54 protein-coding genes and 5 tRNA genes (2 of these 59 cut by a window edge) are annotated in these 57,671 nt (G+C 39.5%); 27 read left to right on the top strand and 32 right to left on the bottom strand.

Features of this window, described 5'->3' with window-relative positions; translation table 11 throughout:
* The 5 genes from RSA43_03010 to RSA43_03030 all read right to left on the bottom strand — a co-directional run.
* Positions 1-655: the 5' portion of an RsmB/NOP family class I SAM-dependent RNA methyltransferase gene (locus tag RSA43_03010; protein MEG2496254.1), read on the bottom strand. Its footprint begins 443 nt before the window's first position; the window shows 655 of its 1,098 coding nt (coding positions 1-655); the start codon lies at positions 653-655; its stop codon lies beyond the left edge, outside the window.
* 61 nt (positions 656-716) lie between these two features.
* Entirely contained in the window at positions 717-1,112 is a 396-nt protein-coding gene (locus RSA43_03015; protein MEG2496255.1) for a hypothetical protein, read from the bottom strand.
* Positions 1,087-2,286: a phosphoglycerate kinase gene (locus RSA43_03020; protein MEG2496256.1), complete on the bottom strand. Its 1,200-nt coding sequence runs from the start codon at positions 2,284-2,286 to the stop codon at positions 1,087-1,089. The genes RSA43_03015 and RSA43_03020 overlap by 26 nt, the downstream gene beginning before the upstream one ends.
* Positions 2,287-2,316: 30 nt before the next feature.
* Positions 2,317-3,594: an inorganic phosphate transporter gene (locus tag RSA43_03025; GenBank protein ID MEG2496257.1), complete on the bottom strand. Its 1,278-nt coding sequence runs from the start codon at positions 3,592-3,594 to the stop codon at positions 2,317-2,319.
* Positions 3,595-3,602: 8 nt separating this feature from the next.
* Complete coding sequence (locus tag RSA43_03030; GenBank protein ID MEG2496258.1) at positions 3,603-4,298, bottom strand: TIGR00153 family protein; 696 nt, start codon at positions 4,296-4,298, stop codon at positions 3,603-3,605.
* Between the two features lie 32 nt (positions 4,299-4,330).
* On the opposite strand from RSA43_03030, the gene RSA43_03035 reads away from it, so the two are divergent.
* A complete protein-coding gene (locus tag RSA43_03035; GenBank protein ID MEG2496259.1) occupies positions 4,331-5,299 on the top strand; it encodes an ABC transporter ATP-binding protein in 969 nt (322 codons plus the stop codon).
* Positions 5,289-6,131: an ATP-binding cassette domain-containing protein gene (locus RSA43_03040; GenBank protein MEG2496260.1), complete on the top strand. Its 843-nt coding sequence runs from the start codon at positions 5,289-5,291 to the stop codon at positions 6,129-6,131. Before RSA43_03035 ends, RSA43_03040 begins: the two co-directional genes overlap by 11 nt.
* Positions 6,132-6,135: 4 nt before the next feature.
* Here RSA43_03040 and RSA43_03045 read toward each other — a convergent pair whose 3' ends face one another.
* Positions 6,136-6,960, bottom strand: coding sequence for a ParB/RepB/Spo0J family partition protein (locus RSA43_03045; GenBank protein MEG2496261.1), 825 nt, complete (start codon positions 6,958-6,960; stop codon positions 6,136-6,138).
* A 284-nt stretch (positions 6,961-7,244) separates the two neighbouring features.
* On the opposite strand from RSA43_03045, the gene RSA43_03050 reads away from it, so the two are divergent.
* Positions 7,245-7,928, top strand: coding sequence for a hypothetical protein (locus RSA43_03050; GenBank protein MEG2496262.1), 684 nt, complete (start codon positions 7,245-7,247; stop codon positions 7,926-7,928).
* A 147-nt stretch (positions 7,929-8,075) separates the two neighbouring features.
* The gene (locus tag RSA43_03055; GenBank protein MEG2496263.1) at positions 8,076-8,819 is read left to right on the top strand and encodes a polysaccharide deacetylase family protein; all 744 of its coding nucleotides are present in this window, start codon (positions 8,076-8,078) and stop codon (positions 8,817-8,819) included.
* Here RSA43_03055 and RSA43_03060 read toward each other — a convergent pair.
* The 6 genes from RSA43_03060 to RSA43_03085 all read right to left on the bottom strand — a co-directional run bounded on the left by RSA43_03060 (position 8,809) and on the right by RSA43_03085 (position 17,852).
* Entirely contained in the window at positions 8,809-10,035 is a 1,227-nt protein-coding gene (locus tag RSA43_03060) for a SufS family cysteine desulfurase (GenBank protein MEG2496264.1), read from the bottom strand. The two genes, RSA43_03055 and RSA43_03060, sit on opposite strands and share 11 nt — an antisense overlap.
* A complete protein-coding gene (locus tag RSA43_03065; GenBank protein ID MEG2496265.1) occupies positions 10,019-11,131 on the bottom strand; it encodes a SufD family Fe-S cluster assembly protein in 1,113 nt (370 codons plus the stop codon). The genes RSA43_03060 and RSA43_03065 overlap by 17 nt, the downstream gene beginning before the upstream one ends.
* 17 nt (positions 11,132-11,148) lie before the next feature.
* Positions 11,149-11,925 (bottom strand): Fe-S cluster assembly ATPase SufC, encoded by a 777-nt coding sequence (gene sufC, locus RSA43_03070; GenBank protein MEG2496266.1) that lies wholly within the window; start codon positions 11,923-11,925, stop codon positions 11,149-11,151.
* Positions 11,926-11,927: 2 nt separating this feature from the next.
* Complete coding sequence (sufB, locus tag RSA43_03075; protein ID MEG2496267.1) at positions 11,928-13,376, bottom strand: Fe-S cluster assembly protein SufB; 1,449 nt, start codon at positions 13,374-13,376, stop codon at positions 11,928-11,930.
* Positions 13,377-13,490: 114 nt separating this feature from the next.
* A complete protein-coding gene (locus RSA43_03080; GenBank protein MEG2496268.1) occupies positions 13,491-14,504 on the bottom strand; it encodes a tetratricopeptide repeat protein in 1,014 nt (337 codons plus the stop codon).
* Between the two features lie 54 nt (positions 14,505-14,558).
* Positions 14,559-17,852 (bottom strand): penicillin-binding transpeptidase domain-containing protein, encoded by a 3,294-nt coding sequence (locus tag RSA43_03085; GenBank protein ID MEG2496269.1) that lies wholly within the window; start codon positions 17,850-17,852, stop codon positions 14,559-14,561.
* A 360-nt stretch (positions 17,853-18,212) separates the two neighbouring features.
* Here RSA43_03085 and RSA43_03090 point away from each other — a divergent pair, with 360 nt between their 5' ends.
* The 14 genes from RSA43_03090 (at position 18,213) to RSA43_03155 (ending at position 29,307) form a co-directional block, all read left to right on the top strand.
* Entirely contained in the window at positions 18,213-19,337 is a 1,125-nt protein-coding gene (locus RSA43_03090) for a hypothetical protein (protein ID MEG2496270.1), read from the top strand.
* A 150-nt stretch (positions 19,338-19,487) separates the two neighbouring features.
* Complete coding sequence (locus tag RSA43_03095) at positions 19,488-20,639, top strand: hypothetical protein (GenBank protein MEG2496271.1); 1,152 nt, start codon at positions 19,488-19,490, stop codon at positions 20,637-20,639.
* A gap of 23 nt (positions 20,640-20,662) precedes the next feature.
* Entirely contained in the window at positions 20,663-21,802 is a 1,140-nt protein-coding gene (locus RSA43_03100) for a hypothetical protein (protein ID MEG2496272.1), read from the top strand.
* A gap of 151 nt (positions 21,803-21,953) precedes the next feature.
* Positions 21,954-23,063, top strand: coding sequence for a hypothetical protein (locus RSA43_03105; GenBank protein MEG2496273.1), 1,110 nt, complete (start codon positions 21,954-21,956; stop codon positions 23,061-23,063).
* A 41-nt stretch (positions 23,064-23,104) separates the two neighbouring features.
* On the top strand, positions 23,105-24,181 hold the full coding sequence (locus RSA43_03110; GenBank protein ID MEG2496274.1) for a hypothetical protein: 1,077 nt from the start codon (positions 23,105-23,107) through the stop codon (positions 24,179-24,181).
* A gap of 126 nt (positions 24,182-24,307) precedes the next feature.
* Positions 24,308-24,378 (top strand) — tRNA-Gly (locus RSA43_03115).
* 88 nt (positions 24,379-24,466) lie between these two features.
* The gene (rpsB, locus tag RSA43_03120; GenBank protein MEG2496275.1) at positions 24,467-25,246 is read left to right on the top strand and encodes a 30S ribosomal protein S2; all 780 of its coding nucleotides are present in this window, start codon (positions 24,467-24,469) and stop codon (positions 25,244-25,246) included.
* Positions 25,246-26,097, top strand: a complete 852-nt coding sequence (gene tsf, locus RSA43_03125) for a translation elongation factor Ts (protein ID MEG2496276.1) — start codon at positions 25,246-25,248, stop codon at positions 26,095-26,097. Before rpsB ends, tsf begins: the two co-directional genes overlap by 1 nt.
* An 8-nt stretch (positions 26,098-26,105) precedes the next feature.
* Complete coding sequence (gene pyrH, locus RSA43_03130; GenBank protein MEG2496277.1) at positions 26,106-26,822, top strand: UMP kinase; 717 nt, start codon at positions 26,106-26,108, stop codon at positions 26,820-26,822.
* Positions 26,823-26,825: 3 nt separating this feature from the next.
* Positions 26,826-27,377 carry a ribosome recycling factor gene (gene frr, locus RSA43_03135; GenBank protein MEG2496278.1) on the top strand — a complete coding sequence of 184 codons (552 nt, stop codon included), beginning with the start codon at positions 26,826-26,828 and terminating at the stop codon, positions 27,375-27,377.
* 46 nt (positions 27,378-27,423) lie between these two features.
* Positions 27,424-27,498: transfer RNA gene (locus RSA43_03140), tRNA-Glu, on the top strand.
* A 14-nt stretch (positions 27,499-27,512) separates the two neighbouring features.
* A tRNA-Lys gene (locus RSA43_03145) sits at positions 27,513-27,585 on the top strand.
* Positions 27,586-27,683: 98 nt separating this feature from the next.
* A complete protein-coding gene (locus RSA43_03150; protein ID MEG2496279.1) occupies positions 27,684-28,214 on the top strand; it encodes a UvrB/UvrC motif-containing protein in 531 nt (176 codons plus the stop codon).
* Positions 28,207-29,307, top strand: a complete 1,101-nt coding sequence (locus RSA43_03155) for a hypothetical protein (GenBank protein ID MEG2496280.1) — start codon at positions 28,207-28,209, stop codon at positions 29,305-29,307. The genes RSA43_03150 and RSA43_03155 overlap by 8 nt, the downstream gene beginning before the upstream one ends.
* A 52-nt stretch (positions 29,308-29,359) precedes the next feature.
* Here the strand turns inward: RSA43_03155 and RSA43_03160 are convergent.
* The 14 genes from RSA43_03160 to RSA43_03225 all read right to left on the bottom strand — a co-directional run bounded on the left by RSA43_03160 (position 29,360) and on the right by RSA43_03225 (position 43,434).
* Positions 29,360-29,432: transfer RNA gene (locus RSA43_03160), tRNA-Thr, on the bottom strand.
* Between the two features lie 46 nt (positions 29,433-29,478).
* Positions 29,479-31,878 (bottom strand): type II secretion system protein GspD, encoded by a 2,400-nt coding sequence (locus RSA43_03165; protein ID MEG2496281.1) that lies wholly within the window; start codon positions 31,876-31,878, stop codon positions 29,479-29,481.
* Positions 31,875-33,353 carry a serine/threonine-protein kinase gene (locus RSA43_03170; protein ID MEG2496282.1) on the bottom strand — a complete coding sequence of 493 codons (1,479 nt, stop codon included), beginning with the start codon at positions 33,351-33,353 and terminating at the stop codon, positions 31,875-31,877. The genes RSA43_03165 and RSA43_03170 overlap by 4 nt, the downstream gene beginning before the upstream one ends.
* Before the next feature lie 3 nt (positions 33,354-33,356).
* Entirely contained in the window at positions 33,357-34,526 is a 1,170-nt protein-coding gene (gene sctQ, locus RSA43_03175; GenBank protein ID MEG2496283.1) for a type III secretion system cytoplasmic ring protein SctQ, read from the bottom strand.
* A 24-nt stretch (positions 34,527-34,550) separates the two neighbouring features.
* Positions 34,551-35,375 (bottom strand): DUF5421 family protein, encoded by an 825-nt coding sequence (locus RSA43_03180; protein MEG2496284.1) that lies wholly within the window; start codon positions 35,373-35,375, stop codon positions 34,551-34,553.
* A gap of 11 nt (positions 35,376-35,386) precedes the next feature.
* Positions 35,387-35,887: a type III secretion T3S chaperone gene (locus RSA43_03185; protein ID MEG2496285.1), complete on the bottom strand. Its 501-nt coding sequence runs from the start codon at positions 35,885-35,887 to the stop codon at positions 35,387-35,389.
* A 17-nt stretch (positions 35,888-35,904) separates the two neighbouring features.
* Positions 35,905-37,233 carry a type III secretion system ATPase SctN gene (sctN, locus tag RSA43_03190; GenBank protein MEG2496286.1) on the bottom strand — a complete coding sequence of 443 codons (1,329 nt, stop codon included), beginning with the start codon at positions 37,231-37,233 and terminating at the stop codon, positions 35,905-35,907.
* A 4-nt stretch (positions 37,234-37,237) separates the two neighbouring features.
* Positions 37,238-37,936, bottom strand: coding sequence for a hypothetical protein (locus RSA43_03195; protein ID MEG2496287.1), 699 nt, complete (start codon positions 37,934-37,936; stop codon positions 37,238-37,240).
* Positions 37,937-37,964: 28 nt separating this feature from the next.
* Complete coding sequence (locus RSA43_03200; protein ID MEG2496288.1) at positions 37,965-38,405, bottom strand: hypothetical protein; 441 nt, start codon at positions 38,403-38,405, stop codon at positions 37,965-37,967.
* Positions 38,406-38,437: 32 nt separating this feature from the next.
* A complete protein-coding gene (locus tag RSA43_03205; protein ID MEG2496289.1) occupies positions 38,438-38,683 on the bottom strand; it encodes a DUF5407 family protein in 246 nt (81 codons plus the stop codon).
* Between the two features lie 21 nt (positions 38,684-38,704).
* Complete coding sequence (locus RSA43_03210; protein ID MEG2496290.1) at positions 38,705-38,950, bottom strand: DUF5398 family protein; 246 nt, start codon at positions 38,948-38,950, stop codon at positions 38,705-38,707.
* A gap of 30 nt (positions 38,951-38,980) precedes the next feature.
* A complete protein-coding gene (sctD, locus tag RSA43_03215) occupies positions 38,981-41,557 on the bottom strand; it encodes a type III secretion system inner membrane ring subunit SctD (GenBank protein MEG2496291.1) in 2,577 nt (858 codons plus the stop codon).
* An 18-nt stretch (positions 41,558-41,575) separates the two neighbouring features.
* Complete coding sequence (locus RSA43_03220) at positions 41,576-41,974, bottom strand: CesT family type III secretion system chaperone (GenBank protein MEG2496292.1); 399 nt, start codon at positions 41,972-41,974, stop codon at positions 41,576-41,578.
* 410 nt (positions 41,975-42,384) lie between these two features.
* Positions 42,385-43,434, bottom strand: coding sequence for a hypothetical protein (locus RSA43_03225; protein MEG2496293.1), 1,050 nt, complete (start codon positions 43,432-43,434; stop codon positions 42,385-42,387).
* Positions 43,435-43,640: 206 nt separating this feature from the next.
* Here RSA43_03225 and RSA43_03230 point away from each other — a divergent pair, with 206 nt between their 5' ends.
* From RSA43_03230 to RSA43_03245, 4 genes are all read left to right on the top strand, one after another.
* On the top strand, positions 43,641-43,937 hold the full coding sequence (locus RSA43_03230) for a hypothetical protein (GenBank protein ID MEG2496294.1): 297 nt from the start codon (positions 43,641-43,643) through the stop codon (positions 43,935-43,937).
* Positions 43,934-44,299: a hypothetical protein gene (locus RSA43_03235; GenBank protein MEG2496295.1), complete on the top strand. Its 366-nt coding sequence runs from the start codon at positions 43,934-43,936 to the stop codon at positions 44,297-44,299. Before RSA43_03230 ends, RSA43_03235 begins: the two co-directional genes overlap by 4 nt.
* A 226-nt stretch (positions 44,300-44,525) precedes the next feature.
* On the top strand, positions 44,526-45,479 hold the full coding sequence (locus RSA43_03240) for an RluA family pseudouridine synthase (GenBank protein MEG2496296.1): 954 nt from the start codon (positions 44,526-44,528) through the stop codon (positions 45,477-45,479).
* Positions 45,480-45,656: 177 nt separating this feature from the next.
* A complete protein-coding gene (locus RSA43_03245; GenBank protein MEG2496297.1) occupies positions 45,657-45,896 on the top strand; it encodes a KH domain-containing protein in 240 nt (79 codons plus the stop codon).
* Between the two features lie 3 nt (positions 45,897-45,899).
* On the opposite strand, the gene RSA43_03250 is transcribed toward RSA43_03245, so the two are convergent.
* Positions 45,900-45,972, bottom strand: a tRNA-Arg gene (locus RSA43_03250).
* 187 nt (positions 45,973-46,159) lie between these two features.
* On the opposite strand from RSA43_03250, the gene kdsA reads away from it, so the two are divergent.
* From kdsA to lptB, 4 genes are all read left to right on the top strand, one after another.
* The gene (gene kdsA, locus RSA43_03255) at positions 46,160-46,999 is read left to right on the top strand and encodes a 3-deoxy-8-phosphooctulonate synthase (protein ID MEG2496298.1); all 840 of its coding nucleotides are present in this window, start codon (positions 46,160-46,162) and stop codon (positions 46,997-46,999) included.
* A complete protein-coding gene (locus RSA43_03260) occupies positions 46,992-47,513 on the top strand; it encodes a DUF1137 domain-containing protein (protein MEG2496299.1) in 522 nt (173 codons plus the stop codon). The genes kdsA and RSA43_03260 overlap by 8 nt, the downstream gene beginning before the upstream one ends.
* Before the next feature lie 100 nt (positions 47,514-47,613).
* On the top strand, positions 47,614-47,928 hold the full coding sequence (locus tag RSA43_03265; GenBank protein ID MEG2496300.1) for a hypothetical protein: 315 nt from the start codon (positions 47,614-47,616) through the stop codon (positions 47,926-47,928).
* 49 nt (positions 47,929-47,977) lie between these two features.
* A complete protein-coding gene (lptB, locus tag RSA43_03270; protein ID MEG2496301.1) occupies positions 47,978-48,700 on the top strand; it encodes an LPS export ABC transporter ATP-binding protein in 723 nt (240 codons plus the stop codon).
* Here lptB and RSA43_03275 read toward each other — a convergent pair.
* Genes RSA43_03275 through RSA43_03285 form a run of 3 tightly spaced genes read right to left on the bottom strand, consistent with a single transcriptional unit; the run spans position 48,663 to position 51,802 of the window.
* Positions 48,663-49,406, bottom strand: coding sequence for a hypothetical protein (locus RSA43_03275; protein ID MEG2496302.1), 744 nt, complete (start codon positions 49,404-49,406; stop codon positions 48,663-48,665). The genes lptB and RSA43_03275 overlap by 38 nt on opposite strands.
* Positions 49,407-49,441: 35 nt before the next feature.
* Complete coding sequence (locus RSA43_03280) at positions 49,442-49,639, bottom strand: hypothetical protein (GenBank protein MEG2496303.1); 198 nt, start codon at positions 49,637-49,639, stop codon at positions 49,442-49,444.
* 60 nt (positions 49,640-49,699) lie between these two features.
* On the bottom strand, positions 49,700-51,802 hold the full coding sequence (locus RSA43_03285) for a CT620/CT621 family type III secretion system effector (protein MEG2496304.1): 2,103 nt from the start codon (positions 51,800-51,802) through the stop codon (positions 49,700-49,702).
* A gap of 293 nt (positions 51,803-52,095) precedes the next feature.
* Between RSA43_03285 and RSA43_03290 the strand changes: the two genes are divergently transcribed.
* Positions 52,096-54,228: a CT620/CT621 family type III secretion system effector gene (locus tag RSA43_03290; protein MEG2496305.1), complete on the top strand. Its 2,133-nt coding sequence runs from the start codon at positions 52,096-52,098 to the stop codon at positions 54,226-54,228.
* Between the two features lie 263 nt (positions 54,229-54,491).
* Here RSA43_03290 and RSA43_03295 read toward each other — a convergent pair whose 3' ends face one another.
* Positions 54,492-56,450 carry a hypothetical protein gene (locus tag RSA43_03295; GenBank protein ID MEG2496306.1) on the bottom strand — a complete coding sequence of 653 codons (1,959 nt, stop codon included), beginning with the start codon at positions 56,448-56,450 and terminating at the stop codon, positions 54,492-54,494.
* A gap of 99 nt (positions 56,451-56,549) precedes the next feature.
* On the bottom strand, positions 56,550-57,671 hold the 3' portion of the coding sequence (locus RSA43_03300) for a hypothetical protein (protein ID MEG2496307.1). It continues 267 nt past the right edge of the window; 1,122 of the gene's 1,389 nt are visible here — the last part of the coding sequence; its start codon lies off the right edge, out of view — the gene reads right to left on this strand; it ends in the stop codon at positions 56,550-56,552.

The raw sequence follows: 57,671 nt of genomic DNA on the forward strand, positions 1-57,671 counted from the left end.
TATCGGCACAAGCTAAACTCTTACCTCCCGTACCGGCACAGTAATCTAAAACCGTATCATGCTTGAATAATTGCATCCAACGGGCCGCACATTGTGAAGACTCGTCCTGAAACTCAAACCATCCCTTTTTAAACTCAGGAGTACTTTCCAAAGGATAACGTTTATGAAAGGAAATACCCAGATCCGATTCCTTACAAAACGTCCCGAAATATTTATCTTTCCAAAGAGCCATCAATTCCTCTCTCGTGGTTTTAAGAGGATTAATACGAATAGTCGCCGGAGCCGGCGTATCGCAAACGATACCGAAATTTCTTGTGAAATTTTCTCCGTAATATTGATTTAAAAGTTCCCATAATTCCGATGTCAACCCATATTTCAAATGTATCGGAAGATCAAACTCTTCAAAGGAAAAATCAGGTTGTAATAGAAGATTGATATATTCTTTTAAGGAATTTTTTCCCGTGATATAAGCTAACGTTCCTTTACGACGCAAAATACTGAAAACCAGATTAGCTATGACTTTTCTGTCTTTAGAACCCAAACAATGATTATCCTTAAAATAACGTGCCAATATCCGATCCGGTGCCGTTGGCACGGTTTCGATGAGTTGCAAGACATGCTCTAGATGATTTCTGAGAAAATTCGAAATATTCATAAATAACGGCCGTTTTCAAATAAAAAATCCAATAAATAAGGAATTATCAATAGAAATTATTTCAATGACGATTATCCCTTAAAGCGACTAGTTTATTTAAAATCGATTTTTTGATGTGCGTTATAAATAATATTTCATTCCAAGCATGAAAATTTTTCCGTTTTTTCTCTGTTTTTCTTAATTTTTTTTCATCGATAGCACTTAAAAGAGCTTCTAAAGAAAAAAGAGTAATTCTTTTGTTACGTAATAAGATATCCAATCGCTGTGCCAAAAGATGATAATTCGTATTTTCTAAGTTTGAATCAATGGGGATGGCTCTCCACCAATTCCCTTCCGCAACCAATCGAAAACAAGAATCGCGAATACAAAGCTCTAGAGATCTTAGATAATAATCGGAAGAAAATTCTATGGTCCAACTATCGGACATAACTTTAGAGAGATCCTGGAGAAAGAACATCTATCCCGGGTAAGTTTCCGTGTTCAATAAATTCCAGAGAGGCTCCTCCTCCAGTGGAAACATGAGTAATCCCAGCGGAAACTCCTGCCGATTTAATGACTGCCGCCGCATCACCGCCGCCTACAATCGATACGGCCTCGGAAAGGGCAATGATTCTCGCTAATTGTAATGAACCCGTGTCGAAAGGAGGAACTTCATACATCCCTACGGGCCCATTCCAAAAAACGGTTCCTGAAGAACGTAATATCTTATCGAAAACGGTAACGGTTTGAGAACCTATATCGAACACGGATTCATCTTGAGGAATATTTTCAACCGAAACTTCACGTGCCGTACTTTTCGGATCTCGAGCTATTTTAACATCGACAGGTAATACGATATCAACACCGGTCTCTTTGGCTCGTTGCAAAAGTTCAACGGCTGAAGGAAGACCTTCCGCATCAAACAAAGATTGACCTATATCAAGACCTTGAGCTTTTAAAAAGGTCAGTCCCATGCCTCCACCGAGAAGAATGGAGGAAGCTTTATTTATAAGTGCATTAATGACGCCTATTTTCGAGGTAATTTTAGACCCACCGAGAAGAACCGTAAAAGGTTCCACGATGTCCTTATTGAGAGTATTACCCAAAAAATCAATCTCTTTCTCTACGAGAAAGCCCATACCCGCATGCCCGGGAAAATATTGCGGAACCATATATACCGAAGCATGTTTACGATGACATGTACCGAAAGCATCGTTTACGTATAAGTCACCTAAAGAGGCTAATCCCATAGCAAATTCCGGATGTTCATTCGGGTTTTTTTCTCCTTTATGAAAACGAAGATTTTCAAGTAAAACTATTCGGCATTTCAAGACTTCTTCTATGCATCGCCCTACATCATCGTTAGGAAAATCGGATACGAAACCGACTTTACGACCTAAAAATTCCTCTAAAATTTTTACGATAGGTTTTAAGGAATAAGTCATATCGATACTTTTAGGATCACCCAAATGACTCATTAAAATTACCTTGGCTCCTTCCTTCAAAAGATATTCGATAGTGGGGAGAGACGCCTTAATACGGGTATCGTCAAGAATTCGCCCATCCTTTAAAGGGACATTGAAATCTACTCTTAATAACACTCTACGTCCGTTAAAGGACATATCTCGAATCGATAATCTTTGTTTTACCATACCGCTACCGTTGATGGGATTCTAACTCTTTTAGACATACCCGAACAATAACCTTAAAATAAAGAAAAACAATATCGATAATCCTGCTCCGGCGGGCACCGTAATAAACCAAGAAAATACGATATCTCGAATCACGTTCAAATTGATGGCTTTAATACCCCTGGCAAATCCGACTCCTAAAATGGCTCCGACTACCACGTGAGTCGTCGATATTGGGAACCCTAATTTGGAAGCCAAAACAACGGTTACCGACGAACCGAATCCTGCCGAGAATCCTCTGGAAGGCGTTAATTCGGTGATTTTACATCCTACCGTTTCTATCACTCTCCAGCCCCAAGTGGCTAATCCAAGCACGATACCGATACCACCCATAATCAATAGCCATACGTTCCCATCATGCAACATAAATTTCGGATAAACAATCTTCAATACCGCAGCTACGGGAGCTATGGCGTTAGCCACGTCATTCGAACCATGAGCAAAAGCCATAAAGCAGGCAACAACCATTTGAAAATAAGAAAAAATAACTTCTACAACCAAATAGTTTTTTCCGTAATGAGCCGTTTTCTGAATACGACGAATTAACTTTTGATCATTGAGAATTTGATCGTAATCACGGTTTTTTTTAAGAATAAGAAAAGTAAATCCAAATGCTGCCAATCCCCCGGCTGCTATTATTAAATATCTATAAACAATATTTATGCGTTCGGCGAGCAAGCCTCCGTTCAAAATAATTCCCGTTAAAACGGAAATAACGGCAAAAGCCAGATAAGGAGCCACTTGAATAATGGCTTGAACAGGATTTGCATGATACAGAATGCGACGTCTGATTAAGGAAAAAATAACGAAAGAAACGACTCCCCCAAAGAGAGGCGATAATATCCAACTTAAAATGATTGAAAAAACATGTCCCCAATAGATAGCACCGGAATTTCCGACAACCAATCCAAAACCTATAACGGCTCCGATAATTGAATGAGTAGTCGAAACGGGCCATCCGAAAAAAGAAGCCGTTTGCAACCATACTCCGGTTGCCAACAAAGCTGCCGTCATTCCGTAAACATAATCCAATGTACCTCCCGGGAAACCGGAAAAGTTTACGATTCTCGATTCAATAGTTCCGGAAACTTCACCTCCGAAAACAAAAGCCCCTAAAAATTCAAAAACGGCAGCAATAATAACGGCCTGTTTCAAAGACAAAGCTCCGGAACCTACGCTGGTCCCGACAGCATTAGCGACATCGTTAGCTCCGATGTTCCATGCGGCATATAAACCGCAAAGAATCACTAAGATTACTAAAGATAACATAAAGGTATCTATCTTTCCTCTAAAGTCATGTTTACGCGATTAGCTAATTTTTCCGCATTATCCGATATGGCGGCAATAGCTTGCGTTACTTTCAACCACAAGAAAAGATCTCTCTGATTAATATCGGATTGATCACTTAAGAACGTTTTGAGAAGCACTCTTTGCAATAAATCGGCTTCATGCTCTTTTTTAGCGACTTCAAAAACTTTTTCTCGTGTTTTACTCGCTTCGAATCCACCAAAAGAACTTTCCAGTAATTCATTAAGTTCTTTCATGGTAGCAATGACAGAGTCAAAAGCTTCCAAATTTTTATTTAAGAATAGAAAAAAATCCGATTCAAACGTCGGAAGCAGTTTTAATTGACGAAACGTCAATAGGATTGCAGCATCTTCGGCTCTATCTGCCAAACTATCCTGTAAGGAAAGAATCTCAAGAATAGCTGTCCGAGAAATAGGCAAAAACAATCCGCCGGACAGATGATTTCTTATATCATTTTTCAAGCAATCGGCTTCATGCTCTTTTTCCGATATGTCTTTTGAAGTTCTTTCGATTCCTATATAATCTTCGGACTTCAAGCAACTAAAAATTTTAGGCAACATACCGACACATTCCGAAACGGTGCGCATATGAGCTTCCAGGGGAGCGAAAGGAGAACGCCCGAACAAACGAGCAAGAGTTTGCATAAGAATGCCTTTTTTCCCCATAATATCCTTGAAAAAAGATTTTGTAAATCTCTATGGAAGATCTCCCTATTTTAGAAGTTAAAAACCTCAGCATTCGAATTACCAAGAAAGGTAAGACTCACGAGCTTATCGATAACCTTTCCTTTACTCTCAAAAAAGGACGGACTTTAGCGATTATAGGTGAATCCGGATCAGGAAAATCCGTAGCAGCTCAAGCCATTCTAGGCTTATTGCCGTATCCGCCTTTTCATAAACCTCAAGGCGAAATTCTTTACGGAGATCAAAACCTATTAACCATTCTTCCTCAGGCCTTGGAAAAGATTCGCGGTTCTCGGATTACTATGATCTTTCAAAACCCGCTGACCTGTTTAAATCCCGTATATACTATCGGGCAACAAATGAAAGAAGTCGTCGATCAGCATCTCGGTCTCCATATCGATCAAACAAACATCCTTTTATATGAAGCCCTTGAAAACACGGGGATTACGAATCCCGCTCTTTGCCTGAAACAATACCCTCATCAATTGTCCGGAGGTATGCTGCAAAGAGTGTGTATAGCCATGGCATTAATTTGTCGTCCCGATATTTTAATTGCCGACGAGCCCACGACAGCCTTAGATGCTTCCGTCCAATATCAAATTTTAAAATTATTGAAAGAAATTCAAATAAAAACCGGTATGGCTATTCTTATTATTACCCATAATATGGGGGTCGTTGCCGAGATTGCCGACGACGTTCTGGTGTTATATGCAGGACAACATATTGAAGAAGCTTCAACGTTCGTACTTTTCGATCACATTTCCCATCCGTACACGCAAGCCTTATTTGCGGCGCAACCGGGAATTGGCCCCGGAGAACTGCCTCTTATTCAAGGGCAAATTCCTCATTATACGAATTTTCCTACGGGATGCCGTTTCCATCCGAGATGCGCGCACGTAACGGAACAATGTCGTAAGCGGACGCCGAAAACGATGGATATCGGTGATAAACACAGAGTAAAATGTTGGTTATATGACAAATAAGGGTACATCTAATTTTTTATCGGTAAATGCATTATCGAAATATTATTACAAACGTAAGCACATATTTTCCCGAGAAAAACTGGTTACTGCGGCAGTAAACAACGTTTCTTTTACAATGGATTCGGGAATGATTCTCGGGTTAGTAGGAGAATCGGGTTCCGGAAAGACGACTTTGGCTATGATGCTTATGGGATTGATTAAACCTTCATCCGGTCAAATTCTCTTTGAAAATACGGTAATCGGAACTCCGCAAACTCAACACGTCTATAAGCAAGATTTACGCATGATTTTTCAAGATCCGTATTCTTCCTTAAATCCTCGGAAAACAATTCTCGATAATATAAGTCACCATCTTCTTTATCATCGATTCATTACAACACGCGAAGAACAAATGGCTATCGCAGAAAAAGTGATGGAGAAGGTCGGTCTCTCTCAAGACATACTTTCCCAGTATCCTCATCAATTATCCGGAGGCATGCTGCAAAGAGTTTCCATCGGCAGAGCCATCATAGGAAATGCCAAATTGATCGTTTGCGACGAAATCGTTTCGGCATTGGACTTATCTCTTCAAGCTCAAATCCTGAATATGCTGAAGCACTTACAACACGAACTCAACCTCGGATACCTATTCATATCTCACGATCTGTCCGTCGTCAGTCATTTCTGTTCACATGTACTCATTATGTATAAAGGGCAAATTGTAGAATCCGGAGCTACGCAAGTAGTTTTTGACAATCCAAAGAATGAATATACGAAAATGCTATTGAAAGCGCAGCCCGCCACTCACCCTAAAAATTCTCTGATCAGAAAAACGTATTCATGCGTCGGATAATTTCTTAAGTTTCAAAGGATTTTTGATTTTCAGCCTTAAAGAACCTTTCCAAGGAATCCAAAACCTCTTCCTCTTTATAGCTTAGCACGAAACATCCCCCCGTTTTAAGAGGTTTGAACTTTACTTCCATGCCGAATCGGGTTTTAAAAAACCTAATTAGGTTTTCACTTGTAAGATTTTGTTTAGATTTCGTGCCGGGACCGAAGGAAAGGCTTGTCCTATCTCGAGACTCAATCAATCGTTCCAAATCACGAACCGGCAATTTTCGTTTGATGGCAAGATGAGCCCATTCGTTCCTATCTTTTTCGGAATTCAGCGTTAATAAAACCTTAGCATGTCCCATAGTCAATTCTCCGGATATCAATAAATTTCGGATTTCTTTACCGAAAGTCAATAATCTTAGATAATTGGCTACCGTAGAACGCTTTTTACCGACTCGTAAGGCCAAATTGTCTTGAGTCAATTGAAAAGCATCCATGAATCTTCTGAAAGCTTCGGCCATTTCGATAGGATTTAAATCAACCCGTTGTAAATTTTCGGCTAAAGCCGCTTCGGCGGCACAACTATCTTCGGAAGATCTCACTAAGACTTCTATTTTTTCTCTTCCGAGCAATTTCAATGCTCTCCATCGCCTTTCGCCGGCAATCAATTCGTAATATAAAAACGTACCGTTATTTGAAACTTCCCTAACGACCGGAGGTTGTAACAAGCCTATCGATTCTATCGAATTTGCTAATCCTCTAAGTTCCTCTTCAGAAAAATGACGTCTCGGTTGAAAAGGACTTATTCTGATTGAATCCGAAGGTACTTCCAAAAGAGTGTCTTGCATATTTAATCTCCCGATTATTTATATAAGCTAGTGAACTACCAACCGTCTAAAGCCGGTTGGCTTTCTGCTCAATATTCCTACCTGGAACAAGTTTACACAGGCTATCCTCGTAGTCCCTACGATTCTGTATGGGCCGCTTTTAGCCCATCGTCTAAAGCCAATGGGATCTACGCTCAGTCTTAAACATAAAATCGACGCTACGAAATCATTACAAATATTTTAAATATTTACTAAAAAAAAATCGTAAATTAGAATTCTATGGAATATCTTTATTCCCATTATCTATGAAATTTTTTTCCAAAAACTCTTCGATTTCCGTCGGATTAAAGTGGTGTGTCTTAGGTCTGTGTATCGTTGTTTGTGTTGGCGTGATCTTAGGAAAACAAATGCAATCCCGAAAACGGTTTCATGATCAAATATTGCGGGATCATCTATTCGCAACGAAATCATTGGACTTTATGTCGGTCGGCGATTTCCTATCCCAACAGGAACTTAATCATAAGATAGAAAAAGCTATTATTCGACTTCCCAAAGAAAAAAATTGTTACTTGCCTTTTCTTGCTTCGCTCTTTTTTCTGAATGGAGATACCGAAAAGGGATTGTCTTATTCAAGGGAAGCCTATCAAACGGCCTGTCGGATGTTCGGTTCTTCTAAAATCAGCGAACATTTAATAGCCATTACGGAGGCCATTCAGACGGATGACCTGATAACGGCTTTCGAAATCAATCACGATCTTTTTACTCTTTTGGAAACAAATTACTCCGTAACGGATTATCCTTTGCTGAAGACATTAACGTTAATGAAAGCCGTATGGTTAAGCAATCGCCTCAACGCTATTGAATTCCGTGAGTATTATATGAAAAAACTGTCCGATTCTCCAAAATTCGCCGATGTCATGAAATTATTTTCCGAAGGCAATTGTTCTTTGGAAGCTTATCTAAATAACCCTCTCGTTCATTATGCTTGATATATCTTCCGAAATAATTTCGAGCGATTCGGTCGAATCCCCAAAATATCCTGAAACGACAACGATCTCTTCTTCTAAACCTAAAGGAAAAGTTCTGATTATTAACGGTTCCATTACCATTAGACCGTCTATATCCTCCTCTGACGTATGCGAATAATTTTTTCTTATGATCGTGTAACATCTTCTTCCGATCCTGAGTATTTTTCCGACTTGAAAGAGCATCTTCTTTTGTTAAAGCGACGTTTTACAATTAGTTTCCCCGAAGAAACCGAATCGACAATCACCGTTAATTTACTTTTCTCCCATGCATCCGCCGATTTTTATTACAATCTCTTTCCTTTTCTGACCGAGCATAATATCAAAGCCGTATTGGGAGCCTCCCATCGATACCTCACGCCGGAAGATGTCGATAAACCTTCTTTGAAGGTACGTTTGACCGTCCCGGATACCTTGGCTTTTCAAGATGATGTTTTTCCTTTATCCCGTCCTTTCTGTTGTTATCGCGAACTAAGAGAATTAGCTCATTCTTCCGTCATTAAAATTGCCTGTCACGGCAATGAATTGAAAAACTGCGTAACAAGTCCTCAATGTCAAGATAATGAAATTATCCACTCTAAAGAACTCATAGAAAAAATCATTAATCAACCTATTGATTCGTTCGTGTTTCCTTTCGGACGATATAACGGAACGGCCTATCGAAAAGCCGTCTCGCATTATCGATTCCTTTTTGTTAAGGGTAGTGCACTAAATACGAATAGGAGCTCCGGTCTGCTTTTTAGAATTCCGTTAAATGATCCGCTAGCCATTCGCAAAGTTTTTTCTTTAAGAGAAATTCGAAACTATGCAACGAACTTCGTTTATGAAAAATTACGACAATTGGTTAGGTCTTAAGAGACAGTACTATTTCTCTCAAACATTGTGCAAAAAAATCCAAGTCTTCTTCCGTGTTATAAATGCCGAATGAAATTCTACTGACATGAGACAATCCGGCGCGTAGCATAGCCGGTTGGGAACAATGGTTGCCGGTACGCAAAGCAATACCATAATTATTTAAGAATAGACCTACATCAAAGGGATGTAAGTTCTCTATAGAGAAGCTGATCAAAGATCCTCGTCGATCGGGAGATAGCGTCCCTAAAATGTGAAGACCTTCAAAATCGCTCAAAAGATCTAAAGCTTTTTTGACAAGGATCCTTTCCCAGGCAAAAATCGCATCCATACCGAAAGAAGTGACGTAATCGATAGCAGCTCCCAATCCGTGAACGGATGCTATCGAGGGAGTGCCCGCTTCGAATTTCATCGGGGGCTTAGCAAAAATTATGTTCTCCGGATCATACACTTCCACCATATCACCGCCGCCTTCAATCGGAGGCAATCGGTCCAATAATTCGTATTTGCCGTAAAGAACGCCTATCCCGGTGGGCCCGTAAAGCTTATGACCGGAAAATATGTAAAAATCGACATTCGTATCCCTGACGTCTACGGGCACGTGAGGAGCCCCTTGGGCACCGTCTATACATAAAAAAGCTCCATATTTATGGACTAACTCAGCAATCTCCTTTAACGGCTGAATACTTCCGTATACGTTGGATATATGCGGAATACTAACGAAATCGGCTCCTTGCTTTAATAACGATTCCAAATGATCCTTTAAAAGAAAGCCTTCGGAATCCGTCATAATTTGTTTAATTTTTATATTTCGGTATTTTACGGCCAGTTGCCAAGATATGACGTTAGCATGATGTTCGATATCGGAAAGCAAAATACATCCTCCTTCCGGTACTAATTCTTCAACGGCAGATCTGGCTAAAATATTTATTGCGTGAGTACTTCCTCGCATAAATACAATTTCTTCGCTGCGTTCGGCATTCAGAAAATTTCTGATTTTGTCCCTAACTGCGCAATATTTAAAAGAGGCCTCTTGAGATAGTGCATAAGTAGTTCTAAAAACGGTCCCGTAATATTTTCCGTAAAAATCGGAGACAGCCTCTACAACCGAAGCAGGCTTATGAGCCGTTGCCGCCGTATCCAGATAAATCAATGGACGACCGTTAATAAGACGAGAGAACATCGGAAAATCTTTTTTCGTATCAAGCTTCACATTCATCTTCTGCAGTAACACCGTTTAAAAAGGCTTCCTTTAATAATTCGACAATCACTCGCCGCGATAATCCGCGAGCAGATAAATAAGTTATTACAGGCTCTTCGAAGCCCCCTATGGTTGCTCCGTGGGAAGCTTTTACGTTATCGGAAAAAATTTCCAATGACGGCTGCGTTTCAACCAAAGCCTCATCGCTCAAAACTAAGGAATCATGCTTTTGATAAGCTCGTGTCAGTTCGGCAGGAACGTCTACGTATATCCCTCCTCGAAAAACGACTTCGGATCTATCTTCCAATATCGTACGTATGTCTTGTCGAGAAACGGTCTCTCGAGACATATGCTTCATAAATATGTTTATGAACAAACGGTTGCGTTCGATTAAAGAACCTTTCAAAGTAATTTTGCTCTCGGCTCTATCACCCCGCAACATGGTATGACAGTCATAAAAAACCAATCCCTGCGAACCTTTGGACGGAAATAACTCCGTCTTATGGTAGGAATCAGTCATTAATTCCGAAATAAAAGTCCAAATTTCCTCGCGACATTGCCGACTGCCCATAACTTTGACACTACAAGTTCCTCCCTCTTGAACAAAGTAATCGATTTTCCCATTGATACGCCCGGTTTCAAGACCTCGGCAACCTAACGTTCGTAATGTCATTCGAACTTCACAATTTCTACCCACAACGATACACAACCCGGGATGATGTACCTCTCGAGGGTCCGAATAACTATTGATTACTTCGATATCGAATACCTTATCCGAATCATGAAAATAAAGGAATAAACCGTCATTATCCCGATTCTTATGAAATTTTATGAAAGGACTCTCAATCGAATCACCCGGTTTTTCAGTAAAAAAATATTTATAACGAGAAGAAGCTTTACGCCGAGACATGACCGTAACTCCTTCCGGAAGCCTAGAGGATACGGAATCATAAACACCGTTAATCAGAACGCATCGAAATTGAGACTCGTCACATAACCGGGAAAGCTCGCCACATAAGGACACAACCTTACTCGTTAGGGCATTCGCCTCGGTTGCTTCCAACGTTGCAACCCAAGGAATACAACCCATGACATCCGAATATCTGTTTTTCATATTTAACTACCGTATTTTTAATCTGCGGAAACGCAAGAAGAAATAATCAACCGCTCATATCCTTCCGACTCCAAACGCATAATGAGCTCTTGACCTCCGGTCAATACGATCGCACCTTCATTTAAAACGTGTACGTAATCAGGATTAATTTGCTGAGCCATTTGCGGATAATGCGTAATAAATATTAAGGATTTCTCCGGCTCATCTTCATAATATTTATTTAAGGAGTCACAGACAAACTTCATCGCATCGACGTCCAAACCGGAATCCAATTCATCAAGAACGGTAAGAGCAGGTTGCAGTATCAACATCTGTAATAGCTCATGCTTCTTTTTTTCTCCACCGGAGCATCCTTGATTGAAAGATCGTTCCAAAAGAGCATCCGTTTCCTTAAACCCGTAATGTTTTTTCATATCGGACAGACGCACCTGAAATTCGCTTCTCGTCAATACCGGCTCATTACGAAACGCCCGTATATGATTTAAGGATTCGAATAATAAAGTGTTTCCCACAAGCCCTGCAATTTCCGGCGGATTCTGAAAACTGACAAAAAGTCCCGCACCGACTCTCTCTTCCGTTGCTTGCTCCGATAAATCGGACCCGTAAAACGAAATGTGCCCCGAGGAAACTTCAAGACCGGGGTCTCCGAGCAAAATTTTTGCCAAAGTCGATTTACCGGCTCCGTTAGGTCCCATGATCACGTGTTTTTCACCGGGATTGATTCGAAGATTCAAGTTTTTCAAAATTTCGGGACCGTCATTGCACACGACATGCAAATGTTCTATTTCCAGCATCGCTAACCCACACTATTTTCCAATTTCAATAACAAAAGCTTTCTTGACTCCTCAGCAAACTCCAAAGGCAGTTCACTAATGATTTGCGAGCAAAAGCCGTTAACCAGTAAACCGATAGCCTGCTCCGGATTAAAACCGCGACTCTTTAAATAAAACAATTGATCTTCACGAAGACGAGAAGTACTTGCTTCATGTTCCACGGAAGAACGTCCGTTTTGCAACTTAATGACCGGAAAAGTCGTTGCCTGACAACGGTTCCCTATCAACATCGAATCGCATTGCGTATAGTTATGAGAACCGAAAGCTTTTTTCCCCATTGAAACGAGACTGCGAAAAGTATTTTTTGAACAATCCGCCGAAATGCCTTTAGAGATTATCGTAGAGGAAGTGTTCTTGCCTAAATGCACCATTTTAGTTCCGGTATCGGTCTGCATATATCCGTTCGTCAAAGTTACGGAATAGAATTCCCCCACTGAGTTGTCGCCTTTTAAAATACAACTCGGATACTTCCAAGTTATGGCAGCCCCCACTTCTACCTGTATCCAAGAAATCTTGGAAAAATCTCCCTGACAAAGACCCCGTTTGGTCACAAAATTATAAACGCCCCCCCTCCCACCGTCCTTAGAACCCGAAAACCAATTCTGAACCGTAGAATATTTGACATGAGCCTTTTCTTTGACCACAAGTTCCACCACTGCCGCATGTAATTGGTTAGATGAATAAGCAGGTGCGGTACACCCTTCAAGGTAACTGACATAGGCACCTTTTTCGGCAATAATTAAAGTACGTTCGAACTGTCCTGCTTCTTTATCATTGATTCGAAAATAGGTCGATATCTCCATGGGACAACGAACACCTGCAGGGACGAAGACAAATGATCCATCGGTAAAAACCGCTGAATTCAAAGCGGCGAAAAAATTATCCTTATAGGAAACTACGGAACCCAAATATTTTTTGACAAGATCGGGATAAGAACGGGCAGCTTCCGAAAATGAACAAAATATAACCCCGGCATCTTCAAGATTTTTTTTAAAAGTCGTGCCTATCGATACCGAATCAAACACCAAATCCACGGTTACGTTCAATAAACGCTTTTGCTCGTCAATCGGTATGCCTAATTTTTTAAAAGTTTTTAAAATCTCAGGATCGGCATCTTCCAGCTTACCGGTAGCTCCTTTTTGCTTAGGGGCGGAAAAATAAATCAACCGTTCGTAATCAACAGATTGATATTGAAAATTCCCCCATCGAGGTTCTTGAAGAGTCTTCCAATATCGGTAGGCTTTCATTCGAAAATCGGTTAAAAATTCGGGTTCGTTACGGATAGAAGAAATATTTTGAATAATTTCTTCCGAGAGCCCTCTTTGCACTCTTTCACTCTCTACATCCGTAGAAAACCCGTATTTATAGTGCATACGATCATCAAGAAGCTCAGTCACTAAACGATCGTTCATAAAATATCCGAAAAATAATTTTATTGAATCTCAATGATATAACGATATTCTTTTTAGGAAAAGATTTTGTTTTAACACACTATATTGACAGTTATTTAGTTAATAAATTTCATTTTAATTAAATAAAGCATCATTTAAAGACCATTCCTGACTATCCATTAAGGCTTTTTTTAACAAAGGAGCAAATGCAGAGTCCTTCTTCAACAAAAATGCGACTTCTTTTTCGGCTTTTTCAAAATTGCCGTCAAAATAATAAAGATATCCCAATAAATAATGCGCCCTTTCGTGATCAAGATTAATCAATAACGTTTTACCGAAAGCAGATATCGCTTTTTCCCGATCTTTTAAATCCATATAGGATAAGCCCATATAAAAATATGCATCGGCATCATCCGCATTCAAATTTACGGCTTCTTCAAAAGCCTTCAATGCGGTTCGGCTTCTTTGGGAAGTGAGATAACATAGGCCCAAATTATAATGTCCATCGGACAAATCGGGTCTTAATCTTACGACATGTTCATAAGCTTCGGTAGCTTTGGACCAATTTTTATTTTGAGAATATAAAAAGCCGAGCTTAATCCAAGCTTTCCAATAAAGAGGATTTTTATTCACAGCCGTTTCCAGAATGGACAAGGCTTCCTCGTTTTGACCCATCTCTGAAAGTACGGAAGCCTTGTTATACAAACCTTTGTAATTCCACGGTTCCAAAGACAATATCTTATTAAAACAACCCAGAGCTTCATCATATTTTTTCAACTTATCGTAAGCGCATCCCAAACTGAACCAGCACTCGGTATCGTCGGCATGAAGGTCGATATAAATCAAATATTCTTTAATAGCCTCTTCCGTTTTTCCGTTACGATCCAAAGCGACTCCGTAACAATAACGTAAATAACTGTCTTGAGGATCGGAAGCCATTCCTTTTTGACACCACCCCAAAGCTTCCGCGAAACGCCCGGTTTCCAACGCAACAATACCCAAATAACAATAAGCCAAAGAAGCTTCGGGATCTAAAGCAAGCGCCTCAACCAGCGATTTTTCCGCTTCTTCAAATTCTCCGTTTAAAAAATGGTTAATCCCAAGACAAAGGTTTTCTTTCGCCAGATGAATTTTGGAAAATTTATCCATGATCGTCGTTCCCCATAACATTATACAATTTTATGAAGAGCGAAAATCGTGCCGTTATCGTTCGAAACAACAAAAATTATTTCGTTTTTTCATGGATTCCCATTTTTCAATCAATTTTAACGCTAAAGGAGCTGCGTCTCTTCCGAATTCCCCATATCTAAGATACACAACGACAACTAAATCAGGACGAGACAATTCCTTGTCTTCAAAAGAAGCGGCAGCAAAACCGATGTGTTTCAATTTCATAACTCCCTGTCGTAAATCAAGTCCCACTCTTTCCATGACTTCCGCGGTACTCGTCTTACCTATCACTCGCGATAACAGATCGGAAGAAAACATTTGTTTAACGAACCTTGCGGTTCCGTATTCTCCATTAATCACCCGATGCATCCCCCGTTTCAAGATGTCGGATATTTCTTTCGGTAAAAATATCTTTCTTAAAACGACGGGTTCAAAAAACCGCACTTCCGAATCATCTTCTCTTAAAACAATCCTCGGCTTCAAAAGATTTCCTCCGTTCACTAATGAAGAAAGCATTGTTGCCGTTTGCAAAGGCGTTACGACTAAAGAGTGTTGGCCGATCGCCATAGCATATAAACCGGAACGATTATAAGTAATGTCTTCAGGAATTTTTCCGGGATATTCTCCCGGGAGATCGATCCCCGTCTTTTCTCCGAATCCGAAAAGAAGAGCCGCATGACTTAAGTCCTCGGGATCTTCAAGAACATCACCGGCCAAAAGAGCAAAATATGAGTTACTGGACATTTCCAAAGCTCGGATCAAATCCAAACTCCCTCTACCGAAAAAGTCATTTTTGGGCAATCTGCCGCCTTTATAAAAAAGAGGAATGGGATTTCCGTTCGAAAAAAATCCTACATGAGACTGCTTGCCGTCCGTGGTCCCTGATTTACAATCGAAAACGACTAAGGGATTCAGATCTTCGTTCGTATTTTGGATGTTGACGTATCTTTGAGCCAAAGCCGAATAACCGGATACGACTTTAAAAATCGATCCGATAGTCGTAGCTTGTCTGAAAGCATAAGATCGCAAATACCCGTATCCGTAAGAAGGATAAAACAAAGCTGCTAAATCCTTTTCAAGCTGCGGTTTGTTCCCCACAATCGAAACGGAATATTTACCTAAAAGAGGGCGCGTCAATTCCGAAAATTCCCTGAATAACTTAAAATAATCTTCAAAATTTTCGATTGGTAATCCCGCCAGATGCTTTTTCAAATCGATATAATGAGGATGCCAATGCAAAGCCGTATGAGCTCCGGCAGCAAGCTCCCGTCGCCAAATCGACAAAATATTGAAATAAGGCCACATATCCTTATCTTCTTCGATTGAACATCCGGTTAGAAAAAAAAGAATGAAATCTTTTTCGTGTGTCGTCCAAAAATCTTCAAATAAACGTCGTTTTTGTTGATCCAAACAATCCGTATAAGGAGAGGAATATTTTTTCCCGGCAGCGACTTCCCGTCGTCTGTATTCCGACAGATGTTCCGCAAAATGTTTATTACGCCAATCACTGAAGTGACGTTCGCAAAAAACATCCTTAATAATCGATCGACATATATGCCTTACCGATATGAAACATCCTTCCGTTTGTCGAAATTCGGCTAAAGACATATCTCCTATTACCGATAATAAATCGGAAGTCATGCGTTCTTCGGAAATAATCAGACGATAAAGATCGGTTAATAACAACTTGTCGTAATTCAAAAGCAATTTATCGAATACGGGTCGTAAAGCAACGACGATATCTTCTATGTCCGAATAATGAAACGCATACCGTTTTTCGAAAAACTCTTTCTCTTGCAAAGAACATATTTCTCCGATCCGTATATGTTTATCGTCATTACCGAAAATCCCGTCAAGAATCACTGAAAGGGGTAATTTTATCGATTCATCAAAAAAAAATTCAGTTAATCGTTTCATTTTCCTTTGAACGAAAACGGCATGCGCTAAAGAATCATACGATTTAAAAACCTGTTTTACCGAAGATTGATCCGATAAAATCAAATCGAGATAGTTACCTAAATTCAGCTCCAAACATTCATCATAAACACGCCCGGTCAAGGAGTCTCTTTTTTCTCGAATCAAAAACTTCTTAAAATCATAAATTTCGGCTATATGCTCTTCCGTTTCCAACCATCTTCTTAAAGCCCCCCAATTATCCTCCACATAATCCAAATCATTTCTTTTCAAAGACACAAAATCATTCGGATCGTGACGAGGAGATGAAGCCATAGCCAAAACATCTCCCGTATTAGGATCCAAAGCTATAACGGCACCTCCTTTGATCCAAGGAACCAGCGGAGGTATTTTATTTTTTTTCTTTAAAGATTCCGTCGTTCGTACGGAATTACCGCTTTCATGTTCGAGAAGTAATCGTTCCGCAAATTCCTGCAACTCCGAAGACAAAGACAAAATCAACTTGTTCCCGGGAACGACTGCGGAACTTTTTTCCAATTCTCGGATAAAATTTCCTCTTCTGTCTATAAGATAGTGCCGTTTCCCCGGCATACCTCTTAAGGAAGTGTCATACGTATTTTCGATTCCTGCTTTTCCGATTAAATCATGAATACCGTATGAAGCCTTTTCCAATTTATCCAATTGAGCACAAACTTCATCCATATTGATGCAACCTTTAGGCAATTCAATATCTTCACCTTCTTCCCAAGCCCGTACGAACTCTCTGAAATAACTGAGTTTTTGAGTGATTCCGTTGTATTCGCTTCGACTGATCGGACCTATATGTCCAATTACGTCTCCGGCAATTTTTCCTAAAGGATAATACCTTCGTGAAGCAATCTCACCGTTTAAGCCGGGCCAATCTTTTTCCAAACTTTTAATACGATAATATTCTTTTTCCGAAATGCCTTCCTTGATTAAGCAGGGAATGTTACCTAAAACGGAAGCCTTAGCCTTAATAATATCTTCTATGAATAAACGATCGATGTTCAGTTCTTTAGCCAATAATTGAGCCAAACATGTGATATACGATTGTCGAACGAAAATTTTCGTTTTCGTCCCATCCGAATTTTTCTTCCATATTCTTGCGGGAAGATCTCGAATCAAACCGTATGAAATCGTCACGTTATATTGCGGTTTATTAATGGCTAAAGTAATTCCGTCACGATCGACGATCGTAGCTCTATTGACCTTCCGAAGCACGGATCTGATTTGCGGTTTATAGGCTTCTGCTAACTTTTGATTGTGTTGTACGATCGAAAGATGCCATACGCGAAAAATCATCATAAATAAAATGATCGACGTGACTGTCAACAATCCATTAAGTTTGTCTGAAAAAGAAGTGGGTTTTTCGGATTTAAACCATTTCATCATTCGATCGAAACTGCGTTTGCAAAAGAACTAGTTTATTCATAATAAAAGACATATCCATTCAGAAGCCTATACGAAGACGTTTTCTAAGAAACGACTTTTTTTTCCAATGACACCGAAGGATTAAATTTTTGCAACTTAAAATACTATTCCTTTCTTTACTATAAAAATAAAAATTTGTTACGATTTGGTTTGGCGGGCTTGGTGCTCACGCCATGGCGTTGTGTATACTCTTGCAAAGCATCTAAAAAGATGGATTACAGTAGAATCAGAGTTATTTTTATAGACAACTGCTTGAAATCAGATATAGAGCATTAGAAATGATGTACTATGAATTAAGAGAAAAATCTTTTAGAGGTAATTATGAAAAAACTCTTTGTGACAGCTTTAGCTGCTGCATTTGTCGCTGGCGCTTCCGTACAAGCCTTGCCTGTAGGAAATCCTAGTGAAGCCAGTTCTTTAATCGACGGTATTTTTTGGGAAGGCGTTGCCGGTGATCCTTGCGACCCTTGCGCCACTTGGTGTGATTCCGTCAGTTTAAGAGCCGGTTTCTACGGAGACTACGTATTCAACCGTCTTTTTACTACGAATGTTCCCGAGCAGATTACCGGGTTTCCTGACAAATTTCTCACTACAGGTTTCCCTACTACCGTTACAACCAACCCTAACGCTGCTTATGATAAAGACATGTTCGACTCCAATTTATTCACGAATGCCGGTTACATTGCCTTGAATATTTGGGACCGTTTCGATGTGTTTACGACTTTAGGTGCCACCTCGGCCTACGTAAGAGGATGTTCCTCAGCATTTAACTTGGTAGGTACTTATGATGAGGCTTTCGCGGCTGGGACGACTATAGTTAACCAAGCTATTAATAACGGGGACGTTGAAATCTACACGAATGCCGATTTTTCCTGGAGTATCGGAGCTAAAGGTTCTCTATGGGAATGCGGATGCGCCACTTTAGGAGCTGAATTTCAGTATGCTAAAGCTTATCCCAACGTATCTCAACTGAACGTAGAGTCCAATCTTGCGCAGTTCCAAATTAGTAATCCTATGGGATATGTTGCTGCGGAAATGAATGACGCAATACTTCCCGTTCTAGCTACGACACCTCCTAATAAAAAAGCTAAAATCAATTACAACGAATGGCAAGCCGGTTTAGGATTTTCTTATCGTGTGAATTCCGTCACTCCTTATGTAGCCGTAAAATGGGCCAAAGCCAACTTTAAAATGGACGGGTTGGTCATTCCTCAACCTGCTGGTGTAGCACCCAATCCATCGGCACCACCTGCTCCGAACGCAGCTCCAGCTGTTAACGAAGTCTTCCAAGGAGTTTGTTTGAGACTGAACAACTTAAAATCCAAAAAATCTTGCGGTATAGCTATCGGAGCTACTTTAATCGATGCCGACAAAGTATCCATTACTGCCGAAGCTCGTTTGATTGACGAAAGAGCCGTTCACGTTAACGGTCAATTCAGATTCTAAGTTTAGAGAATCATTTGGTTTCATTTGTTATCGGGATGGGTTTGTTACCTGTCCCGTTTTTTTTTTGTCAAAAATCCGGAATAAATATCTGGCATTTATAATGTATTTTTTTTATAGAAAAAGAAATTCTGTTATCAATTAAAGGCCACTATGAGGAAATTGTTCTTTATCACGTCTCTGGCTCTGTTTGGAGCTACCTATTCTTTACAAGCACTTCCTTTGGGAAATCCCGATGCCGCAGGGCTTCTTCAATCCGGGCTTGTGTGGGATTCTTATGAATGTGCCTCAGATATGGTTGACGGTTTGTGTTGTAGTGACATCTGTTGTCGCGAAGATTGCAATTCAAATTTCTGCGATATTCTGAATTGTCAGCTCGGATTTTATGGCGACTATGTGATCGACAGAGATCTCAAAACAAATGTAGCCCCAACTTCCCGACTACCGAATACGATAGCCACTGCCGCTCCTACAACCCTTATACCTAACGTTGCTTACAATCAAGAAATGTCCGTAGCTCGTATGTTCACTAATGCGGGTTCTTTGACTTTAAATATTTGTCAACGACTCGATCTATACGGTACGATCGGCACGACAAATATGCATTTGCAAGGACCATCTACGGCGTTTAATTTATCCGGAGTTATCGGAACCGTCTTTACGGCCGGAACAAGTGGATTGGAAGATGCCATTAATAATTCGGTCATTGAGATTGATTCAAGAACGGATTTGTGCTGGAGCATAGGTGCGCGAGCTACCGTTCTACGATGCAGCAATTTTTCTTTAGGAGCCGAAGGGCAATATTTCGAAAATCGATCCAAAATCGATACTTTGAACATACTTTCCAACTCAGCACAATTTTATCTTATCAATCCTAAAGGATTTGCTGCTAAACAAATAGCAACCAATGTCTTGCCTGCCACCGCTCCCACAAAACGCGCTCCCTTAAAATATGACGAATGGCAATTCGGGGCAGGTGCTGCCTGGAAAATCGGAGTTTTCGTCCCCTATATAGGAATGAAATGGTCGAAAGCCAATTGCAAAATGGAAAACGTAACGGTGCCTCAACCCATAGGCAATCTGGCTAACCTTTATATCCCTGCCACTCCGGGAGTCGACCCGGCCACAACAGCGAATCAAGATTTTAGAGGCGTCTGCGTAAAATTGAATAATCTAAAAGTTCGTCAACATTGGGGGGTGGTTGCAGGAAGCACATTAGTAGACTCTCAAAAAATGCTTCTTTCCCTTGAAGCGCGTTTCATTGACGAATTAGCTTTTCATGTTAACGGAAAGATTAGGTTTTAATTAAACAAATCCAAGGGCCTTGCATGCTTGAACCGATACAAACGTTTTTGAAAACGGGACTCGTCATTATGGCCTGTTGTTTAACTTCTTTTCTTCAAGCTCTTCCCGTCGGTAATCCGGCAGAAATCGGAGCTTTATGGGACGGTGCCATATTCTCGCAAGATTATTCGAATGAAACCGCATCTCCGACTGCTTCTTTTTTGCATCTTAAAAGCGGTTTTTACGGAAACTATGTTTTTAACCGCTTCTTAAAAACCGATACGGCATCGACTACTTCCATTATCGACAGGCTTTCAAATACCGGACAGGTGCCGATCCCGGGAACGCAATACCCTAATGCCGCTTTAAATAAAAATATGTATGACAGCGAATCCATTAGTAATGCGGTCTACATCGGACTGAATTTTAAAAATCGATTGGAATTTTTCGGAACGTTCGGAGCTACTCACGAAAGAATTGAAGGTCCCTCTTCGGCTTTCAATTTAGTCGGTACCTTTTCTAAAACTGCCATTACTCCCGGATCGACTCCTTTAAACGATGCCGTAAACAACGGAAGTATTAAAATCCGTACCGATTCCGATTTTGCTTGGAGTTCCGGAACTAAACTGGCGATTATAAAATCGGATTATTTCACGATAGCCGCATCTTTTCAGTACGGCAGTTGCAATCCCAATATCAATCATATCGACGTTTATTCCGATGTGACTAATTTTACCATCGAAGATCCTTTGGGCTATGAATCGACGGTTTTGAATAACGGTATCCTTGTCGATACTTTAACGACTCCACCAACTCGAAGAGCTCGAATTAAATCTAAAGAATGGCAAGGCTCTCTAGGTTTATCTTCGAGACTCAATGATTTTATACCTTATATTGCTTTTAAGTTATCCGGAGTCAATCTTGACGGAAAGGAATTGGTTATTCCGAAACCCGTTTCGGCAGTAAATTTAAATTCTTTTTCCGCATTAACAAGTAATGCCAATACCCTGGATTCCGGAGGATTTCATTCGGTATGTCTTAAGCTCAATAAACTAAAGTCCCGAAAACATTACGGATTAGCCTTTGGAGCTACATTTATAGAAGACGATCGTATTTCGGTTACCGTTGAAGGGCGATTAATCGACGAAAATGCCCTATTCATAAATGCTTTATTCCGGGTTTAGTGAGTGAAACGACATAATCATCCCTTCGCAAATTCTTATTATTACCCTAAATGCGCTTGTGATAAAAAAAATTTAATAACCGCTGGAATTTTAAGCCGGTTTTTTTTTATAAGCAGAAAATAAGTCACGAAATTTAAAACTAAGGTCCGTTATGAAAAAATCGTTCGTAGTTTCCTTAACAGCTCTTCTTTTTACGACGTTCTCCGTTTCGGCTCTCCCTGTAGGCAATCCCGGAGAAGCCGGGTTAATGGAACAAGGAATTTTCTTTGCCGGCAGTTGTACGGAACCCCATGATCCTTGTTCGATTTGTTGCGGAGCTCTTAGTCTAAGAACCGGTTTTTATGCGGATTATGTTTTCAATAGAATTTTAAGATCCGATGTTGAACCAATGACTAACTTACCTCCGAACACTCCGGCAAATCCCGGTGCCAATCCGAGTTTCGAAAAAGATATGTTCGATTGTGAATTATTTACTTCGTCCGGATATTTTGCACTTAATCTATGGAATGTTTTGGACGTATTCGGAACTCTAGGATCTTCAAAAACCGATCTCAAAGGTTCATCCGCAGCTTTCAACCTCATAGGAACTCAAGCGACAGCTTATGTTCCGGGTACTACGCCGGCTAATAAAGCCCTCAATAATGCAACCGTTGAAGTATACTCCAATTACGGATTTGCCTGGAGCGTAGGCGCTCGTCGGTCGTTATGGGAAAACGGATGTGCTACTCTAGGCATACAAGCGCAGTATTCTCAAGCGAAACCCACTATTTCTCAATTAAACGTCATTTCAGCTCACGGCGAATTTCAGGTTCACGACCCTAAGGCCTATCCTTCCGCAACCATGAACAACAGTGTTTTACCGGCTACTACTACGCTTCCTTCGAGCCGAACCGTAATGAAATATAACGAATGGCAAGGGGGGATTGGTCTCTCTTACAGCGTTAACATGTTGACGCCTTATATTGCGGTCAAATGGTCCAGAGCCAATTTCAAAATGGGTGGAATGATTGTTCCTCAATATTTAACGACTACAAATATTTTGCCTAACCCTGAACTTTTAGCTGCTACACCCGGAAATAATCCGGCAGCCAATGGGGACTTCCAAGGCGTGTGCGTGAAATTAAATAATTGTAAAACCAAACGGTCGGTCGGTTTCGTATTCGGAGCGACTTTGATGCAGTGCGAGCAAGCTTGTTTAACGGGAGAGCTTCGTATGATCGATGAAAATGCCGTCTATATAAACGGACAAATTAGATTTTAAACCTTTTTTAAATCAAATATTTATCAACTCCTAGGTTAGGTATGAAAAAACTATTGTCGACTCTTATTACTCTGGTAATTATCAGCTCATGCGCTCAAGCATTACCTCTAGGGAATCCGAATGATGCCGGTTTATTACCTGACGGAATTTTATGGGAGGGATTGGAATCTTCTTGTTGTGGCCCCTGTTCAAATCCTTGCGCTTCTTGGTGTGATTCCATCAATATCAAAACCGGTTTTTACGGAGATTACGTATTTGATAGAGTTCTGAGAACTCATTCAGTGCCGAAGACCATTTCGATTCCTGCTGCCAACACTCCTAACCCTGCATACGACGTAAAAATGATGTCTTCGGAAATATCGACGCAGGCGCTTTATACTGCTCTCAATATTTGGGATCGTTTCGAAGCGTTCGGAGTATTAGGTTCTTCCGATGCTTACATAAAAGGTCCTTCGTCTGCTTTTAACCTAGTCGGCGTCATCGGAGCTGCAGCTACGACAGCTCCTAACCAATCCATTAATAACGGCACGGTAGAAATTTATACGAAATCGATTTTTTCTTGGGGACTGGGATTGAAAGGAGTTCTCTATAAATGCAATAATTTATCACTCGGAGCGGAAGTACAGTATTTTCAAGCCCATCCGGAAATAAAAGATCTTAACGTCATTTGTAATTATGCTCAATTTAAGACTACCGATCCCCTGGGTTATTTCGAAGCAACGACCTTTCCGTTACCAGCCACAGCCCCTACCCAAACGGCAAAAATCAATTATAGCGAATGGCAAGCAGGGTTGGGTTTAACTTATAAAATCGGATTTTTCGCTCCCTACACGGGAATCAAGTTCTCTCAAGCTAAATTTAAAATGCACGGTCTCCATGTTAAACAATCCGGAGATGTTCCTAATCCCGTCTTCCCGGCTACTCCGGGAGCAGCCGTTAATATGGGAAATAGAGCTTTCCAATCCGTTTCTTTAAAATTGAATAATTTACGTTCCCGAAAAGTCTGTGGTTTCGTAGTCGGAACGAGTTTAGTGGATCTCGATTGCATAGCCGTCACCGCCGAAGCCAGATTTGTCGACGAACAAGCCGTTTACGTAAGCGGTATTTTCAGATTCTAAAAAATACGCAATGGTTCATAATTGATTTGAGATGAAAGACGGGATTTAAAATCCCGTCTTTCATCTCAAATTCTCTTTTGTATTGCGGTAAATTTTTCCGTTGAATATGCTCATTTTGTTTTCGTTGCGCCCGTAGCTCAATGGTAGAGCTGTAGCCTTCCAAGCTACCGGTGTCAGTTCGATTCTGATCGGGCGCTAATGTTACCCAAGACTGAAATCCTATCTAAAGGTAGGATGCGATGTTAAAATAATGTTTAATCATAAAAGGTACAAAGCTTGGAAAATTTGAGTATATCCGTTAAAGAATTAATGGAAGCCGGAGCGCACTTCGGACACCAAAAACGTCGTTGGAATCCACGTATGAAGAGGTTCATCTTTGAAGAAAAAAGCGGTCTTTACATCATTGATTTGGCCAAGACCTTGAATCAAATTCGGATGGCACTTCCCGTAATAAAAAAAACCGTTGAAAGTCATAAGTCCATTTTATTTGTCGGCACTAAAAAGCAAGCCAAAAATGTTATTAAAGAATCTGCCGAAGCTTGCGGCGAATTCTATGTTTGTGAACGTTGGCTCGGCGGTATGTTGACGAATATGTCCACTATTCGACAGTCGATAAAAACTCTTGAAGATACGGAAAAAAAACTGTCCGCCACCGACGATAACGACTTAACAAAAAAAGAGTTGTCCCTTTTATCCAAAAAGCAGCAAAAATTGGATAGAAACCTTTCCGGTATTCGTTATATGAAAAATCGTCCCGGTTTGCTGATTGTCGTAGATCCGAGCTACGAGAGGATTGCCGTTGCTGAGGCTACGAAATTAGGCATTCCGGTTTGTGCTTTGGTCGATACCAACTGCGATCCGACACCTATTACTTACGTCATTCCTTGTAACGACGATTCCTTAAAGAGTATTAAAGTCATTATTTCGGCTATTAGGGATGTTATTACCGATACTAAGAAGCAAATGGGCATGCCGATGCAGCGTTTATCGAAAGAAAGTAATGAAACCGGTGGACCCCAGGAAGAGACTCTTCTTACAATGAAATATGAAGGGGGACAGGAATAATGGTCGCCGCTTCTATGGAATTAATTAAAGCTCTTAGAGAACGAACGGGAGTCGGATTAACCAAGTGTAAGGAAGCTCTTGAAGCTTCCGGTAATGATATTGAAGAGGCCGTTGTTTGTCTTAGAAAAATGGGTCTTGCATCTGCCGGAAAAAAAGAAAGTCGTGAAACTAAAGAAGGTTATGTGGCTTTTAAAATCGGAGATCAAGGAGCTGCATTGATAGAAGTTAATGTTGAGACGGATTTCGTTGCCACTAATGCTAAATTCCGAGAATTTGCCGAGAATTTGGCAAACGAGTTGTTGAAATCTTCACCTGCCGACGTTTCCGATTTCTTATTGCTTCCTTTTTCCGGAGATACCTCATTGACCTTGGACGAATACAAAGCCGTCTTTATGCAGAGCCTAGGAGAAAATATTCGTGTTCGTAGAATTTTAAAAGTAGAAAAGGAAAAACCTAACGTCAGTCTGGGTGTATATTCCCATTCCGACGGTCGTTCGATTTCTTTAGTCGTTCTTGAAGGTAGTGCAAACGCCGGTCAGCTAGCTAAAGACATAGCTCTTCACATAGTAGCTTGCAAACCGGATTATTTGGATGAATCCGCCGTACCGGAACAAATCATTCAAAGAGAGCGTGATGTTGCCATGACTCAAATTCAGGGCAAACCGCAAGCCGTCATAGATAAGATCCTGGCCGGCAAAATGAAAACTTTCTTTGAAGAAAGCTGTTTGTTGTGTCAAGCCTATGTTAAAGACGGAACTAAGACCATAGCTCAACTTTTGGAAGACTTTGCAAAAGATCAAGGCGAAACAGTATCTATTAATCAATTTATCTGTTGGAAGGTAGGAGAATAACTGAAACGATGATGCAGTTACCAAGGCGCGTATTATTTAAAATATCCGGAGAGGCTCTCTCTAAACCGCAAGATACAGGGATTGATGAAGTTAAGCTTCGACGGTTGGTGGCGGAAATTAAATCCGTTCAAAATCTCGGAGTCAAAACGGCCATAGTATTAGGCGGCGGTAATATTTTCAGGGGCATGCAGGAACAAAAAGAATTGCATATCAATAGGATTTCCGCCGATCAAATGGGCATGTTGGCAACACTGATCAACGGCATGGCTTTGGCCGACGCTCTCAAAGAAGAACAAGTCCCCTGTTTATTGACTTCGACTTTATCCTGTCCGCAAATAGCCGATTTATATAGTCCTCAAAAAGCACTTGATGCACTTAACATCGGTCATATAGTAATTTGTACGACCGGTGCCGGAACTCCTTATTTAACCACGGACACGGCTTCGGCATTACGGGCTTGTGAGTTAAAGATGGAACTTTTACTTAAAGCGACCATGCACGTAGATGGTGTTTACGATAAAGATCCAATGGAGTTTCCTGATGCGGTTAAATTCGAAACCATTTCTTACGGAGAATTTTTGTCACGACAACTGCAAGCTATGGATGCATCCGCTATTTCTCTTTGTAAAGATGCCGGCATCCCTATCAGAATTTTCAGTTTCGAAAAATATTCTTTAGAGAACGCATTATTGGATCCTTCTATCGGAACTCTTATTGAGGAATAGATTGTGAGTTTTATTGATGAAATAGAAAAAAAAATGCAGCAAGCCGTTGTGTGTCTTCAACAAGAATTGAAAGGGTTACGTACGGGAAGAGCTAATCCGGCTCTAATTGAAAATGTTACCGTTGACGTCTATGGCACTTCCATGAGACTTTCGGAGGCTGCTTCGATATCGGTACCGGAAACGCGTCAATTGCTGGTCACTCCTTATGACCAAAATAATGTATCTTCTATTGCTAAAGGCATTATGATGGCTAATCTTAATCTTCAACCGGAAGTTGAAGGAAATATCATTCGAATTAAGATACCTGAGCCTGACGCTACTTTAAGAGCGGAAATGGTAAAACAAGCCCGTAAGAAGAATGAAGAAGCCAAGATTGTCGTGCGTAATGTTCGTCATGATGCAAACGATAAACTTAAAAAGAAAAAACTTGTCGAATTCCAAACCGAAGATGCAATCAAAGGTGCCGAAAAGAAAATTCAGGACCTTACGAACAAATATTGCAAAGCTATGGATGATTTGACAAAAGATAAGGAAGCGGAAATAATAACTATTTAATATCTTGATCGAAAGGATATAAACGGTTATAGTTCTCACTCTATTTGGCCCCATCGTCTAGCCTGGTCCAGGACATCGGATTTTCATTCCGGTAACAGGGGTTCGAATCCCCTTGGGGTCAAAACAGGTTTTCATGGGTCTTTAGCTCAGCGGTTAGAGCACCTCACTTTTAATGAGGGGGTCGCAGGTTCAAATCCTTCAAGACTCAAATTCAATTCCTAAAAATAAATACAATTGAGTTAAAGCGAAGTTGTGTTTATTTTTATCTATAAGTAGAATCACGCTATCTAATCGATTACGTATTCTATGGAAAGTTCTTGTAGTAGTTCGTCTGAATGTTCTCGTTGTAAGAAACCGGCTAAAGTTTGTTATACTTGTGTTGACGGTGAATTGATAACCAGAACGTATTTGTGTAACGAATGCCCCTCTCCGCAAACGGAACGTTACGGCAAAGATTTCTCCTTATCCAAGCTTGTACGTAATGCCCATCTGTCTATCGAATGCGGTAACTGTAAAATAACATGGCAACAAGTAGAGTCTAATGAAAGTCTAGGCTGCTCACAGTGTTATGTAGTCTTTAAGGAGTTATTGATTCCTCTACTCACGAAAGCCAATAAAATTTCTCGTTGTTTTTCATCGGACAAACATTCCGGTATTTTACATATAGGGAAACACCCGGGAGAGATTCGCGAAATCAATCCCGTATTACAAGTGATAGCTCTTAACGAAGCCCTAAAAGAAACATTGGTTAAAGAAGAATACGAGCAAGCAGCGCTAATACGCGATCAAATCAAAGCACTGCAAAAAACTACGAATGATATGCCGGCATATGAATAATTCCGAAAATACAATAGAATGTTTAATGAAAGCACGAGCAGCATTAAACCTACATAATGTATGGTTTGCTTCAACGCTCTCTTTGTCTCGTAATTTCTCTAATTTTAAATTTAAGGATCGTTTGACATCGGAACAATGTCACGCTATTGATCAACTCGTTTTGGATACTTGCCGACAGAATCCGGGAACGATTAATAACCCGGTTTTAATAAAAACGAAAGATTTGACTCCATGGCAAAAAGAAATCTTTTTGGAACATTTTTTGTTCAATCAAGGTCTCTCCAATCCGGAGATGACGGCTTTTATCAAAGATGATTCGATGTCTTTTTGTATAGCTTTAAACGTAACCGACCATGTCATACTTCACCTTATTGACTTCAATCAAGATCTAGAGAACAACTGGTCTCGTTTAAATCAAATAGATAGCGCTTTCCACAAGCAAGTAGGCTTTGCTTTTGCCGATGATTTCGGTTTTCTCACTACTAACCCTAAATATTGCGGCACAGGCTTATCTCTCGGAATTTTTCTACATCTTCCGCTTCTTTTCGAATTGAAAAAATTCAATGAATTGATAGAAGAGAAAAATGAGCTCACTTATGCAAATTTCGACGGTGAAATAGGAAACCTGTTAACGGAACCTCTTCATTTCCCCGGTAATATCGTTATGATCCGTAATTCTTGTTCTTTGGGCTTAACCGAAGAAAATATCATTTCTTCAATACGTATCTGGTGTACAAAAGCTATGGTTGCAGAACTAGGATTGAGAAAAACACTTTTAACCGAAGATAATCAACTTTTGAAAGATAAGGTTATGAGAGCCTTAGGATTGATCACTCATTCTTATCAGTTGGAGTTATCGGAAGCTTTAAATGCTTTCAGTCTTATTAAACTAGGACTGGAAATCGGCTGGCTCGAAAATAAGGACAATACTTCCATCATTACTCAAGCGTTTTGGAATATCCGACGAGCATATCTAATGGTGAATCAATCAACACCGACAAACACGCCTAATCCGGATGAAATAACCAAAATACGTTCGAAATATTTAAGAGACCTTTGCAGTAAAGTTATCGTTAAAGAGTCAGCCGTTTAACCGAAAAAGGTCTCTTGGATATGTCTTTTATTGAACTATTAAGGAAAAGAATTGCCCAAAGCCGGATTCGAACCGACGACCTACGCGTTACGAATGCGTTGCTCTACCACCTGAGCTATTTAGGCTAACCGGTGGCAGTATAATGAAACCGAGGACTAGAATTCAAGAATTCTAATCCATTGAAAACTCAGTGATTCCGGAAGAGCTATTATTAATCACCGGAGGTCTTTCACATTCGGGTGCTTGACGAGGTGCGATACCCATTGATCCTTTATCGGACTCCCAGTTGTATCGATATCCTTCTTTATTTGTGAGTACAGTCCCTTCATCGAAGCTAGCAATGACTTTCGGTTTAATGAACATAACGATATTTCGTTTTTGTCTTTGATCTACCGTACGTCCGAATAAATGTTTCAAAATCGGAATGGAACTTAAAATAGGGATTCCGGATTCTATTTTAGTAGTTTTATCTCTGATATGTCCGCTCATAACCAAAAAACAACCGTCGGGAACCTGAAGCCGTGTCGAAGCTAAAGTTTTGTTAGTTGTCGGAGTAAGAGTACCTACAGCCGATTGCAACTCGGAAATCGTTTGTTCAATCTGTAAGCTGACGACATTATTAGGAGCAATAGTTGCGGTAACCGTTAAATCAACACCGACATCGGCATACTCAATATTTTGAGTAACCGTTCCCGTTTCCTGAATAATCGTACTTGTCGTTTGATAAGGGATGTTTTGACCGACGAAGAATTTAGCCGTTTGCGTATCCTGAGACATAATTCTAGGATTAAGAACAATGGCAGTATCTCCGTTCTGATCAAGAGCACTTAATAAGGCTCCTAAAGTTAAAAACGATTTTCCTTTATGACTAAGAACATTACCTATAATACCCAATCCGAATGCGGAAGATGCGTTTGAGAAATCGTTAAAACCGAATAAATTGTTCGGCATGGGCAACGGCATTGAGCCTGGATTCGGAACGACTCCCGGAGTAGCTCCTAGATTAGAGCCTGTAGGTGCATTATTCATTAACCCGGATGCATAAGCTACTTTATTTTGATCATCGCCTAAAGCTACCCATTGAACCCCAAAATCCCAAGAACTTTCGAGACTGGTTTCCAAGATCAAAACTTCTATATAAACTTGTTTAGGAGGTAGATCCAGACCGTCAAGAAGGGTAACAACCTTATCTACGTTGGATTGGTTCCCCGTAACAACTACTGAGTTATTCACTTCAACCCATTGAACACTATTGATAGTGTTAATAAAGTTATCGTCCAATGAACTGGTGACGTAAAGATTATATCCTATATCCTGCAAAGACTTAGCTATCGTTTGCCCGTTTTGATATTTGAGCTTATACATGAAAAATCGATTGCTTTTAGCGCTTGTGCTGTTGGAAGAAATAACCTGCTGTTGATGTTCTTCGCCAATGGATCTAGCCATTTCAGGAACATCTAAGGATTTGAATAATTGCAACGCTTTGCCGGTTAATCTTGGTGATGAAATCACGAAAATTTTATTAGTGTCCGGCTGTGAAAAAACCTGAAATAAATCTTCTTCGGCCATGCTTCCCAAAACGTCTTGACAATAGTTGACTAAAGAAGTCGGATTCGCGTATTTCACTTCGTACTCGATCATATCTAAAGTAGTACCGGGACTGTCGAGAGCTAATAATAAATCTGAAATTTTTTCGATATTACCCGCTAAGTCCGATATGACAATGTGTCGTGTCGTTTCGGACGGACTGATTATGGCATCCGCGGAAAGTAGGGGTTTGATGATACCGACGGCTGCGGTGGGAGTCAAAGTATACAATCTGAAAACACGAGTCGCAACGACGGAATCGCAATTTTTATTGCTTGTAGCATCAGTAACGATAGTCGATAATTTAGAAATATTAGGATTTCTATAAATAAGAACGTTATTCCCTTGCTCCACAACTTTTAAATCATGCATTTTCAAAACTTGCAACAAAATTGTCGATAAATCCTCAACTGAAGTAGGATCGGAGGAAACTATGGTTACGTTAAATTGCAAATCATTGTGATCAAAAACAAAATTAATTCCGGAAATCTTACTGACGAATTGCAATAACTCGATGACCGATATATCACTAAAATTAATGGTATACCCCTGTTCCTTAAAGTCGGCGCAAGTCACGGCTTGTTTATAACCCGTTGATAACGGCTCTTGCTTACATTTATCAACAAAAGTAATATCCACAGTGTTTTCGATGAAATCGCAATCCATAGGAATCGTTTTCGATTCCACGATATCGAACGGATCCTTATCATTATCGGAAACATTATTTTTACTTACGACCTCAGACTGTTCCGAAAGTATACGATTCCCGATATCTTTCAACATTCCTTGAATGCTTTTATTATGGGGTCCTTCCGTATTATCGGCTAAACAACTGTCATAGCGATCTTTATAGTCATAATGAAAATCCAGTCCCGGCAATGAAAACGGAAAAAGAACAATTAAGCCAACTGCCGATATCTTCCTAAAAAGAATCTTCCTTATTGCTAAAACCGTTCTCATTAATTTTAATTTTATGGCTTTCACTTTGTTCTCTTTAAACTAACAATCGTTAATGCATTCTTATCCTTGACAAAACCTTGAACCGAATTTTGAAAACAAGACGATTCCAAATAATTTTGCAACAAATCCTTCATCAAAATCGCTCTTTCGGTCTCGGAACAACCTGATGAAGTTATCACTACGCAATCTTCGGTTTTCCAAGGAATTTTCACACCCGAACAACGGAACTCATAAGAAGTTCCTAAATAATCTCCCTCGGATTCAAACTCACGCAAACGACCTTGCGATAACAGCCATAACGGCTTCCGTCCACAAGAAAAATAATTCATTCGACGCGTTTTTGAAGAAACCGATACGAAAGAATAAGCATACCTTTTCCTCTCTGCCCCAGTATGCATATCCGTTATTTGCTTGTTAATAGCTTTAATAAATTCCTGTTCATCCTCAATCGAATGACAAAAAGAAACCGCAGCCTTAACTCTTACCAATTCAAAAATATCCGCTTCATTATCCGGTTCAACCAAAATTAAACGATAATCGTTTTTACAAGTAAGAAAATTCTCAAAATAAATACCGGAGAAGACATCGAATTCATTTTTGAATACCTCCGCTTGAATAAACGGATCGAGATCGTGATGCAAAACATTCAAATTTTTTTGCTCATTTCTCAACTTATCGTTCAACTCACATAATTTATCGACGGGTCGTAAATCTCTTAACAAATCGTCGGACGCCGCATAATCCTTCAACTCCGATAAGAATTCGACTATACTTTGATATCTCTTTGTCGGATCGTGCTGCAGAGCTTTTGCAAGAATAGTGCGCAATCCCTTAGGAACTAAATTAAGACAAATTTGGCCCTGGGAAAATCCACCTAAGACCATCTCGTAAATAATAACCCCTAAAGAATAAATATCGGTGGTACATCCGACAAGCTTATTGTCTTTTTGTTCAGGACTCATATAAGAAAGAGAGCCGATAACATAGGGTTTCTGATAAAAATTTGTTTCATATGACAGTGAAGCTATCCCAAAATCAATAATCTTCACTTCACCTCGGGAAGAAAATAAAATATTCTCGGGTTTTAAATCTTTATGCAAAATACCTTGGCTATGCAAATAACTCAGCGCACAACAAAGTTTTTCGACAATGGTAACGATTTCTTTTAAAGACAGGGTTTTCCTAAGAAGAAGTTCTCTTAAATTTTTACCTCCCGCAAATTCCATAGCAATATAGGCACCTTGATCCCAATAACCGTAATCATGAAATTTGACGACGTTAGGATGCGAAACCATCCCAATGATACGGGCTTCTTTAAGAACGCGATCCTTAAGCATCGAATTATCGGAGAAAGACACGGCTTTAAGAACCAAAGGCCCGGTAATTTCGGAATGAGAAGCCAAAAAAACGGAACTTTTAACACCTTGATGTAAGAGACATGTAATTTCGTATTCTCCTATTTTCCTAGGAAAACCGAGACTAAAGGCATCTCTATCCATAATCTATTTCCACAATTCCAAAACTCTGACACCTAAAACATCGCCTAAAGAAATAACCTCCCCTCTTCCTACTTTAAGTCCGTTGACAACCAAATTCACGCCTTGCTCGGGATGAACTCCCAAATCTAAAATACTTCCGGGAGTTAATTTAAGAAATTCTTCTACCGTGGTGTTATATTTGGCTACTTCTATTATCAAATTCAAAGGGATCTTGCCTAAAGCCTCCTGAGCACTTTTTGAAGAAGAATCGGACTCATTCTTAACCTCTATATCCTCTTCATTGATTTGATCTAATTCCGAATCTTCCATATTAAACCCCATTGTTGGGTAATTAGTGATTTTAAATCGACCGCCGTCTTCCTTAAGAAATTTTCCTCCGAATAACGCTTTCCCTCCAAAACAAAGAAAAGCTCCTCCCTCACCTGTCTCGGAATCATAGAGACAACTATCCAATAAGATAAAGGTGCCTTTGGTAACTTTTTGCCAATCATTCATAAGTAAAACGGTATGTCCGATTTCAAGACTACAAACTAAAGGTAAAGTTTTTTCTACTCTACTTATATCGAAAGTCGCATTTAACCCGGCAAAAAACACGTTCCAACTATGAAAGGTACTTTCCGGAATCAAAAAACGCAATTTGAAATTGGCATTCGACAAATGACAAGTTGCGTCTAAAACAAATCGCTTTTCTTGAATGAGAGGTACATCGAATCTGACCTCGTCGGCCAACTTTACGGTAAGAGAAGGATACCATCCGGAAGATTGAACGGCATGGCATAGCTCGGTCATAAAGTAATAATGAAATCCGACCAATTTATCTTTTTCATAAAAAAAGTTAGCCAGAGAAGGATCTTCAAAAACAACGGCCATCGACGCTTTTAAATCTTCTTCCGTCGTTACGCATAAAAAATCACTTTTTTCTGCAGGCCCCATGCTTAAAGGCTGGACCAACGGATCCTTCTCCATATTGAGTAACTCCTCACCGGCTTCTATCCATCCTCGTTTCTCCAAAGAAAAATCAAAAACTTCCAGTTTGAAAAATTCTTTGATAAAATGGATAAAAGCCTCTTTTGGGAAAAGCGGAACGGAATCCTTATCTTTTACCATGAACGATATCATCGATTCGTTTCTTTTATGAAGCCAACTTAATGTAGGTTCGGCGTTCGTTGTCATAACGTCCTTGAAGATCTAAATTATTTATACTTCTTTTACCTTCAGCCCTTGAGCTTCTTGGTCGTGATTTTTTTGATCTCGTTGTCCTTGTCTACGATCATCTTTCTTTTCTTCTTCATGATGTTTAAAGCTTGCTGCAATCATATGAATGGGAGAATGAATTTCTTCTTTCAGAACAGGAAGTTGAACAACGTAATTACCTACTTTAAACTCACTCAAATTAATCTGATGAGACTGAAGTGATTTAATCAAATCAGCTAAATTACCCGGGTTATTTTCAACCATCCAAACGGCGCTGTCCATATGTTCCGAGGTTCCGAAGTTCGATATTGCAACTTTCACATCCGAACCCTCTATAGAAACGACCATATTAGATCCCTCGAAAGCTTGAGGAACATTTCCTTCGGAAGAAAGAACCATTTCGCAGAACTGTCCGTTTTCGTCACCGGATAAAATTATGGATTCAACGGCTTTCGCAATAATATTGTCAACCCAACTCAAATCTACTGACGAGACAGCTGCAGATGATCCGCTCAGAGAAGCAAATTCTAAGTTAAAATGTCCCAATGCTTCAACGAAAGCCTGTTCCTTTGCCGTACCGCCGCTTAAATTACCGGAAGTATTTTTCTCCTTTTTTTCTTCTCTCAAAAATCCCGACGACTCCTTAGATTTGGGTTCCTCGTTTTTTCTGTTTCTCAAGAAGCCCTTATCTTTTACAGCAGGTTGAGATCGTTCTTTTTTCATCGTAAACGTGCGAACATTTGCCGTGTCTTTCGGTCCTACTGAAGGTTCAGTCGTGCCCGCATGATAAGTATGCGCAAGCTCTGCCGAAGTTTTATTCAATTCCATCCCCTGTCTCCTCATTTGTCCTGATTTTTCCTACGACGCAATTCATATAACAATTGCCCCATTTCATCCTGCTCCTTCTCGGATGCTCTCTCCTCTTCTTTTAAGGCTTCTTTTACCCAATCTTCTTTATGCAGCCTAGTTTTTTCTTCTTCTTTCCTTCTTTTTCGCAAATCATCCCGAGCTTTTTCAAGCTGTTTGGCGGCCTCCAAAACAATCTCTTTTTGTTTTTTGACCTTTTCTTCCTCTTCAGCCAATCTTAAGGAAACAGCTTTAATATAAGCTTTCATTTTTAACACGGCCTCACTGGTAGTGCCTTCATCTAAAGCCGTTCTCAACTGCTGTATTTTACTTGAATAATGATCCTTTACGATATCTCGTTCCGATTCCTTCTTTTTTAATCTTTCTTCTTCCGTTTCCAACAAGCGTTGCTTTTCTTTAACAACTTTTTCCGCACGATCGACTCTATCTTTTTTGATCGACAGCACTTGTTCCAAGGGATATTTTATCACCATGCGAGCTTAATCCGTATTTATCTGAAAATAGCTCTCAATTGTTGTGCCGCTTCTTCGTAAGTTGTTTTTTCATGCATATCTTGCTTTAAAAACCGATTCAATCGATCTATGTGATCAATAGCAAAATCGACTTCTCGGTCCGAACCTCTTCGATATTCACCGATACGAATTAACATTTGATTCGCTTTATAAACAGCCAATACTTCTCTAGCTCTACCTATAATCTTTCTTTGTTCTTCAGGAACAATAGCCGTTAACAAACGACTGATCGAAGCCAAAACATCTACGGCAGGATAATGATAAGCTTGCGCTAAAGCATTTGACAGAACGATGTGACCGTCTAAAATCGATTTGACCTCATCCGCTACGGGTTCGTTCATATCGTCTCCTGCCACCAAAATCGTATAAAAAGCCGTAATGGTTCCTTTATCGGAAGCTCCGGAACGCTCCAACAATCTAGGTAGTGTCGAAAACACGGAAGGCGTATATCCGGCTCTGGCCGGAGGCTCCCCTGCCGCTAATCCCACCTCTCTAAGCGCTCTTGCAAAACGAGTGACCGAGTCCATCATAAGAATCACCGTTTTGCCCTGATCGCGGAAATATTCGGCAATAGCAGTTCCGACATAGGCGGCGTTCAAACGCAATTGAGATGCTTGATCGGAAGTGGAAATGACAAGAACGGAACGTTTCATCCCTTCTTCTCCCAAATCGTTTTCGATAAACTCTCTAACCTCTCTTCCCCTTTCTCCTATTAACGCAATAACATTAACATCGGCTTCTTCGGCATTTCGAGCTATCATACCTAAAAGGGACGATTTACCCACACCTGCTCCGGCAAAAATCCCTACCCTCTGACCTCGAGCAACCGTTAACATACCGTCAATCGATCTGACTCCGGTTGATAAAACTTTATCCAATCGATTTCTTTTCAAAGGATCGGGTGGTGCTCTGAAAATAGGATATATTTGATCAACGTTTTCCAATGGCCCTCTTTTTTCAACATCCAAAGGCTCACCCAAACCGTTAAAGACTCTTCCTAAGAGACCATCTCCCACCTTAATATGTAAAGGCAAATGCAGCGGAACCACTTCGCAGGAAGGGCCGACTCCGGACATTTCACCCAAAGGAGATAGAAAAACGGATTCCTGATTAAAACCGACAACTTCACATACCAAAGGCTCCATGCCTATTCTTTTAACCAAACAGACTTCACCTATACGAACTCCGGGAACTACTGCTTTGATCAACATACCAACGACTTCGGTAATACGACCCACTACAGTCGTCAAACTGAAATCGTGCAGATTGTTTAAAAGTTTGTCGAAATCAACGGTTAGTTCATCCATGTTACTAACCTAGTTGAGTCGTCATAATCGTTTTGATACTACTTACTGAGGTGCCGACTATACTTGCAAATAATTCAGCTCTTTGAGTCGCTCTTTGAACGGCATATTGTATCTTCAAAAAATCGACTATATCGGAAGGTTCGCCGTTCTTTCCCGATAAATAAATCATGGCTCTATTCAAGACTTCTTCTCCAGTCGAAACCCAGTCAACGACCTTACGAAAAACGGAAGCTTCTTTTTTTTCTTCGGATTTTTTTACAATCGATTGCTGTCCGGTTTCTCGAGCGACGACCGACAAATCTTCATTGATTAAGCCCATGACTAACGTCATGGCATCGTATCGTTCTTTTTCAACTTGGTCTGTTCGCTCCCAATTTCTGGTCTGTAATCGAAAATCATTTAATTCATTTTTTAACTTCTCTATTCCATCTTGAAGCTCTTGAGATATTTTATCGTCATCCATACGAAACTCAGGCGCAGATTTTTCTTGATCCCTACACTGAGCGATCATTTGCATGGGGCCCGGAAAATTTTCTTTAATCGCGTCAGGACCATGCCCCAACGAATTTGCTAAAAAAAACGCTTTAACATCATCTTTCGTCAATTCGGAAACCGAAGGTCCCGTTTTACAAGTTACGTCGGACCGAGCGGTATCCTCATCCAATCCTTCTAAAAATAACTTCTTCACCGGATCAATAGACATAAACATCCTATAAATTTTTTATTTATCCTTAACCCAGAGGGCCATTGCTCTTGGTGGCTAACGTTGCGTGCCAATCCAACACGGATTGAGCAAAATTACGCGTGGAAATTATTTCGCACTGACGTAAGATCTCTTGAGCCAAATCAAAACTTTTTTGCAAACTGTCTCTACGCATATCAAAAGCCTTACCTTGTTGTAAAACAATCAACATATGCGTTAACGATAAAAATGCCTTAATACTCCACTGATCGTTTTCCTTTTCAGCTAAAGCAGTAAAAAGCTCCAAAGCCTTATCCAATTGCATTTTATGTAGGGCGATTAACCCTCTCCCTACGTTTGCGGCAAAAGATTCTTTATCCAAAATTTCCAAAACATGAAATATTTTTCGAGCACTATCCTCATCTCCTTGTCTGATTGCAATTAAACCGCTTTCAAATAAAAGAGCAAAATCCTGTTTAAATCGTTCCACAAAATCTCCCTTTGCTTTGCCTTTAATTAAGACTAGCTACCTTTGACCGCTCTAGCCATAGTAATCATTTCCGTATTCACTGCAGTCAGGACATTCGATACTGCCTCCATATACTGAGACAAAATTTGCATCCGAAACTGTAAGTTAAACATAGTTCCCAAGTCAACGGTCCCTTGCGTAGAATTTTCCAATTCCTTCAAGTATTGCTGGACCCCCTTAACATAAGTGGTCACGCCGTTAAGCATATCATTAAAACTAAAAGCCGTTGTACTCCCCATCTCTCTTTACCCCTACTTGTGTTAGACAAATCTACGATTAATTCGAGTCAAAACCTTCTGCAGAGCAAGATAACCGTTCAAAAGAACTTGCATCTTTTCAAAATCTTCCTTTGCTTGTCCTTCTCGCAGTATGGCACTCAACATTCTTACTTTCTCATCAACGGCCCTTAGTATCACCTGAGCCTTTGCAGGATCTTTCATGTCCGTTTCCAGATCAAAATTTTCGATTCCTTTATGCCCTGCAAAACCGTGTTTCATATCAAACATAAAACTAAATAAACCCTTTTACAGTCTTAATTACTTGTTATATTCTATCTTAAATTTAACGCCGCTCTTTTCTAAAAAGATACAATTGGCCTGTATACTAGTGACCGTCATACCATCCACAATATCGCCACGCGTAACGATTCTACCGTTGATGACGACGTTAATATTCACATCCCCGTACTTAGAAAATCCGGTAACTTTATAACGGTTAGGATACCTAACGGCGAGGTCAACAACACCACCTTCGATTCCCCCTTCTCCTCCTATTTCCGTCGGAAGCTGAACAACGAAATTTTTCACTTTCCTTACACCGGGGAGGCCTGCAATAGCATCAACGACCGTGTTGAAACGGGAACTCTCAGCGGCATTGTTTATATAACCGGTTAAAACCAAATCTCCCGAAGAAAATGAAACTTGCACTCCGGCAAAGCCGCCATGTAACAATAATCCGCCGATTTCTTTCAGCAAAACTTTTTCGACAACCACTTTGTTTTTTAATAAGGAAACATAATTAAAATGAATGTTCAAATAATCGACTAAATCCGCCGCTTGTTCTTCCGTTTGTAAATACCCGGTTAAAACAAACTCACCCGGATTCGGCGAGTGCATACTCACTCCTTTAAAATCCGGATTTTTCGATAGGAAAATATTCATTTCCTGCCAAACCAACTCATTATCGATGATATTGTCATCTATAGATTTAACAAAGGGTAAAGCATCCAATTTATAAAGCAGTTCGCTCTTACTAATACTGTTACTGATGTGACCTATCAAAAACAACTGTCCATTATTTTTATTATAGGTAAATCTAACCCCAGTAAATTGTTTGATAATGCCTTCCAATTCCGAATGAAAATCGACGTTTTCTATAGGAAAAATTTCTTTTGTCCGGAAAAGAGAAGCCGCTCCTATTCCGAACAAAATAGCCAATCCGCCGACGAAAATAGCCAGAATAAAGGCACCCGTTGAAATCGTTGCTTTGGATTCGGAAGGTCGGCTCCCTGCCATCGCTTCTTCGTTTTCCGACGATTCGTCTTGAGATTGCTGCGGACGAGAATAAATTTCAGGCAAAAATAATGACGAAACTATCGTTTCAACCGGAGCTTCTCGATCGATAATCAAAAATAAAGTAGTTCCTAAAGTGAGGACTTGATTAGGAAGGATCGGAGCTTCATGTTCTATTTTTTTTCCGTCAACAATCACCCCGTTCTTACTGCTCGAATCTTCAATAATGATAGTTCCGGATTGACCTAAAATGAGTTTGGCATGCTTATGCGAAACACTTAAATCATTAAATACGATATCGCATTCCTTAGGATCCGAACCTATGGTATATTCTTGTCCGATCTCCAAACTGAATTCGGCTCCGATATTAGGTCCGGCAATGACTTTTAATAGAAAACGAGAAACCTGAGATAAGTCTACGAATGTATCCGACGCTTCATCATCAACGGAAAAAATTTCCTGATCAAAATCAAATAAATCCTTAATGCCGAAAGTAATCGGAGACGATTTATCGTCTTTCTTGGATATAGGAGAGACCTGAGCTCTGATAGTCGAAGGAACATCGGATTTTTCGTTCACATCTTTCGTTGTCAATCCTTCTTGCAAAACGGCAGTGTCATCAGATTGCACCGTTTTCTTCGAATCGTTATTTTCTTGTCCGAGATCTTCCGATTTTTCCTCAACTTCACTCGGAACTATGCTATCCGATAATTCTTCAGATATTGCATCTTTCTGCTCCGGTATTTGATCTTCTTGTTGATTTGAATTCGGAACAACATCCGATTGATCTTTCTTTTTTTGACCGTTCTCTTCTTCTCCGAAATCTTGGGGCGTGTCAATTTTATTTCCGGATAAAACATCAGACGCCATATCGGAAGTTTGATCTTCTTTTTTGTTATCGTCTGTCGACTCATCATCTTGTTTTTTCATTGCTGGATCATCGTCTCGAATTATATTCTGATCTATTTTTCGATTGTCCGTTCCCGATTCGAGCGGCACCGATTGACTTGTCGTTTCGTTAACTGCATTTATATGTTTCTTCTTTTTATTCTTACTTGATTTGATCGTTCCTATATTGACTTCCGGCAATTCTTTTGCATTGACATCCCCTAAAGCATTGATGAATGAACTCTCTTCAGCTCCTTGATTCGGCCTTGGGCCGGAACGCGTTTCGTTATTCCCCGAAATGTCTCCGTGCGAAGATTCGTCGGTTCCGTTAATCGATTTATTCTTATCGGAATTAACCGACGGCTTAGATTTTTCCGGCATCTCTATTTCAAATTCAACGGCATCGTCATTCAATCCGTCCATATCAAAAACAAATACGTTCTGACCTAATGTGATCTCATCTTGATTTTTCAAGAGGATCTCTTTAGCTAAACTCTGACCGTTAACTTTAACGATGTGTTCCTGATCCAAACTACGAACGGAATAACCTACCGAGCTTTTGGAAATCAAAATCTGACAACCGGCGATCGTATTGTCTTTTATGAGAATATCGCATTTTGACGGATCATTTCCCAAAGACCATTGACTTCCTCCATCTAAAGACAACAGAATCCCCGAAGAAGGACCCTTTTTAGCGATCAATTGTACTGCCATGGCAATAATTATCCCCGATTATTCCTGTACTTTTTCCGTAGCGATTTCATCTTTCCAAGCCTCGGCAAAATTAACAAACGTTTCCAAATGTCTACTGAATCTGTCGTCCGAAGGAATCCCGGTAAGTCTTTTTATCAATAAAACGCTACCATTCTCTCCCAAACCTAAAACGCTGCCTCCGGTTTCTTTGCCAAACAAATTGCCTACCATCATATCGTAATATAACTTAGAATGATCCGTCTTAGGATCTAAATAAGAAAGAACCATAGACAATACGATGTCATTTTCCGCATTACCGTAAACTCGAACTTTCATCTCATTCTCGAACGGTAACGTGTACCCGCCTTGTGAGTCAAGCTCAACCGAAGAAGTAATTCCCAAAAAAGCCGCTATTCTGCTTATAAGTTTATCTAACATAATCTCTATACTTCGAAATTTTTTGTAAAAAATAAAAAATTCGAACAAAACAACGCCTGCCGAAAAAATGGCCTAACCGATTTCCTCTGGTTGACAACTTCCATGAAATAAATTTCTTTCATAACCGGTCCGATTGACTGTAACGTCTGCAATTCAACAAACACTTCCCAACGTTTTTCTTATTAAATAAATAATGGGTCTTTTGTCAACCTGACAATATTATTTCACGTATTCGACAGACAAGACTCCATGCCTTGTTAATACTTTATCAGATACTTAACAAAGTGCTTATAAAATTGCCGGAATAAAGAGATTACAATAAACAATAAATTCATTTTTTTTTAAAAAATTTGTTTTAACAAAAAAATAACATATTTATTTCTCTTCAACGAAAACGAAAAAATCACGATTCAGTTCAAGGCAAGGCAACCTTTTCTAAAATCATTTTTTTTCTCAAATAAACGGATTTGCAAGAAAACATCCGCAGTTATTTTCGTTTGAAGATCGTTAAAAAGACTTTCTTCTATTTTCGTTTTTCCGGATACGGATTGAGTATTTATGAAATCCATATTAAAAAGACGAACTTCGGATTCTATCGACGGATCAAGCAAGCGTGGCATACCTATATCGAAAACCAAAGTGTTTTCGGAATAATTCAACCGAGAAAACAATCGATTGATATTGTATTTCTTCGTGCCGCAAACAATCACTCCATACCTTTCGGACACATCCACATCTTCCCAAGAACAAACATGTTTATAAGGATACTTACGTCGTTCGAAAGCAAGAGATTCGTTGCTCGAACAAACCGTCAGATTGTGCAGTCCCTTTGAACGCAAAAAATCGGCAATACGTCGATTGATCCTGGAATATCCGATAAACAGAATTTTTTCGTCGATACAAGTTTTATGCGATCGCTCCATGATCTCAAAAAGAATCGATCCCATGGAAGGCCTATCACCTATAGCGGTATTATCGAAACGACGTCTTATATCTTTCGCGATCTTAAGAGCTTTCTGAAACATAAAGTGTAGCGCCCGCGATCCGGGACCCAGATCCGCTGCGGCGTATGCTCTCTTCACTTGTCCTTGTATTTCCGTTTCTCCTACCAATATACTATCCAAACCGGAAGTCACTTTAACAAGATGAATAAAACAATCTTCATTCGAGAAAAAATAAGCATGTTCATTCAAGTTTATTTGAAAATCTTGTAAATCTTCCGCTAACGCAGCGTAAAACCGCTTTACGGAATTTCGAGGAAAAGTTTCCTCGAAATAAAATTCAATCCTATTACAGGTGAGTAAAGGAACGAAAGAAAAAGATACTTTTTTTCGATTCAGCAAAGACGAACTTACTTGTATTAAACATTCTCTCACTCGCAGGTCTGCAGATTTATAATTAATTCCTATGACGCCGATATTCATTGATAAATCAATCCCTAATGGTATGGAAAAACCCAAAGCGCATTCTATTCAACAAACATTTTACTCGCGATTAAAACTTTATGGTTGATAATTCAAAAAAATCAACGTCATTACGAACATAAAACAGACCTAAGCATTTAATTAAATTTCAAAAATATAAAAAAGTAATTAGAATTAATTAAAAATAGACAATAAAAAACACCCTCCCTAAAATCCGAATTAAAGTCTAACCGGAGATCATCATGGAATATACACCGACAACTTCAAATGCAACGGCTCCAACCGCCGTTAATGAGAATACGACTTCCGTAGATCCTTCATGCTTAACAGGCGGACAACCATACTTCGACGGTCCCGTCAAAACTACCGCAGAGCTGGAAAAAGCTTTGATTCAAAGCATGGGACCGGAAAAAGGCGGGGAAATGTATAATAAATTTATAAACTCCATAGTCACGACAACCGTCGAAACGATTCATAGAGATATAGATCGTGCTAGACAAGCTTCGAAAAAAATGAGGGCCGTTTATAAGGAATCATGATTTCTCGAAATGATTTGTTTTTAGGAATATTCTTATCCGAACGACACATTGAAGTTCTGAAAACGAATCAAAAGCCTTATCATCCTCTATTCATTAATCAAACGGCTTATTTATTTTTAATTCATCATCGACAATCGAATTTTTTATTAAAAAAAATCGATACTCCTTGTTCGACAAAAAAAATTTTTGATAATCATGCACCACATGTACTCAGTTTATTGGCTAAGTTTTTTTTCCGAGAAACGATTGAATCCTTATTGCTGATCCGATTAGATCATTATATGATTTTAGACTTTAAGGAACTGTTTGAGATTGATTTTCATTCAAATCACCTCTCCGGAGCCATTCACGACAAGTTATGATTAAAATTGATTATACAAAAAAAACCGACTGTCTTAACCTGGTTCGTTTTTATCCTTGCTAAGATTAAGGGTGATTCAAATACCCTTTAACGTAAGAATGCTTTGTTATAGCCCCCTATATCGGAGTGTTCTTACCGAAAAGGCTCCGACGGCATTATAGTCAAAAACCGGACAAGGAATCCTTCCGGAGGTTATAATATTTCTTCCTACTTGTCGCAAGTTATCTATGACTGAAACAAAATCATATATCTTTACCGTACAGCCTCATGAGCGCGATAACAGACTCGATAAATTTTTAGTCGAAAAACTTCCTGAGTATTCCAGAAATTTTTTTCAAAATATTATTTCCGAAAAACAAGTATTGCTTAACGGAAAACCCGAAACTAAAAATCGTGTCCTTTTAAAAGAAGGCGATGTCGTGGAGTTGATTTTTGCATCGGAAGATCATTGTTCGGATTATCAGCTTCTTCCGGAAGCCATACCTTTAGATATCATTTATGAAGACGATATGATTCTCGTTATCAATAAACCTCGGGGTTTAGTGGTTCATCCTGCTGCAGGGCATCGTTCAGGAACCCTTGCAAACGCTCTGCTCTTTCACTGCGAAGAACTCAATCGAGACTGCAATCGAGATCCCATTCGTCCCGGTATTATTCATAGGTTGGATAAAGATACTTCAGGCTTATTAATAGCCGTAAAAAATGCGGAAGCCAAAAATAAATACGGGGCCTTATTTGCAACGAGAAACATCCGAAAAGAATACCTAGCGATCTGCGTCGGTAAACCTACGCTATCGGAAATTCAAACGCAAATTTTACGAGATCCGTTGAAACGGAAAGAAATGACCATCGATATCGATCCGAATAAAGGAAAAACAGCAATCACTCACTGTGAAATCATAACTGTTAAAAATCCATTAAGTTTAGTCAAGCTGCACCCGATTACGGGACGCACTCACCAACTCAGAGTCCATCTGAAATACGCCAAATCTCCGATATTAGGAGATCCGGTCTATGGATGTCCCAAAATGAATAAATCATACGGTTGTGAAAAACAGCTCTTACATGCTCATAAATTAAGCTTTCATCGAATTCACGATAATAAACTTGTGACGTTCATGGCACCGTGTCCCGAAGACATGAAACTGATATGCTCAAAGCACTTAGCCTACGTTCTGTAATTTTTCTTTTTAAAAGATTACGTCTCTTATAAAGAAATTTACTATATTAAAAATATAAATAAAATAATTGCATTTTATATTAAAAAACAATTAAACATGAATTAATAAAGGGAAATTAATATTAATAATTTTCTAAAAAATAGAAAAGCGAACCATTAATAATCAAACCAGGTGCATATGAAAGAGTTTTTAGCATACATTATAAAAAATTTAGTCGACAATCCCGATAAGGTCAGCATTAAAGAAGTTGAAGGAACGAATACAGTCATGTACGAATTAAGCGTTGCTCAACCTGATATAGGTAAAATAATCGGAAAGGAAGGACGGACCATTAAAGCCATTCGATCATTATTAATGTCTGTGGCCAGTCGCAACAATATAAGAGTCAGTCTCGAAATCATTGAAGATAAAAAATAAAAACGGACTGAACAGGACTCGAACCTGCGACCATTCGCTTAGAAGGCGAATGCTCTATCCACTGAGCTATCAGTCCCCAAATACGATACTAAGACGATTCCCGGGCACAAATCCGGGATCGTTTTCCTAAACAAAGTCCTTGAAGAACAATCAGGAAATACATAAAACTCTTCAGGTTAACGAACACTACTTGAAAAGTCAACTTTACTTCAAGGATCTTACAATCGATCCTCATAAAATTCACGATAAATAATGGACTCCATATGAAAATGTCATCCGATCGTTTATTCGACACCGCAAAACTAATCGTCATTTCCGGACCTTGTATTATCGAAAACGAAGAACATGCCTTATTGTGTGCTCGATTTTTAAAAAATTTATTTTCAAACTACGAATCCGATATTCATTTCATTTTTAAAGCCAGTTATGACAAAGCCAATCGTTCTTCCTTAAACTCTTTTCGAGGCCCCGGACTTTCGAAAGGACTGAGTATTTTAGAAACGATTAAAAACGATTTGAATATTCCTATACTTACGGACGTTCATTCTCCCGAAGAAGCCGAAGCAGCCGGTCAAATTTGCGATTATATTCAAATTCCGGCATTTTTATGTCGACAAACGGATCTTCTTTTGGCTGCCGGCAGATCGGGGGCTTTCGTAAACGTAAAAAAAGGACAATTCATTTCTCCGTGGGAAATGTCGAACATTGTCGAAAAAATAAGTTCTACAGGCAACAATAACATTATTCTCACGGAAAGAGGGTTTAGTTTCGGTTATAACAACCTCATTTGCGATATGAGATCCATAGATGTCATGAAGCGTTTGGGATATCCCGTAATTTTTGACGGCAGTCACTCCGTCCAACTACCGGGGGCTCTCAAAACGCAAAGCGGCGGCCAAAGAGAATTCATTCCCACCTTAACCAACGCTTCTTTAGGAGCCGGGTGTGACGGTCTATTTATAGAATCCCATCCCGAACCCGAAAAAGCTCTTAGCGATAGTGCTTCCGTATTAAATTTTTCCGCTTTACCGGATTTGATTTCGACATGGATTAACCTATACAAAGCCGTAAGAAAAACTCCGACATCGTGTTTTCATGATTAGCCGTTCGATATCATTATTGTTTCCGGTTATTTTCCTACTCTTTTTCGGACTTATTACCTGGGGGATAGGAAAATCGGGAGTTCATTCCCAAAACCCTAAAACGGAAATAACATGGATGAAGTCACCTTCATGTTTAAAAATCGAAAAAATCGGGGTTTCTAAAGAAATCATTACAAATCGAAGCACAGTTTTTTTCTGTAAAATCGAAAAATCGCACCTCCTATTAGATCCCACCTGCTCTTTAAAACAAAACGTTACGGAGCATTTATCTAAGATCTCGGGACAAATCCGAGAGTCGAAATCAGACTCGGGATTCATTACTTTCAAAGGAAAAGAAGGCATTCTGAATTATTGCGACTACTCGCTATCCCTAACGGATTGTCTTTTTAATATGGAAAGTCCCGGAGGAGACGCATCTCACGTATCGTCTTCCGAAAATACGGACGGTCATTCCGTATCCCCCAAAGGAGGAATGAAAGTCTTAACGTTATCTCTTTTAAAAAACGAAAAATAACGGTCGACTCCTTTATTTTTATATGAAAAAAATAATTTATTTTATTAATTTAATCGGTTATCATAATTAGTCTTTGTAATAAAAAAGTTAAAGGTATTCTATGTGTTGTTTTCCCTGTTGTAGCATTACCGGTAGCACTGAATCGAAAAGTTGTTTGGGCATTAGAGATCCTTTATCGAGAACACGTCAAGTCCTAAATATCCTCGGCATTGTTGCGGGAATTGTTCTTTTCATTTTGTCGGGAGCTTTAGCTCTCTTTTGTCTACCGCTACATCCCGTTTTATTGGCCTTTATTGCCGTTACAGGTACGGCATTTTTCATCGCAGGTTTAGTGGCGATGCGTGCTAGGCAACATTTGTTATCGATAACCCCGATAACACTACCGATACCTGAAGATCTTGTCAGGGCGTCTTAATCGAAAAACCCTTTTTCACTTCTTTAAGCTCGAACTCTCACCCCTACGTATGCCTTTACTCGAAACCCAAAATTTAGTTAAAAAATACAATAGAAGACCGGTAACTAACGGTGTTTCCTTCTATGTTAATCCCGGAGAGATCGTCGGTCTTTTAGGTCCTAATGGTGCGGGAAAAACAACCGCTTTTTATTTAACCGTCGGACTTATAAGACCCGACTCAGGTAAAATTATTTTTAAAAACACTGATATTACGACCAAAACCATGGATTCCAGAGCCAGACTGGGAATGGGTTACTTGGCTCAGGAATCCACTGTTTTTAAAGAGCTTACGGTTAAAGATAACTTGATTTGTATTTTAGAAATTATTTACAAAGCAAAAGTAAACCGCAATCGGCTTTTAGATTCCTTAATTGATGATTTACAATTAAAACCTTTTATCAATAAAAAAGCAGGAACTCTATCCGGAGGAGAAAGACGTCGTCTTGAAATTGCTTGTGTGTTGGCTTTAAATCCAAGCGTCCTTTTGTTAGATGAACCGTTTGCAAACGTAGACCCTCTAGTGATTCAAAATGTAAAATATTTAATCAAAACATTATCCGAAAGAGGCATTGGGATCCTGATTACAGACCACAACGCTAAAGAACTGCTGTCCATAGCCGATCGTTGTTATCTTCTCATTGACGGTAAGATTTTCTTCGAGGGATCTTCATCTCAAATGACAACCAATTCCATGGTCAGACAGCATTATTTGGGAGATTCTTTTTCTTATTAAATCGTTTGAGAAGTCGCATCAAATCTTCTTCAACTCCTTCTTCCAAAAAAGTCTCTCCGGGTTTTATCCCTCTTTCAGCCAATTTAAAAGCATCGAAAGTATTACAAATTCTTCCTACTAATCTAATACCTATCCCCGTCAAATCCAATACCGAAGCATAATCGCCGAACATTTTCAGCGATAATTCACAGGCGGTAATAATAAAAAATATTTTTTTACCGGGATTATCTTCGGCCAACCGGCAAAAACGATCGGCAATATATAAAAAAGTGGGAATGATTATAATTTCGTCCGCTACCGGTCGAAATTTTCCGACAGGACATTCTAGGCATATGGGATTTTTATCATTGAAAGAACATTTGTCATTAAAACGCCCTCTAGGACATTCACGCGGTTTTTGACAATAGGACAAACCAAAAACAAATAAAGAATCAGGTGTTTTTTGTGTTAAGTCAAAGAACTCATCAAAAGAAGAACAGTCGAAAAAAAAACACGAATCCTGCTGTCGATAATTTTTATTCTTCCTCAATAATGAGTATATTAACCGTAAAAAACATTTCGGTTTTTTTAAAAAATATAAAAAACGTCGACGTCCTTCCTTAACTGAAAAGAGATACAAAATCGTTTTTCTTTTTAATCCTTGTGCGGTTTTTTCCGTAATAAACGGAATTTTGGCAACATAACGATTCCGTGACTCTTCACGCATCTCATAAAATCCCGTAATTCAATACGGTGATAATATCATTCTTCCGTAAATTCGTCTTCCCGAATCATTTCTTTAGCTACCGTTTTAATGGTAATCAATCCTTCAGAAAAACCGATCATTTTCAGTAAAGAATCTATATACTCCAATTCCGTTTGCAATTGATCATTTACAAATTCCAAATAAGCAATCTTCGCCGAACAAATTTTTTGCATTTCCATTTTTCGCTCACTCACATGATAATCTCATATTTATATGAGCAAAAATCGTGCCGGAACCTTATATCAAAAATAAATTTATCCAAGAATGCTTCTAGCAAGACTTAAATAAATCTGATTCAAAATCTGTAAGGACGTAGCCACTACCGTCCATTCCTGTTGCATAGTAGTAAGATGCATCTGAAGATCCAACTGATTGTTTTGACCGTCGTCGGCAAAACTTTGTTGATTGGATTGGACGACTGCTTGTGTCGAAAATAAACCGCTAACCAAAGGACTTCCCACTATTCCCGTAACAATCGCCGTTTCTAAATTTTCAAGTAACGGCTGCCAATTCGTCGGACCTTTTACGTTATACATTCCTTCTATCGCAGCATTTTGAGAATCGGTAGTAGCAACGATAGTCAATTGACTTAATAATACCCAAACAGAAGCCAAACAACCGGCAACCTCATTTAAAGAATCCCGATGATTGTTCAACTCTCTTATTAAATTATTTTTTTGATCATTCGTGAGAACCTTATCATCTTGAACAGCCGTGATTTGTTGACTAATAATATTCTGCGTCGTTTGACACTCCACTAGAAAAGCAATGGCTTTTTCCTTTTCATTAATCACTTTTTGTTTGGCTTTATCAATGTCTCCCGGAAAACCGGCAACACCTATTACGGGTTGTTTTCCGGCATAACTGGCAAAATTAAAATAACTGGCGGCATTAACAAAATTAATAATGCCTTCCAAAACGGAAGTACCGATCTTGGAGCCTAGATTATTATAGTACAAAGTTGATGTCAGAGTTTCCAAATAAGTCACTTCTTTCGGCATGTAATGATCGAGCAATACGAAAGCAACAGCCGCGGGTAGGGGAAATTCTTGCATCTGAAAACCGTACGCTTGCAAGAGCAGCGTATCCAACACCGTGTTATAAGTACTTAAAGCTTGTAAAGATAGTTGAAGATTAGCGAGATCTTCTTTCGTTGTCTCTTGAATTACGGACCATAATGAATTAAAACGAACATAACTCGTGGCGTTGGTATTTTTTTGCGATTCCGATAAGCTGTTCAAAACACCTCCGGTTCCGGATGTTGCGGTAACCATATTCTGAAGGAACAGAAAACTGATATCGACTCCTTCATTATTATTATCGAAATATAAATATTTAGAAGAGTCTATGGAAGAACGACCGTTATTATCGGCTACCCGGATCATAGCTGCTTTGAAATCGGCAAGCGCAGTAAATCCCGGAATATCGATAAAGACATTCGCTTCGGTTTTAATGGCGTTATTAACCTGTGTAACCGTGAGGATAGCGTTCGCAGCGCTAATTTGTCCTGACAGATAATAACTATATAACTCACCGAACACATTACTCATGGAATAACCGTTCCCTTGTGAAGTCAATCGAGAATTCATGAGGCTGTTTAAGGAATTGCTGACCGTTGTCTGTTGTTCCGTCGTTAAATTAGACATCGATCTGATAATCGAAAGAAAAAGGCAGACGGCATCAGCAGCTTCTTCATAACTTAAAAAGACATCCTCCAATCCGAGAATATTCAAATTGGAAAAATACTTATATAAAGCGTCAACACGAGCACCGACAGAAGCCGTTACTTCTTCCTCAAATGTCAATCCGGTGATTGCATTAGATACCGCCTGAATATCAGTCGTTACCTGATCCATTATACCTTGATAAGCCCCACTCACATCAGCGCGAAATTGAAGCCGATAATCCTTGGTCATATCTGCTTCAACCATTAATTGTCCCAATTCATCCGGTAATTGTTGAATTCGAAGCATTTCATCGGCAGAAAACACCGGAACGCTTGCTATCAAACGACTGATGGCATCAAAAGTCACTTGAAACAGCGCAAGATCATCCGGATAATTCGTTTTTATGTCTTGCATAGTTACCGCTAATACTTCCAATACGGCCAATGCTGCATCCTGTTTTAATTGATCGACATCAGGTGGGGGAACAACAGCCTTGACATTGACGGCAGCTTGAAGTGTAGGATTAGCCATTAACGATTCAGTGATTTCTTCTAATGGATTCAACCCACAGGTACACGAAGAAATCAAACTATTTTTCAAATCGAAATTATGGTTTGTTGTCCCAATCAAATCATTTAAAAAACAATTTAATCCTAAAAAAACGCCGTTCAGTTTTTGATATTCAATCATATCCCGCATCGCGAGATCTTTTTCTTTTAAACAACATCCCGGTCCAGTAATTAGTTTGAATTTTATATTTTCGTTGTAAGTAACTGAATTGAAAAAGTTAATCATAATAAAAAGAACACACACTATTATTTAAATATAAATTCATTCTAATAAAAATAAAAAATTAAAAAAATAATAATAGACTCAATAAATCGTAACAATAAAAACACCAAACAAATAAAAAATTAAATAAAAAAACCGAATGGAATAAATTTAAAAAAAATGAAAGAATGAAATAAAAACAAACGATTTTTATGATACAAAATTCTACTGAAATAAAAAACGATTCTTATAATTTCTTATTTAATATTAAATGTTCGCATGCGAATACAAAAATTCCTTATTCATGTCAAGAATTCGAGATTCTCGAAAAATACCGAACCGATAAAACCGTTTTAAAAAGATTGTCGTTGATTGTCAGCGCCCTCTATGATCCGACGACTCGTGTAACACCGGAAGTCAAGACCGCTTATTTACCTGAAAATATAAAAAAACAAAAATTCTTTGTTGCAGAGACGAATACGGAAATTCCATCTTTGCCTCCTACCGATCCCGTTAACATTGAAAATACGAATTTATTAATTACTGCTATTGAATCGGCTATCAAAACGGCCCAAAGTCAAAACGTCATCTTAATTACTCTTTTAAGTCCTCTATTGGACAGATTGAATGCTATTAAAAACGTGATGCCGAATCCTACGGAAGAAGATCTCACGCAACTCTATAACCTAGCCACTCTTCCTAGTGCAGAAATTTTATCCAAATACCTAACGGAAGATCAACAAACGGCATATCGTGCGACTATAGCAGCAGCTTTTCAAGCGATGGTAAAAAATTTATCCTCAGCACAAAATACGACGACCGAGCAAACAACGGAAGCAGAGAACGCATTTGAAGTCTTTCAAAGTGCACAAACAAATATCCTGGGTCTGATGAGTCAAACTAATCTTCTTCTTCAATCCGGCAGCTCACAAAGCTACGCTCAAGCAATGACGGAAGGATTTACTTTAGAGTCTCTATACGCCTCTCTCGGTGAAATTTATCAAACTCTCCCCTCGGATGAACAACAAGCTATTAATGTTTATATAAACAATCTCTTATCTACCGGGATTTGTTTAACAACGGCAACAGTCCCTATGCGAAATTTAGCCCAGGTTATCGCAGCCATAATGGTTTACCAAGAAGCGTCATTATATGTATTTGAAAATCCGACAACCGATTTTAACAATCTAAAAACTTACCTGATGAATACCTTGCTCCCAAAAGTTCAACAATACCCGGGAGGAGTAATAGTTACTAATGCTTTAAGGATTATGATTAACAACCATTTATACAATTCTGTCGTAACTTCGAATCTTTCCAATCCAACGATAATAGATCAGTTTCCCAGCACTATCATGACTTCCGCTTTCGCTAGTCCCACTAACGTGGACGGAAGCGGATACCAAGCTCTTTCGGATGCAGAGTCAATCTATACGATAACCTTTAAGACCATTAATTTAATAAAGACGGAAAATCTTAATAAGTTATCTCTCTATTTTGATTCATTGGATCCGGCTAATGCGGCATTTCTTCCTCAAATGCAGTTTTGTCAATCATTATTAATCGAATCTCAAAATTTAGGCGAGGCGTTCATCCGAATGATTTTAGTCAATTATTTACCTCAGCAAAACGCATTTTTAGATCCTCTTATCAAATCCATTAATTTTAATAATATCGGTGCTAATATAATTAACAGAATTATTCAATTGACCAATTCTTTTTCATCTTCAGGCGTTTATTATAATTTCACGTCATATTTAAGTCAGAGTAAAGAAGGGAAAGATCTTTTCACAGGTAACGTTTCCGAAACCATAGTAGCAAAAGCCGATGAGATGCAACGAATCAGAGATGACTTGATACGCTCGGAACTGGCTCTTCAAGAAATCTCATCCGCTCTAAAAGATATTGAAGCTATGACGGATGTGACAATTTATGAAAAACGAAATATGTCTATGACATTAGAAAACTACCAATATTTTTTCTCTACGATCAAAAAACAACTTATCGATTTATATAACTTATTGAACAATTTACAAATTACTCCCGACAAAACGAATACCTTTAAAATTTTAAGCAACTATCGCGACTGGTTAACTGCATTGGGAACTCTTGAAGGAACAGCTACAAGCGGTTATGTCTCCGCCTCCCCTACCGGAGGTCTAAGCACAATATTTACCCAAGTGCAGTCGGACCAACAAAACTACACCAATCAAAGTCAAACACAACAGTTGAATTTACAAAATCAAATGACTACGATACAACAGGAATGGACGATTATTTCAACAGCTTTTCAAATATTCAATCAAATTCTAACCAAGCTCGCCACAAAGGTTTATGAAATGTAATGGCATTGTCTAAAAACCTTCCATTTATAAAGCAGTGAGAATAGTCCTTATCGAAATACGGCCTCGTCGATTCAAACTAAACTAACAAAACAAACGGCATATTTAAATAAAGTCAGTCCGAAAGAAAAAGATTTTTTTCTTTCGGACCAAGGGAAGATAAAAGGAATCGATTTTTCTTCAGTCAAAACCCGCTAAACACCCCTATCTCAAAATGAACGAAACGGACAGTGACTCGGACAGCAAACGTTAATTATTATCTCACGTTAACCGTTTCTCATAAACGGCAAGAGAGAGGCAATGTTGACGTAAAATTGTTGTACGAAGAACGGAGTATTCTCGAATCGATTTTTCTTGGATTCCGCACTCGTCCTATTTCCTTGAACAAAATCTTCCGTTAATTTAGCCACTAAATCACCGGTAGAAGAAGGACCGGGTACTTGCATATAAGGATAGCCGTATTCGGGAGCTTTGCTCACGTTCTTCGTCAATTGATCTGCAACCTGACGGACACTCATATTCGAATTGGCTTTGGCTATAGTCATCGCTTGTTCCGCCATCAATACGACCCTTGCCATTTGACCCGCGGTTCCGGACATTGCCAGAGCATTTTGCATAGCTACGAGATTCGGAGACACTCCCGGACTATTAACGGCTTTTTGTAACGCGGCCGGAGAAACCAAAGGTGCTTGAGAAGCAGGCGTCAACGCAGTATTTACCATAGATTGCACGACTGAATTCAAGCGAGGATATAACCGGTTTACGTTATTCAAGTTATTAACGAATGCCGGCAAAGACGAAACATTCATGGCCATTTGGGTATATAGACCGAAACCGAAACCTAATATTGCCTGGGTTGTTTGCATCAACTGGGCAGCGATAGTAGGGCTCGTTCCCGTAAGGCTTGCGACGGATGATAACATAGTCATAATGGCTTGTTGTTTTGATTCAGCAGTACCGCCTTGTCCTAAAATGCCGATTAATTTTTGTTTCAAATCACCGATTCCTTTAGACAAACCGATAAATTCCTGATTATCGCCGGATAATCCCAAAGCCGCCGGATCCAATTTATCGATGACACCTTGAAGATCAGGACGAAAGTTGGGACTGTCGTCATAAAATTGCCTAATCATCTGTCGAAAACCGTTCATAAGAATTCTGGAGGTAGTGTTATCGGATTCCGACAAAAAAGAAAGATTCCGCAATCCGGCCGCTGTTTGAGCCACCGCGGCTTGCTGAGTGCTTTCCGCAGAACCCCCGCTCACTATACCGGAGATAATTCCTTGCAAATCCGAATATAGCTTCTGCAAATCCGTTAGTACATTGTTAATGGACGCAACCGCATTTTGAGCTAGCGGATTGTCCGGATACGCTTCCAAAACCGATTGAGCTTTTGCTAACTCTTGTCGAACCACTTGTATTTGCTGACTCAACTCACCTTGTGATGAACTACCGCTAACGCTGCTTGCGGCATTCTTTGCCGCTTCCAAAGCATCGTTAGCTACCTTTAATTGATCCGACAATGCTTGAGCCGAACTTGCTGCGACCTTCGTTGTTTTCAGAGCTTCTACGGCTAACGGATGACTACCCGAATCTTTGACGGCTTTTTGAGCGGCGATGACGGCAGCTTGGGCTTTTTTTAGAGCCGTTTCAACAGCGGCCCAAGAGGTAGCCTTTTGCATAGCTACCAAAGCATCTTCAGCATCGGTTTGAGCTTTTAAAGCAGCATTAACGGCATTGTATACTTTTGTTCCTTCGATTAAAGCCGTTGCAGCTTGTTGATTTGCCGAAATAGCGGCGGGATCATCTCCGGACAAGGCTGCTGCCTGCTGCGCAGCGTCTGCCGCATTTTTAAGCGCCGTATAAGCTGCCGTCACTTCAGCTAATGTTTTAGCGGCTTTTAAATCCGCTAACGCTTGCTGAGCCAAAAGAGCTTGCTTTTGTGCTTCTTCCGTGGGAGTGGAAGCCAGAGGAGCTGCTATTCCCGCTACATTTGAAGAAGTACTCATATCATCTACCGAAGAGACTGAAGCTAAAACATTTTCCAAAGCCGTCCTAGCACCTCTTAAATTCTGTAAATCGGAAATCGATTGAGTAAGATTGACTTTATCGGCAGGTGAAGCATTGGTAGGGAGAGAGATATTCCGCCCCTGCATTCCTAATGTACTAAGATCTGCCGAGCGGACTCTTTCAGGTTCATCAATGGGATTGATCGATCCGGACATATTTAAAAATTCCAAAAATTAAAAAAATATAATTTAATTATAAAAAAACCCAACCTTTTAATAAAAAGATTGGGCTAATTTTTAAATTTTTTTTTATTATTAGAAAGCAGTGATTAAACCAATCTCACATCTACTATAATTAAAAGTATCTCCTATCTTAGCAACGGCCGGTTGGGAGAAACTGGCTTTCCCTTGTAAAAGCAATCCGGGTGCTACGCAGTACGTTCCGCAAAGGGACACGCCTTTATAGTTACCGAAACCATTGGCATCTGCAGGATCATAACCTTCCTGAATAGCTTCATAGAAGAAAAACTCTAGAGTATTACCATGTCCGATACCTGCGATATCCTCTTCAGGAATTGCAAGCGCTTGAACATATTCATAATAAACGGATAATCTCCAATCTTTTGCCTTCTTCAGCTCACCTAAAGTAAAGCCCGCATACCACGCCAAATCCTGTTTCTTATGCATAGTAGTAGGTGTAGCTCTAGACAAGAAATTCTTTAAAGCAGCTCCGGTTAAAAGAAGAGGCTTCGTTGTATTTTTTCCGAACGGAACGGAACGTTCACAACTTAAAAGAATCTGTCCAACCAAAAATTCATATTTGGATTTAGGAGCAGGAGGAGGAGGAGTGGGTGCCGTTTCGGAATGATCGAAACTATGCCAATCAATCAGGTTACCCTTTAAGCAAAAGCCGCCGGGCAACTCATTTACTATAGCTTCAGCAATCCATGCATAGTGCTTTTTCGTCATATCAACAACGAAAGGTCCTCCATGCATAATGAAAGTACCGGTTTTCTTCCCGGGTAAACCTTGAGAATAATAAAGATGAATACCGTCAAAGGTACCGTTGAATTCGATTTCGGATTCAAAAATATCTCCTAAGGAAGATCTACCTATCTCAACAAAAAAATCCGTATCCTTCCGGTCAAAAAGGACGGGACGATAACCAATAAAAGCCCTATCGATATCCACACCGGATCCGACATTGTTAGCACCCGCCAGTGCAACCCATTGCATTTTAGAAGTCAACCATGTTTGGTCTGCCCGATAATCGATTAACATATTGAAATCCGTTCGATATCTATTAATAGGCAATAATTTTTCATTCGGATCGGGGATCTTATTTTTGAATTTCTCTTTAGCATAAACCCAACGAGTCCTGACATCACCGGAAAATTTGAGTTTTCCTAGTTGGCGACGTCCTTCAATAAAAGGCTG

The organism is Victivallaceae bacterium, from assembly GCA_036659455.1.
GTDB lineage: Bacteria > Chlamydiota > Chlamydiia > Chlamydiales > Chlamydiaceae > JAVXCN01.

Coding starts and splice junctions, on each gene's coding strand:
- RSA43_03295 (MEG2496306.1), bottom strand. CDS start 56,450: ATGTCCGGATCGATCAATCCCATTGATGAACCTGAAAGAGTCCGCTCG.
- RSA43_03065 (MEG2496265.1), bottom strand. CDS start 11,131: ATGAAAAACAGATATTCGGATGTCATGGGTTGTATTCCTTGGGTTGCA.
- RSA43_03195 (MEG2496287.1), bottom strand. CDS start 37,936: ATGTCTATTGATCCGGTGAAGAAGTTATTTTTAGAAGGATTGGATGAG.
- RSA43_03155 (MEG2496280.1), top strand. CDS start 28,207: ATGAATAATTCCGAAAATACAATAGAATGTTTAATGAAAGCACGAGCA.
- RSA43_03100 (MEG2496272.1), top strand. CDS start 20,663: ATGCTTGAACCGATACAAACGTTTTTGAAAACGGGACTCGTCATTATG.
- RSA43_03015 (MEG2496255.1), bottom strand. CDS start 1,112: ATGTTCTTTCTCCAGGATCTCTCTAAAGTTATGTCCGATAGTTGGACC.
- RSA43_03220 (MEG2496292.1), bottom strand. CDS start 41,974: ATGTTAGATAAACTTATAAGCAGAATAGCGGCTTTTTTGGGAATTACT.
- RSA43_03235 (MEG2496295.1), top strand. CDS start 43,934: ATGATTTCTCGAAATGATTTGTTTTTAGGAATATTCTTATCCGAACGA.
- RSA43_03025 (MEG2496257.1), bottom strand. CDS start 3,594: ATGTTATCTTTAGTAATCTTAGTGATTCTTTGCGGTTTATATGCCGCA.
- RSA43_03285 (MEG2496304.1), bottom strand. CDS start 51,802: ATGATTGAATATCAAAAACTGAACGGCGTTTTTTTAGGATTAAATTGT.
- RSA43_03080 (MEG2496268.1), bottom strand. CDS start 14,504: ATGGATAAATTTTCCAAAATTCATCTGGCGAAAGAAAACCTTTGTCTT.
- RSA43_03150 (MEG2496279.1), top strand. CDS start 27,684: ATGGAAAGTTCTTGTAGTAGTTCGTCTGAATGTTCTCGTTGTAAGAAA.
- lptB (MEG2496301.1), top strand. CDS start 47,978: ATGCCTTTACTCGAAACCCAAAATTTAGTTAAAAAATACAATAGAAGA.
- RSA43_03170 (MEG2496282.1), bottom strand. CDS start 33,353: ATGGATAGAGATGCCTTTAGTCTCGGTTTTCCTAGGAAAATAGGAGAA.
- sufB (MEG2496267.1), bottom strand. CDS start 13,376: ATGAACGATCGTTTAGTGACTGAGCTTCTTGATGATCGTATGCACTAT.
- RSA43_03265 (MEG2496300.1), top strand. CDS start 47,614: ATGTGTTGTTTTCCCTGTTGTAGCATTACCGGTAGCACTGAATCGAAA.
- RSA43_03240 (MEG2496296.1), top strand. CDS start 44,526: ATGACTGAAACAAAATCATATATCTTTACCGTACAGCCTCATGAGCGC.
- RSA43_03045 (MEG2496261.1), bottom strand. CDS start 6,960: ATGCAAGACACTCTTTTGGAAGTACCTTCGGATTCAATCAGAATAAGT.
- tsf (MEG2496276.1), top strand. CDS start 25,246: ATGGTCGCCGCTTCTATGGAATTAATTAAAGCTCTTAGAGAACGAACG.
- sctN (MEG2496286.1), bottom strand. CDS start 37,233: ATGGATGAACTAACCGTTGATTTCGACAAACTTTTAAACAATCTGCAC.
- RSA43_03180 (MEG2496284.1), bottom strand. CDS start 35,375: ATGGAATTGAATAAAACTTCGGCAGAGCTTGCGCATACTTATCATGCG.
- RSA43_03210 (MEG2496290.1), bottom strand. CDS start 38,950: ATGTTTGATATGAAACACGGTTTTGCAGGGCATAAAGGAATCGAAAAT.
- kdsA (MEG2496298.1), top strand. CDS start 46,160: ATGAAAATGTCATCCGATCGTTTATTCGACACCGCAAAACTAATCGTC.
- sufC (MEG2496266.1), bottom strand. CDS start 11,925: ATGCTGGAAATAGAACATTTGCATGTCGTGTGCAATGACGGTCCCGAA.
- RSA43_03230 (MEG2496294.1), top strand. CDS start 43,641: ATGGAATATACACCGACAACTTCAAATGCAACGGCTCCAACCGCCGTT.
- RSA43_03260 (MEG2496299.1), top strand. CDS start 46,992: ATGATTAGCCGTTCGATATCATTATTGTTTCCGGTTATTTTCCTACTC.
- RSA43_03020 (MEG2496256.1), bottom strand. CDS start 2,286: ATGGTAAAACAAAGATTATCGATTCGAGATATGTCCTTTAACGGACGT.
- RSA43_03040 (MEG2496260.1), top strand. CDS start 5,289: ATGACAAATAAGGGTACATCTAATTTTTTATCGGTAAATGCATTATCG.
- RSA43_03090 (MEG2496270.1), top strand. CDS start 18,213: ATGAAAAAACTCTTTGTGACAGCTTTAGCTGCTGCATTTGTCGCTGGC.
- RSA43_03050 (MEG2496262.1), top strand. CDS start 7,245: ATGAAATTTTTTTCCAAAAACTCTTCGATTTCCGTCGGATTAAAGTGG.
- RSA43_03245 (MEG2496297.1), top strand. CDS start 45,657: ATGAAAGAGTTTTTAGCATACATTATAAAAAATTTAGTCGACAATCCC.
- RSA43_03030 (MEG2496258.1), bottom strand. CDS start 4,298: ATGGGGAAAAAAGGCATTCTTATGCAAACTCTTGCTCGTTTGTTCGGG.
- RSA43_03060 (MEG2496264.1), bottom strand. CDS start 10,035: ATGAATGTGAAGCTTGATACGAAAAAAGATTTTCCGATGTTCTCTCGT.
- RSA43_03035 (MEG2496259.1), top strand. CDS start 4,331: ATGGAAGATCTCCCTATTTTAGAAGTTAAAAACCTCAGCATTCGAATT.
- RSA43_03290 (MEG2496305.1), top strand. CDS start 52,096: ATGATACAAAATTCTACTGAAATAAAAAACGATTCTTATAATTTCTTA.
- RSA43_03205 (MEG2496289.1), bottom strand. CDS start 38,683: ATGGGGAGTACAACGGCTTTTAGTTTTAATGATATGCTTAACGGCGTG.
- RSA43_03085 (MEG2496269.1), bottom strand. CDS start 17,852: ATGATGAAATGGTTTAAATCCGAAAAACCCACTTCTTTTTCAGACAAA.
- sctQ (MEG2496283.1), bottom strand. CDS start 34,526: ATGACAACGAACGCCGAACCTACATTAAGTTGGCTTCATAAAAGAAAC.
- pyrH (MEG2496277.1), top strand. CDS start 26,106: ATGATGCAGTTACCAAGGCGCGTATTATTTAAAATATCCGGAGAGGCT.
- RSA43_03095 (MEG2496271.1), top strand. CDS start 19,488: ATGAGGAAATTGTTCTTTATCACGTCTCTGGCTCTGTTTGGAGCTACC.
- RSA43_03110 (MEG2496274.1), top strand. CDS start 23,105: ATGAAAAAACTATTGTCGACTCTTATTACTCTGGTAATTATCAGCTCA.
- RSA43_03185 (MEG2496285.1), bottom strand. CDS start 35,887: ATGGTGATAAAATATCCCTTGGAACAAGTGCTGTCGATCAAAAAAGAT.
- RSA43_03055 (MEG2496263.1), top strand. CDS start 8,076: ATGCGAATAATTTTTTCTTATGATCGTGTAACATCTTCTTCCGATCCT.
- RSA43_03105 (MEG2496273.1), top strand. CDS start 21,954: ATGAAAAAATCGTTCGTAGTTTCCTTAACAGCTCTTCTTTTTACGACG.
- sctD (MEG2496291.1), bottom strand. CDS start 41,557: ATGGCAGTACAATTGATCGCTAAAAAGGGTCCTTCTTCGGGGATTCTG.
- RSA43_03275 (MEG2496302.1), bottom strand. CDS start 49,406: ATGCGTGAAGAGTCACGGAATCGTTATGTTGCCAAAATTCCGTTTATT.